Source organism: Pseudomonas sp. TH15 (assembly GCF_016651105.1).
Classification (GTDB): domain Bacteria; phylum Pseudomonadota; class Gammaproteobacteria; order Pseudomonadales; family Pseudomonadaceae; genus Aquipseudomonas.
This window is the reverse complement of the sequence record NZ_JAEKEL010000001.1, coordinates 2,993,835-3,050,286: the sequence shown is the minus strand read 5'-3', so window position 1 is coordinate 3,050,286 and position 56,452 is coordinate 2,993,835. Positions and strand designations below refer to the sequence as shown.

Genomic DNA, 56,452 nt, shown 5'->3' with positions numbered 1-56,452 from the left:
GGTAACAATGAAGTCGAACAGCGCAAACCAGTCGCGGTGCAGCGTGGTTTTCTGGCCAAACGACTGGCGAGAAGAGCTGGTGCCCACCGCAATCGGAATGTTATTGGCCTTCAAGTGCCGAACCAATTCCTCGGCGCCCGGCATCGCCAGTGCCGAGGGGAAACGCTCGCGCATCAGGGGTTCACGGATCACCAGAAACTCTTCGGCGGTGATCGGCAGGTCCAGCGCCTCGACCACGTAGCGCGCAAGGTCACCCGCGCCACGGCCGATGATGTTCTGTTTGATGCTCCAGTCGAAAGTCCGCCCGTAACGCTCGGCAATCAACGAGGTGACCTCGGTGTAAATCCCTTCGGTGTCCAGCAGCAAACCGTCCATATCGAAAATCACGGCCTTGATCGGGCCGAACGCCTTCAGCAGTGCATTCATCATCGGATCCGTTATCAAAGACATCCCAGGCGGCGGGTGGCCGCTGCTCGGATCTGATTAAAGGGTTCAGCAGCATAACGAGCACAACGGACATTGAGCAACGGCCAATGTCCGTTGAGGCGATGAACTACTCGCAAGCAATTAGCGAAACGCCCTACAAACATTACCTACTTTCCCGGCTTCTTTCCCTTTTGATTCCTCGCAAAGTCCGCGCACCCTTTTTCACATGCGCGAGTGACTGCGAATGCTTCCACCCGATCGGCTTTTGCCCCTTAACAACAGCATCGGCCTGCTGGTGGTTGCCGCACTGAACCCTGAGCACCCGGACTTTGAAAACCTGATCCGGGAATTTCGCCTGAGCCTGAACCAATACGAGGACTGGGCCGAACAGTACTGGACGGGGACGGCGCTCCAGGTCGAGCAGGTATTCAAGGTCGGCAACGACGTTCACCTCAGCGCTCCGGTCAAATCGCGCAAGCCGATCAGTTCATCCGTGGTCATGTGCCCTGCCAGTGGCCCGTTGACCCTGGTGCATATGTTCGAGGCCGCGCGTTTCGTGCCGATCGGCAACACGCCGGTAATGCTCGAACCAGTGATCGCGGACCGCAAAGGTGCGCTGACATTCGGTGAACCCATCCACAAGACCATCGGCCCGAGCGGCATTCTCGAAGTATCCGACTGCTCGCGGGGCCAGCGTTATCGCATCACCTTCTTTCCCGATGTTTCCACCAGGCATGTGCAGGCGCTGTTTGCCTCTTATGAGGAGATCCTCAACGGCCTCGAAGGCTGGTTGCGCGATGAGTGGGCCGGATTTCAACCGCTCTGGAAGGAGTTTTCCAGCGTCGGATTTCTGCAACGCTACGGCCAATTGCAACAGGCAGATTGGCGCGGGTTCGAGAAATCCCTGCACAGCGTCTGGGATGACATCAAGCAAGTGTTCGCCCTCCTCGCCGATTTACAGGCGAACAGCGAAAAGCTGCTGGAGTATCTGAGCACCGCCGAACTTGAGGCGCTGCTGCAAGCCTCCGGCGAAGCCATTGCCAATGGTTTGCTGATTCTCAGCGACGAACCGCTGTTATTCATTCATCTGGCGGCGTTCACCAGCTGGCTGAAAATGCTGCCGCCGCAATACCTGGCGGAAGTGGTCGCGGAGGTTCGTGCTGAGCTGCTGATCAGTTTTCTGTTGATGCGGCTGTCTGGCGGCGTCGGTGTGCAGTTGCGCCTGAGCAGCAAGGTACTGGCGAAAATCAAATCGCCGCGGGCACGGGAGTGGCTGGCCGCTTCGGCGTTGCGTCTGGCCGAGCTGAGCTCTGCACCGGAGCTGACCCGACATGCTGGGGCGCTGAAACCGTTGCTGGTCAATGCGCGGGATGTGCAACTGAATCCAGCGCCAGCGATTCCACTGAATATCCGTCAGGCCGACTCAGTGGTGCTGACGGTGCCAAACCCAGCGCCCATTGCGCGAGACAAGTCGCGCGACATGACGCAGTTGCAGCGACATGAACCTCACGACGACGCGCCGGATCAGTCGAAAAATCCTAACGGCGACAGCGCTGACTGTGGCCCGGAGACCTGCACCAACGGCTGCCCGGTGTCGATGGTCACCGGCGAGGAACTGCTGACCCTCACCGATGGCACCCTCGATGGGCGGTTGCCGTTCGAGTTCACGCGGTTGTACCGCAGCAGTGCTTGTGAAGTCGATATTGGGTTGGGGTCTGGCTGGAGTCATTCGCTGGCGCATCGGCTGGAGTTTGCTGACGACGGCGTTGTCTGGGTTGACCATGAAAACCGCCGTACACAGTTTCCGTTACCGAGTGTTTCGCGTCCGGCGATTCACAACAGTCTGTCGCGGGCGGCGATCTTTCTCGGGGATGAGCCGCAGGAGTTGATCCTCGCGCTGGCCGGGGAAAAATCGCAGTTCTATCACTTTCGAGCCGGACGGCTGACGTCGATCAGCGACGTGCATGGCAATCGTCTGACCGTACAACGGGATCGGTCTGACAGAGTCCAGCGACTTGATAACGGTGCAGGCCGCTCACTGCTGTTGCGTTACGACGGCCAACATCTGTCGGCGGTGGATTATCAATCCTTTCACAACGCTGAATGGACGACGGAACAGACACTGGTCTGCTATCGCTACGACGCTCTGCACCGTTTGATCGAAGCCACCAACGCCGTCGGTGAAAGCGAGCGCTACGACTACGACGACCAGCATGTGATCCTGCAGCGCCAACTGACCGGGGGCGCGAGCTTCTTCTGGGAATGGGAACGCGTCGGCAAGGCTGCACGTTGCGTGCGGCATTGGGCGTCGTTTTCGCAGATGGACACCCAGTACGTCTGGAACGATGACGGCAGCGTCGCGGTGCATTATGTCGACGGCACCGAAGAGGTTTACCACCACGACGACCGTGCACGACTGGTGCGCAAGGTCGAAGCCAATGGCGGCGAACACCTCAAGGCCTACGACGCTTGCGGGCGTCTGGTCGCCGAGCAGGATCCGCTCGGGGCCGTCACTCAATACCGCTATGACGACGTCGGACGGCTGATCGCACTGCTTCCGCCGGGCGATGAGGCAACGTCCTACGAGTATCGCAACGGTTTTCTGCACAAGCGTTCTCGGGGCGATGCGACCTGGACCTACCGGCGCAATGCTCAGGGCGATGTCACCGAAGCGGTCGACCCTGAAGGCCATGTCACTCATTACCACTACGACACGCACGGGCAACTGTTGTCGATCCGTTACCCGGACACCAGTCGGCAGGTGCTGGTGTGGAACGACCTCGGTCAACTGATCGAAGAAACCCGGCCTGACGGCGGTGTACGACGCTTTTCCTATGATGCGCTGGGGCGGCGGACGACCACGGTTGACGAACACGGTGCCGTTACCCGTCAGCACTGGGACGCCGTTGGCCGACTGGTTCAGACGACTTTTCCTACCGGCGCCACCCGCGCCTACAGCTACGGCGCTTACGGCCAGGTCACGGCTGAACGCGATGAACTGGGCCGCTTCACCCGCTATGAATACGACGATGACCTGCACCTGGTCTCGCGCAAGATCAACCCCGACGGCACGCGGGTGCAGTATCGCTACGATCATGCGCAGCTGCTGCTCACCGAGATCGAAAACGAGTCTGGCGAAAAATACCTGCTGGACTACACGCCGACCGGATTGATCCGACAGGAAACCGGCTTCGACGGACGGCGTACGGCGTATGCCTATGACCTCAACGGCCAGCTGCTGGAGAAAACCGAGTTCGGCGATGACGGCTCGCAGTTAGTCACCGCTTATGCGCGCGATGCCGCCGGGCGCCTGTTGGTCAAGACCCTGCCGGACGGGGTCAAGATCACCTACCAATACGACCACCTCGGTCTTCTGATGGCGGTCAATGATGGCCAGAAATATCCGCTGGCGTTTGAGTACGACCTGCAGGATCGGTTGGTCGCCGAGCATCAGGGCTGGGGCACCCTGCGTTACACCTACGACGCCTGCGGCCAGCTCAAACGCATGCGCCTACCGGACAACAGCAAGCTCGATTACCACTACGCCAAGGGCGGCGTGCTGACGGCCATCGACCTCAACGGTTCACAACTGACAGGCCACGTCTATCAATCGGGTCGTGAGAAAAATCGCCAACAAGGTCTGCTGCTCAGCGAATATTCCTACGACGATCAGGGTCGATTGCTGGCTCACGCCGTAGGCCACCGGCGCGACTCCCTCTATCGCCGCGACTACGCCTACAGCGCCAACGGCAATCTGAACTACATCGCCGACACCCGTCACGGCCAACGCACCTACGGCTACGACGCCCTCGACCGTTTGATCCGCGTTCGCCACTCGCGCGATGAACTGCCGGAAACCTTCGGCCACGACCCGGCTGGCAACCTGCTGATGCAGGATAGCCCCGGCCCGACTCGCATCAAAGGTAACCGCCTGCTGATGCAGGGCGACCGCCACTATGACTACGACGCTCACGGCAACCTGAGCCGCGAACGTCGCGGCACCGGACAAAAACTCGTTACCGAGTACCGTTACGACTGCCAGCATCGCCTCATTGGCGCCAGCCTGCCCGGCGGCAGCATCGCTAGTTACAAGTACGACGCCTTCGGCCGCCGTATCGCCAAGACCGTAGACGGCCAAACCACAGAATTTATGTGGCAAGGCGAACGCCTGATCGCGGAAAGCAGCGACGAGCATTACCGCAGCTACATCTATGAGCCAGGCACCTTCCGCCCACTGGCCATGCTCGACGGCAAAGGCCCGCGTAAGGCCTGCCCGTTCTACTACCAACTCGACCACCTCGGCACGCCGCAGGAACTGACGGATTTCGGTGGTGAGATTGTTTGGGCGGCGAAGTACAACGCTTACGGCAAGGTCACTCGCCTGACCCATGGCGCGGGTGAACAACTCGAACAGCCGTTGCGATTTCAGGGGCAGTACTTTGATGCTGAGTCGGGACTGCATTACAACCGGCATCGGTACTATGATCCGGAGATGGGCCGGTATCTGACGCCGGATCCGATCAAGTTGGCGGGTGGGCTGAACCAGTATCAGTACACGCCGAACCCGACGGGGTGGGTTGATCCGTTGGGGTTGAGCGGGAATTGCCCGACACCCAATAAGTCGGGTTGTAAGGTGCCGGGGGATACGACTGGCGCTAGGGTTGATGAGGGTGAGCCGCAATTACCTGGCCTGATTAATGACGTTGACCCAAAAACCTTGAAGCGAACACATTCAATTTCGGGAAAAAAATCAACCAAACGAGTCGAAGAAATAGGGACTGAAATGAGAGTTGGAGGGTACGATATTAGCTTTCCCATAGATGTAGTAGAACATCAAGGTACCCGTTACATTTTGGATGGACACCACCGAGCAGCGGCCGCAAAACAAACAGCAACACCGATAACTATAAAACTGATAACTAATATCAGAGAACACAAAGGAACTTTGAATACCATCGAAGAGGTAATTGAGTCAGCTGAGAATGTCGGACATGACCGACTGGAGCATCATAGAAGAAGATGAAAACCGACGACAGAATTGAAGATCTAATAAATGACTTTCTTTCAAAAGTAGAAATCGGCACAGAGTTGTTGCAAAAAAATTTGGCACTCGTAATATTTTGCGACTTTGGCGAAGCAAGAAAATCGAACGCTGCGGGGAAATAATCAACGGAATTCAATATGAATTGCACGGAGTAGGTTGCGCCATTCACTTCCCAACAGAGTCAGTAGACTTCGATTATGGATCGAACAACAGGATCGACGGCTTCGATGCATGGCGCCTTTATATTTATGCTAGCGACAGACCACTTAAATATAAAAAATACTGCGATAAAAAAATCGTTGAAAAAGAGCTGAACGAATATATCGCATCTGGCCGAATAGAAAAAATGTCACCATCAGACAACCTTTACATCCTAAAAAAATAAACAAGGCCTTACAATAATAAAATATTTTTTCGACTATCTTTCGACCTCCTAATTGACCTACTTATCAACCGTAACCAGCAGTAGCAAACTGTTCCAACTCAAAGGGCCTATGAGCATAGGCCCTGAACGTTTAAAAAATGCGTATCGGGCTCAATTCCCAAAATCCCTCACTGCTCCCCCTCATCCTCCTCATACTCCATATCCGCTTCATCAGAATCATTCAACGGCACCGTCGCGTCATCCATCAGCGACCCCGGATCCTCGTTCCCCGGATCATTGATAAACGGCAGCCCACTCGGACCTTTCTCTTCCTTGCCTTCGGTTTCGGGAGTCATGGCGAACCTCATCAATTAGGTAAGTGTATGACGTTCGAAAAGCCCTGCTGCCAATCGTTCCAGCGTCTGACCAGCAAATACGAAAAACCCGGCGCGAAGCCGGGTTTGTTGCGTCTGCCATTAATGATGCCGGTTCTTATGTTTGTTCTTATGTTTGTGACCGCCACCCGAGTGAGACCCGCCATCGCCGCCCAGGTTGTTGCCGACCGCGCCACCCGCCGCGCCACCCAATCCTGCGCCGACGGCCGAACCGGTTGATCCGCCGAGGCTATTACCGACCACTGAGCCACCCGCGGCGCCGAGGCCTCCGCCAATAGCGGCTTCTGTACGGTTGCGTTTATTCGCCCCGACCGCACCGCCGGCCGCGCCACCCACGCCGGCGCCGACCGCCGCACCGGTGCTACCGCCGAGTTGCCCGCCGACCACGTTGCCCAGTACCCCACCGAGTCCGCCGCCCACAGCTGCCGAACCATCACCGGCCGCCATCGCGCCTTGCGCCACCAGCAATCCGAAAAACAGTGCAGATAATGACAATCGCATATGAACCTCACAATTCCCGAATCGGGACAGTCCGCCCAGGCAAGGGCCTATATGAGATTGGAGGCTCATGCGGGGAGATTCGTTCACAAACGAAAAAGCCCGGCATCAAGCCGGGCTTTTTGCGCTGACCAATCAGGATCAGTGACGCTTGTGACCTTTCGACAGGTTGGTACCTACCGCGCCGCCCGCTGCGCCGCCCAGGCCAGCTCCGATGGTTGCACCGGTCTTGCCGCCCAGACTGTTGCCGATAACCGAACCGCCAGCCGCGCCGACGCCACCGCCAATGGCTGCTTTGGTACGGCTGCCTTTCGGTGCCGCGATGGCACTGCCTGCTGCGCCCGCTACGCCAGCACCAATCGCTGCGCCGGTGCTGCCGCCCATTTTCTGACCGACCACATTACCCAGCGCGCCACCCAGACCACCACCGAGCGCGGCAGTACCTTGACCGGCAGCCATCGCACCTTGAGTAACCAGAAGCCCCAGAACCAGGGCGGGCAGTGTTAAACGCATGACGAAAACCTCAAAAAAAGGGGGAGAACGAAAGGGCCGAGATTGAATGCTTTAGAGATGGCAAAGTCCAGACACAAATGAGCTCGACATCGCTGTGGGCGTCGGTTGGACCACGTTTATGGAAAAGGTTTTATCGCAGGCAAAAAAAAGCCCGCTGGGGAGACGGGCTGGAGTATTGCTTTCTAACGGATGGCTTCACCCTACTTTGGCTGACGTGAAAAGTTTGTGAAAAGAACTGCGCCCGCGCAACCGACTGTAGGACATTTCCATGCAACCCTATTGAGCATAAAAAACCCCGTTCATTGACGGGGTTGTTCATTGAAAGCTTATTTTCTGGCTCGAGCGAGCTTGGGCAGAAATTTCGATTTCGGCCCTCGAGGGGCCGTCGATTTGATCTTGTCCGTCTCGACCTGATCCTCGCCAAAGCCAGCCACGTACTCGGTCTGGCCACACTGCACACAATTGTTGATTGGAAACTCAGCCCCGTCGTCTTCGATATACGGATCAGCCATTTCTTCGCCCCTTTCAAAACAGGGTCAATACCGGCAAGCCCTTTTTGCCTGAAAAATATCGACCACCAAGGCTTGTGAGACTAGCCGGTCATTACTGGACTTGTGATTCAGATCGTCTGACGCCCGACGAATGGCCTACGAAAACTAAACGTCACACAAGCCCCAAGGCTGATCGCGTGCATACAGAGCCCGTCCGTTATCGGGATGGGCTCACATGCCTGATAGCCGAAACTCAGCGCAACTTGACCGCCGTCCCGGTCACAAACACCACCACCATCCCGCCCTTGCCCGCCGGCATGCTGATCTCGAAATCGAGCCCCACCACCGCATCTGCCTGCAACGCCTGAGCGCGCTCCTTGATCTCGTCGGTCGCCTGAATACGCGCCTCTTTCAATGCTCGCTCCAGCGTCTGAGAGCGCCCCCCAAAAAAATCCCGCATCCCGGCGAACATGTCGCGGATAACGTTGACGCCCTGCACCGACTCGGCGCTGACAATGTCCAGGTAGGCGGTGATTTGGCGGCCTTCGATGGTGTGGGTTGTGGTGGTGATCATGGAGTCGTCCTTTTACGGGTCATTAAAAATGCGATTGTAAAGCCAACTGAAAAGCTGCGGAGATTGCTGACACCATAGGTGCTATGACTTCATAAAATCCTTTATCTTTCTTTCACTATCTTCTATTTGTTCGCGCTCGCGATTTTTCTGCTCGAACTGATCCAGATTGTCATCCACCTCTTTTGTCGTGACCGGATGTATCGTAATGCCGTTACGATCTGTAGTAAGTTTCGCATTCGCCCCACGCTTATAGTAAACAGTCCCACTACGAAACAACTCGATCCACCCTGCCTGCTGCAGCGCTTCTAAAAATGCGTTGCTATCCTTGCCGGCAGGCCGCAAAACAATGGAACCATATGTAAGTTTTTCAACGGGCACCTCACCCAACTTATCCCAGTCAGTGTGGCTGCCTCCAATGGAAAAATTTGCATCACCATTGAGCGTGACTGATGCACTACCCAGAGCAATGCCGTATACCGTACCGGGAACCTCACGCGAACAGACGTACCCTGAATAGGTTTTGAAAGCGCAATTTGTGAACCCCGTTCTTTTCGCATCCGCCGTTGTACCTGGCACGACGAGCCCTTCAAACTCATAAGCATCGTAAGTCTTCGATTTAACTTCGGGCTGAGCCTGTGCTTGCACGAAAAGACTCATGCACAAAAAAGCCAAATGAACAGTTCGCTTTAACAACATCACTTACTCCATTAAACGACGGCGTTGATCCTTAGAAGACGACCACCTCCTGATCCGCGGACCTGACATTGGTTCATAGCCTGGGTGCCATCAAGGACTCAAACAAACACAACCGGTATTCCAGCCCTGCTCGTGCCACACAGAATATTTTTCCAGACGCCAAAAACCACAAACCCCCGACTTTCTCTAGGAAAATCAGGGGTTTGTGTTTACTTAATGTGGCGGTGAAGGAGAGATTCGAACTCTCGATACAATTTCTTGTATACACACTTTCCAGGCGTGCTCCTTAAGCCACTCGGACACTTCACCGTATCTCTTCAAACAAGTTCTGTCTGTCGAGGCGCGCTAATGTAGTCGAAAGCTTTTCCGATGGCAAATATTTTTTTCAGAATTTTCATGCGCTTAGCGATTTAGTCGTTCCGGCGGGTTCCGGGCCATGGCAAACCTGCCAATCTCCGGCGTCGTGCCCTCTTCTATATAGAGGGGAATGCACGGCCAGTGCGGCCGGCTACGCTTGTCCGACGGGAAAAGGGTGACTGGCGGGTCAGTCACGGCGCTTTACCTGGCCTACGGCGGTGGGTAACGTCTGCCTCAACTTTCATACAAGGAATAGCGTCATGAGTGAGTTAGTTTCCTACAACCTCGAAGACGGTATCGCGACCCTGACGTTGAGCAATGGCAAGGTAAACGCCATTTCCCCGGACGTGATTGCGGCGTTTAATGCTGCGCTGGATCAGGCGGTGACTGATCGTGCGGTGGTGATCATTACCGGTACGCCGGGGATTCTGTCGGGCGGTTATGACTTGAAGGTGATGACGGCCGGGCCTAAAGAAGCCGTGGCGCTGGTGACGGCTGGTTCGACACTGGCCCGCCGCTTGTTGTCGCACCCGTTCCCGGTGATCGTGGCGTGCCCTGGGCATGCGGTGGCCAAGGGTGCATTCCTGTTGTTGTCGGCGGATTACCGCATTGGTGTCGACGGTCCGTTCAGCATTGGTCTGAATGAAGTGCAGATCGGTATGACCATGCACCACGCCGGGATCGAACTGGCGCGTGATCGCCTGAGCAACGCGGCGCTGCATCGTTCGGTAATCAATGGCGAGATGTTCAATCCGCAGAGCGCGATTGCGGCCGGTTTCCTCGATGTGGTGGTCTCGGCCGAGGAGCTGCAAGGTGCAGCACTGGCCGCGGCGCGTCAGTTGAAGAAGATCAACATGACCGCGCACAAGAACACCAAGCTGAAAGTGCGCCAAGCGCTGCTGGAGACGCTGGACAACGCGATCATCCAGGATCAGGAACACTTGGGCTAAGCTCCGGCCCGCTACAACGAAAAGCCCGGCCCTCGTGTCGGGCTTTTCGTACGTGCTCTGTTGAAAAGCCTGCAACCGCTCTAGGCCGTGTCTGACACTCAAGTCGGAAACATGCGCTTAAACATCGCCTATCTCCCGCCTCTATAGCGGCAATTGCCGAAAACAGTGCACATCCGTACACTGCGCCACCTTTTGTCCCGGTGGGGCCTGTAAATGCTGTTTGTGTTTCGTATGTTATTGATGGGCCTGCACTTTATTCTGGCCGGTGTGGCGGGGGTGATCCTCGGTCTGTGCCGACCGTTCAACCCGGACAACAGCCGTTTATGCGCGCGCCTGTATGCCTGGCCGGCGATGTGTATTTTGCGTCTGCGGGTGAAGACCGATGTCGGGCCGTTGATGGACAAACCCGAGAGCTGCGTGATCATCGCCAATCACCAGTCCAACTACGATCTGTTTGTGTTCGGCAACGTCGTGCCCCACCGCACCGTGTGCATCGGCAAGAAGAGCCTGAAGTGGGTGCCGCTGTTCGGTCAGTTGTTCTGGCTGGCGGGTAATGTGTTGATCGACCGCGGCAATGCGCACAAGGCGCGCCAGTCGATGCTGACCACCACGCACACCTTGCAGCATGAAGACACCTCGATCTGGGTGTTCCCGGAAGGCACGCGTAACCTCGGCGAAGAGTTGCTGCCGTTCAAGAAAGGCGCGTTCCAGATGGCGATTGCGGCCGGGGTGCCGATCGTACCGGTGTGTGTCAGCAGTTACGTCAAACACATGCGATTGAACCGCTGGAGCAGTGGGAAAATTCTGATTCGTTCGCTGCCGGCGATTCCGACCGCAGGGTTAAGCATGGACGACATGCCTCTGCTGATCGCCCAATGCCGAGAACAGATGCGCGAATGCATCGCCTCGATGGATCGACAACTGCAAGCCGCTTAAACGAAACCCGCCCTGTGCGGGTTTTCTTTTGCCTGCGACCTCGTGCCAGCGAACTCTTAAGATTTCACTGACTCTCAAGCAGCAGACAAGGCTAAGCTGATCGCTGCCTGCCACTGCCATCTGCTAATAAGAAGTGAACCACCATCATGGGTAGAGTTGTTGCTGCTGCGGTTTACAGCGCCGGTAAAAAAATCACCAATATCACTCTCGACGAAGGCGCCGCCTGGGCGGCCAAGACCGGCCACTTTGTCTGGATTGGCCTCGAAGAGCCCAACGCCGAGGAGCTGACCAACCTGCAACGCCAGTTCAACCTGCATGAACTGGCCATCGAAGATGCCCTGGAAAAACACAGCCGACCGAAGCTGGAAACCTTCGGTGATGCACTGTTTATTGTCACGTACTCGCCGATCCGAGAGAACGGCGTCTTGCAGTTCATCGAGACTCACATCTTTGCCGGCAAGGGTTACATCATCACCGCGCGCAACGGTCATTCGGCGTCCTACGCCCATGTCCGCCAACGCTGTGAGGCGCGTCCGTTGTTGTTGGAGCACGGGGAAGATTTCGTACTCTACGCGATCCTCGATTTTGTCATCGAAAACTACCAGCCGGTGGGCGAAGCGATTCACGCCGAGATCGATGAGCTGGAGCGCAACGTGCTGTGCAGCGCGTTGAATGAGCGTGACATCCAGAATCTCCACAGCCTGCGCCGCGACGTGCTGCGCTTGCGCCGATATGCGGCGCCAATGGTGGAGATCGGTGAAGAGCTGCAGAAGCTGAGCTTCCCGTTTATCGACAAGAACATGCGGCCGTACTTCCGTGATGTGCAGATCCACGTCACGCGGCAGATGGAAGACCTGACGACCCTGGCGGATATCGCCAGCCAGACGATTGAGGTCGGGGTGTTGCTGGAGGCTGCACGCCAAAGCGTGGTGCAGCGCAAGTTTGCGGCGTGGGCAGCAATTCTGGCGTTTCCGACGGCGGTGGCCGGGATTTATGGGATGAACTTTCAGAACATGCCGGAATTGAGTTGGCATTACGGGTATTTCGCGGTGCTGAGTTTCATCACCGTGGGTTGCGTGGCTTTGTGGGCGAGTTTCAAGAAGTCCGGGTGGTTGTAGTCAAGACCGAGTCGTCTGTGCGATTCGCGGGCAAGCCTCGCTCCTACTGGTCAGCGTGATCCGTAGGAGCGAGGCTTGCCCGCGAAGCTTTTAGCCTCAAACCGTCTCAGGCTTATGCGCCACAAACCGCATCATCCACTCCGCAACCGTAGCGCCATGATGCGCATGCTCAAGGCTCGCCACACCCTTGGAATAAACCTGCTCACCCAAATGCTGCTGGCGAATCTCCAGCAACGCCCGTGAGTAGTCGTGAATGAACTCCGGATGCCCCTGGAAGCACAGCACCTGATCGTTGATGTGATACGCGGCAAACGGGCAGAAATCGCTCGAGGCAATCACCGTGGCGTTTTCCGGCAGCACCGTGACTTGATCCTGGTGGCTGATCAGCAGTGTCAGTTCTTCCATCACCGGGCTCATCCACGGCGCCTTCGCGGCGAGTTTGTAGTTATGGATGCCAACGCCCCACCCCTGGCTCGCTCGCTCGCTCTTGCCGCCGAGCAGCAGCGCCAGCAGTTGATGGCCGAAGCACACGCCCAGCAGTTTGTCGCCGCGCTCATAGCGAGTCAGCAAGTAAGTCTTGAGGGTTTCAATCCACGGGTCGGTGCCGAAGGAATCAGCCTTGCTGCCGGTGACCAGGTAGGCGTCGAAGGTCAGCTCATCGCTGGGGTAGTCGCCCTGCATCACGTTGTAGACGGTGAACTCGGCAGCGATGGGTTGCTGCGAAAACAGGCGCTGGAACATCTGCCCGTAACCCTGATATTGATCGACCAGTTCTGGACGCAGGATGTCGGTTTCCAGAATGCAGATGCGTAACGACATAAAAAATACCTGACACGTGATGGGAATAATGCACACCCCAGAGCCTGCCTTGAAACACGGTGGCAAGGCAAGCCCCGGAATGCGTCACTGGTCCCTTAGAACGCCTCCCCTTTGGCCGCTTTGTCCAGCAGCAGCGCCGGTGGAGCGAAGCGCTCGCCATATTGCTCGGCCAGATACTGGGCGCGTGCGACAAAATCTTTCACGCCATATTGGTTGATGAATTGCAGCGCGCCGCCGGTCCAGGCCGCGAAGCCGATGCCGAAGATCGAGCCAACGTTGGCGTCCGCCGTCGAGGTCAGCACGCCCTCCTCCACGCAGCGCACGGTTTCGATGGCTTGCACGAACAGCAGGCGATCACGTACATCCTTCGGCGAAATCTGCCCGTCGGCCTTCTCGAAACGGTTTTTCAGCTGAGGCCAAAGATGTTTCTGCCCTCCGGCCGGGTAATCGTAGAAACCACCTCCAGCGGCCTTGCCCGGACGTTTGTATTCGTTGAGCAGCAAGTCAATCACGGCAAAGGCCGGGTGCTCAATCAGCGGTTTCCCTTCTGCTTGCAGGTCTTTGGCCGTTTGCTGGCGGATATGGCTCATGAGGCTGAGGGAAACTTCGTCGGAGATCGCCAGAGGTCCGACCGGCATCCCGGCCTTGCGCGCTTCGGTCTCGATCATCGGCGCGCTCACGCCTTCGCCGAGCATGGCGATGCCTTCATTGGTGAAGGTGCCAAACACCCGCGACGTGAAGAAGCCACGACTGTCGTTGACCACAATCGGGGTTTTCTTGATTTGCAGGACGAAATCGAAACCACGGGCCAGGGTTTCGTCGCTGGTGTTCGCGCCTTTGATGATTTCCACCAGGGGCATTTTTTCCACGGGGCTGAAGAAATGCAGACCGATGAACTTCGTCTGGTCCGGCACTGCAGTGGCCAGGCCGCTGATCGGCAGGGTCGAGGTGTTGGAGGCGATCACCGCGTCCGGGCCAACGACTTTTTGTGCTGCTGACGAGACCTTGGCTTTCAGTTCGCGATCTTCGAACACGGCCTCGATGATCAGGTCGCAACCGGCCAGATCGGCATCGCTTTCCGTGGGCTGAATCCGCGCCAGCACGGCGTCTCGCTGCTCAGCGCTCAGTTGGCCACGGGAAACTTTCTTGTCCAGCAACGCCGCCGAGTGCGCCTTGCCCTTCTCTGCTGCCGCAAGATTAATGTCCTTGAGCACCACGTCGATACCAGCCGAGGCGCTGACAAAGGCGATGCCTGCGCCCATCATCCCCGCGCCGAGCACACCCACGCGATGAGTCACGTAAGGCGCAACCCCCTGCGGCCGCGAACCACCGGCATTGATCTCATTGAGCTGAAACCAGAACGTACCAATCAGGTTCTTCGACACCTGGCCGGTGGTCAACTCCGTGAAGTAACGGGTTTCAATAAGGTGCGCCGTGTCGAAATCCACCTGGGCACCCTCCACCGCCGCGCAAAGGATTTTCTCCGGCGCCGGCATCGTGCCCTGGGTTTTAGTGCGCAGAATCGACGGCGCGATGGCCAGCATCTGCGCGACTTTCGGGTTCGACGGCGTGCCACCGGGGATCTGATAACCCTTCACGTCCCAACGCTGCACAACGCTCGGGTTGGCCAGAATCCACGCCCGCGCCTTGGCCAGCAGTTCATCGTGATCCGCCGCCAGCTCATCGATCAAACCCGCCAGCAACGCCTGTTGCGGCCGGACCTTCTTACCTTCAAGCAAGTACGGCAAGGCTTTTTCCAGGCCCAGCATGCGGACCATGCGCACCACCCCGCCGCCGCCCGGCAACAAACCGAGGGTGACTTCCGGCAAGCCGAGTTGCACCGACGGGTTGTCCAGCGCCACGCGGTGATGGCAAGCCAGGCAGATTTCCCAACCGCCGCCCAGCGCCGCACCGTTGATCGCGGCGACCACCGGTTTGCCAAGGGTTTCCAGGGTGCGCAGTTGCCCTTTCAGCGTGAGCACCATGTCGTAGAAGGCTTTGGCTTCGGGTTTGCCGACCTTGATCAGTTCATTGAGATCGCCACCGGCAAAGAAAGTCTTCTTGGCCGAGGTGATGATGACGCCGGCGATGCTGTCCTTTTCGGCAACCAATTGGGCGACGCGGGCGGCCATGGCTTCGCGGTACACCGCGTTCATGGTGTTGGCGCTCTGGCCCGGCATGTCGATGGTCAGGACGACGATCTGGTCCTGACCTTTTTCGTAACGAATGGCTTCGGTCATGTCACTTTTTCCTTGAAGTCAGGGCTCAGAGGCGTTCGATGATGGTGGCAATGCCCATGCCGCCGCCGACACACAGCGTCGCGAGGCCATAGCGCAGGCGCCGGGTTTCCAGTTCATCGAGCAGGGTGCCGAGGATCGCGCACCCGGTGGCGCCCAACGGGTGCCCCATGGCGATCGAGCCGCCGTTGACGTTGACCTTGTCCGGGTCAATCGCCATGTCCTTGATGAACTTCAGCACCACCGAGGCAAAGGCTTCGTTGACCTCAAACAGATCGATGTCTTCGACCCGCAACCCGGCCTTGGCCAAGGCTTTGCGAGTGGCCGGCGCCGGGCCGGTGAGCATGATGGTCGGGTCGGTACTGGTGACCGCCGTGGCGACGATCCGCGCCCGTGGCTGCAAGCCCAGCGCCCGCCCCTTGGCTTCGGAACCGATCAACATCAGCGCCGCACCGTCGACGATCCCGGAGCTGTTGCCCGGCGTGTGAACGTGGTTGATTCGCTCCACGTGGCTGTAGACCCGCAGCGCAGTGGCGTCGAAGCCCATTTGCCCCATCATCTCGAAGCTCGGCTTGAGCTTGCCCAAACCTTCCATTGTCGATTCGGCGCGGATGAATTCATCGTGATCGAGCAAGATGATGCCGTTCTGGTCCTGCACCGGCACCAGCGACTTGTTGAACGAACCGTCCGCCCTGGCCCGCGCGGCTTTTTGCTGGGAATGCAGCGCGTAGGCATCGACGTCCTGACGGCTGAAGCCTTCTATCGTGGCGATCAGGTCGGCGCCCACGCCTTGGGGGGTGAAGTGGCTGTGCAGGTTGGTTTCCGGGTCCAGCGCCCAGGCGCCGCCGTCGCTGCCCATCGGCACCCGAGACATCGACTCGACGCCGCCGACCACCACCAGGTCCTCGAAGCCGGAACGGACTTTCATCGCGCCGAGGTTCACCGCCTCCAATCCCGAAGCGCAGAAGCGGTTGATTTGCACACCGGCCACGCTGACGTCCCAATCGGCGACCTGGGTCGCCGTTTTGGCGATGTCGGAGCCTTGATCGCCGATGGGCGTAACGCAGCCGAGTACCACGTCATCGACCTGACTGGTATCGAGCGACGTGCGTTGCTGCAACGCTGTCAGCAACCCGGCCACCAGGTTCACCGGTTTGACGCTGTGCAACGCGCCATCGGCCTTGCCTTTGCCACGGGGCGTGCGTAACGCGTCGAAAATCAAAGCTTCGGTCATGTGGTCCTCGAACCTGATGGTGTGAGTAACATCAAAAGATCGCAGCCTTCGGCAGCTCCTACAGGGGATTGCGGCATTTTTGTAGGAGCTGCCGAAGGCTGCGATCTCTTGATCTTGAATGAACTATCACCTTAAGCCGAGCAGCCACGGATTCAATGACCGCAGTGCTCACCGACGTTGACGGTCACGCTCAGACGGACGGTAGCCAGCTATCGGATTAACCGATTCAGGTGACGAAGCTGTCTAGCAAACGGGCGCCCAAGAAGCTGGCAATAAGCCTCATGCCTTTTTAAGCGCTTTTAACGCTTACACCATACGAAATGGATCTAAACCAAGTGTGACGCGGGCTCTAAGGTGAAGATGTACGAAGTTGTCGTCGGGTTTTGCCGAGGCGCTCGTTCCACAGGAAGTGCATCGCTTTGCCGTCATGGAGATATGCAGGCAGGCATCAGGAAATAACAAAAAAGGCGGTCAGCCATGTTTAAACATTCGAAAGTACGTCAAGCCGGACTCATCCTATTCGCCACTACGCTGTTGTTGATTTTGCCGAACCTGACCAAGGTGATCGGCTAGTCGGTTGGTAAAAAACGGCGCCAAGGTTTGCTATCGCCTCATTAAAAATGTGACTGGCTCGCTACCCGGGCCAGCGTGGGTGTGCCAACCTTTACGGCACTTTCCACGACAGGGATGGCGATCACTTGAAAGCACTTATTTTGTTCGGGGCCTTGCTGTTCGGCACGCCCCTCTACGCCGCACAGCTGAACCTTGAGCTGGGCGCGAGCAGTCGCATCTGGCAGACCGAGGAGTTGCTCAAGCATCCTCAGGTTCAGACCATCACCATCAGCAATGACGTTTCCTATAAACGGGACATGAGCTATCGCGCGGTGCCGTTGGCGGCGTTGTTGACGGGTATCAAGCCTGACGACCATCTGCAAGCGGTGGCATTGGACGGTTTTGCGGCCGAACTGTCAGCGGCCCCGCTGCTGAATAAAGAAGGGGCGCAAGTCTGGTTGGCGATTGAAGACCCGGCCAAGCCGTGGCCGCCGCTGTCCGAGGGCAAGCACAGCGCCGGACCGTTTTATCTGGTGTGGACTCATCCGCAGGCGGGCAACATCAGCCCCGAGCAATGGCCGTTTGAAGTCGCCAGTATCAAGCGCATGGCGCCGGTGGCCGAGCGTTTCCCTGCCCTACTGCCGGATCCGGCGTTGAAGACGGATGATCCGGTGAATCAGGGGTTCGCGTTATTTCAGAAGAATTGCCTGGCGTGTCATCGGCTCAATGGCGCGGGGGATGCGCAGTTCGGACCGGACCTGAATATCCCGTACAACCCGACCGAGTACTTCGGCGCGGATTTCCTCAAGCGCTACATTCGTGATCCGCAGAGTTTGCGTCAGTGGCCGCAGGCGAAGATGCCGGGGTTTTCAGAGCAGGTATTGCCGGCGGGGGATTTGCAGATGTTGATTGGCTACTTGCAGCACATGGCTGGGCGCAAGGTTAAACCTTGATACATTTACCCTGTGGGAGATTCTATGTTGGCCAGCAACCCTAAAATCTCAGGCTAATCGGTATTCGCCCTGATTTTTCATCAGGGCGAATGCCACTCGACAGAGCTTGCGAGCAAGGGCCACTAACGCCTGTGTTTTCGAGAAGCCTCTGGCCAGGTAAGACTCGTAAAATGGTTTCCACTTCGTTGAGCGACTCGCCGCCATCGCGGCGTTGTACGTCAACCGACGGATCTCCGGGTCTCCTTTTTTGGTCAGGAATCTCGGGCCATTCTTTTTACCCGAATCGTCCACTGTCAGATCCATACCCAAAAACGCGATGAAGGCATCGCTATTGGCAAAGTCACCGCGCATATAGGTCGTTGCCAACCCAGTCGCCGTCAGTTCTCCCACGCCTTCGATCGCTTTGCAGCGGTCAATATTGTCTTCAATACCCGCCTCTTTGCTGACCTTGCGCAGCAGTTTCTGAATGACCTGATCGGATCGTTCGAATGCTTTTTGCTGAGCGGCACGCTCTTTTTTCAGCAAGGGTTCATCGGCCCAGCTCAACATAAGCCCCGTATGGTTCTGAATTAACGTCGCGCGTCTGTGCAGCAAGCTTTTCAGTACGGTATAGGCCTTGGGTGGCGGGTTCCAAAGCCGCAATTTACATTGCTCATTCGTCAAATAACGCGCGAGCACGCGGGCATCGCAGGGATCATTTTTGGCCCGTTGACCGACCCCGCGACGATAATGGCTAACTCGATAGGCATCTACGACATAGACCTGATGCCCCATCGCATGAGCCAGATCAACAGTCTCCAAGTGGTAGATGTTGGTGGCTTCAACAGCGATAGCGCTTTGCGCAGGCAAAGTTTTGAGCCAACGTTTGAGGGCGGCTCGATCATTTTTGACCGACTCAATTGTTTCCAGGTCAGCACGATAGACAACGACTTCGGCCTTGGCGATATCGATACCAACAACCGTCTGCGAAGTAAGGATTGTCATGACGAATCCTCGGAGCTAGGGTTTAAGAGCTTGTTGGGGTCTACCGTTGCGCTGGCTTGTCTCTATCGTCGGTTTACCGATGAATTCCTTATCGGCGCTTTGGGTAGAAAGGGCGGGACGAGAAGTCTCCCACGGTCTGTACTGGTCAGAGTCAGAATCGAGTCTGTAGTCCAGCCCACCCCTTCAAGTCTAAACATACAAGCGAGCCTGCTCGCGAACGCGGTGTGTCAGTCGTTACATTGCTGGCTGATCAACCGCTTTCGCGAGCAGACTCGCCCCCACATGGGCCAGTGTTTATTGTTGTTGGACCGAGATGATCGGAGTCGGCGAGACGAACACTTTTGCGTGCATCTGTTCACAGCCACCGCCCCGGCGCATGCCGCGTACCGGGCAGGCATCCAGGTAATCCAGACCCACCGCCAGTTTCAGGTGCCGCTCCGGCCGTGCCAGTTCATTGGTCACGTCAAAACTGTACCAAGCATCATCAAGCCAAGCCTCGGCCCACGCGTGACTGGCCAGGTGCTCACTGTTCTCGCTGTACAAATACCCCGACACATAACGCGCAGGAATGCCCAGGCTGCGAGCGCAGGCGAGAAACGCGTGGGTGTGGTCCTGGCAGACACCGGAACGCCCGGCGAAGGCCTGGGCGGCGCTGGTGTCGACTTCGGTGGAACCCGGCGTGTAGGTCATGTGCTGGTTCAGGCCATGCATCAAGTCGATCAGCGCCGTGCGATCCCGGCGCTTTTTGCATTCCTTTTCAGCAAACGCACGCAGGGCCTGGTCGGCTTCGGTCAGCCGGGTGAAACGCAGGAACGGCAGCGCCGACTGGCTCTCATGCTCGGCTTCGCGCAGTTCGTCGATATCGACCTGGCCACGGGCGCCAATGATGATCGCCTCATGGGGCTCGTCCATGGTCAGCACGTGCAGGATGTTGCCGAACGGATCGAGTTGCGCGCGTACTGGGCGCGGCAGGTCGAGCTGCCAGCTGAGCACGTGCTGGCGCTCGCTGTCGTGGGGTGTCAGTCGCAGGTACTGGATGCTCGCCCGCACCTGATCTTCGTAGTGATAGGTGGTCTCGTGGCTAATGGAAAGTCTCATGCAGCCTCCAGGTAAGAACTGTGAATGGCGTTGCCCAACTGGCGCACCAGCGGGATGAACTCGGTCAGCCAGGCGTGCAGGCCTTCGTCGAGAATTTCGGTGATGCCGGTGTAGCGCAGGCGCGCGTCCATTTCCGCCGCCAGGCGTTGCGCAGGACGGCCGTTGGCCCCCGGCAACTGGGCGAGGATCTGGTCGATTTCTTCGGTGCAGGCGCGCAAGGAACGTGGAACATCGGCGCGCAACAGCAGCAATTCAGCGACATGCCGGGCACCGGGTGCGTCGCGGTAGATCTCGGTGTAAGCCTCGAACGACGACAACGCCCGCAACAACGCACTCCATTGGTAATACGCGTGAGCCGTGCCGTCGCTGACCGCTTCGGCCTGATCGCCGGCCATTTCGTAACGGGCGTCAAGCAGGCGCAACGTGTTGTCGGCCCTTTCGATAAACGTGCCCAGACGAATGAAGCGAAACGCATCGTTACGCATGATCGTGCCGTAGGACGCTCCACGAAACAGGTGTGAACGCTCCTTGATCCACTCGCAGAAACGGCTCATGCCGTAGCGACTCAAGCCCTGTTCGGCGATCCCGCGAATTTCCAGCCAGGTAGCGTTGATGTTTTCCCACATGTCGGCGGTAATTCGCCCACGCACCGCATGAGCACTGGCCCGCGCCGAACCAAGGCAGCTGTAGATGCTCGCCGGGTTGGCCGCGTCCAGGGCGAAAAAATGCAGCAGCCGTTCGGCATGCAACTCGCCGTGGCGCTCCAGGTAATCGTCCAGTGTTCCGGTGATCAGCAACGGCATGGCGAGTTCGTGCAAACCGTCACCGCGGCCGTCCTGCGGCATCAGCGACAGCGAATAGCTGATGTCGAGCATCCGTGCGAGGTTTTCCGCCCGCTCCAGATAACGCGACATCCAATACAAATCCGAGGCAGTTCTACTTAACATGGCAGGCTTCCTTCAATCCTCGACCACCCAGGTGTCCTTGGTTCCGCCACCCTGGGAGGAATTCACCACCAGGGAGCCTTCGCGCAGGGCAACACGGGTCAAACCGCCGGGCACAACCCGGGTTTCGCGGCCAGACAATACAAACGGACGCAGGTCGATGTGGCGTGGAGCTATGCCGTTTTCGACAAAGGTCGGACAGGTCGACAGCGACAACGTCGGCTGAGCGATATACGCGTGGGGTTTGGCTTTGATCCGCGCGCGGAACAATTCGATTTCCGCCGCCGTTGCCGCCGGCCCTACCAGCATTCCGTAACCGCCGGAGCCTTGGGTTTCCTTGACCACCAGATCTGGAAGATTGGCCAGTACGTGGGAAAGTTCTGAAGGGTTGCGACACTGGAACGTCGGAACGTTCTTCAGGATCGGCTCTTCATCCAGGTAGAAACGGATCATGTCCGTGACAAATGGATACACCGACTTGTCATCCGCCACCCCGGTGCCGATGGCATTCGCCAGCACCACGTTGCCCGAGCGATAGGACGACAGCAGCCCCGGCACGCCAAGCATCGAGTCCGGGTTGAACGCCAGCGGATCGAGGAACGCATCGTCGAGGCGCCGGTAGATCACGTCGACGGCTTTCGGCCCGTCGGTGGTGCGCATGAAGACTTTGTCGTCGCGCACGAACAGATCCGCGCCTTCCACCAGTTCAACGCCCATTTCCCGAGCGAGAAACGCATGCTCGAAAAACGCGCTGTTGAACCGACCCGGCGTCAGCACCACCACGCTCGGGTTATCGATCGGGCTGGAGCTTTTCAGGGTGTCGAGCAACAGGTTCGGATAGTGGTCGATGGGGGCAATGCGTTGCGCCGCAAACAACTCGGGGAACAGTCGCATCATCATCTTGCGGTCTTCGAGCATGTAGCTCACGCCGCTCGGTGTACGAAGATTGTCTTCGAGCACGTAGTACGTGCCGTCGCCATCGCGCACCAAGTCGACGCCGGAGATGTGGGAATAGATATCCCGGTGCAGATCCAGCCCTTGCATCGCCAACTGGTATTGCTCGTTGGCCAGCACTTGCTCGGCCGGAATGATGCCGGCCTTGATGATGCGCTGCTCGTGGTAGAGGTCGGCGAGGAACATGTTCAACGCCTTCACCCGCTGGATGCAGCCACGTTCGACGATCCGCCATTCGCTGGCGGGGATGCTGCGGGGAATGGTGTCGAAGGGAATCAGGCGCTCTGTCCCCTGCTCATCACCGTAGAGCGTGAACGTAATCCCGGCACGATGAAACAACAGATCGGCCTCGCGTCGCCGTTGTGCCAAAAGCTCGTCAGGCGTTTCGGCCAGCCAACGGGCAAACTCCCGGTAATGTGGGCGGACCAGGCCGCCGGCATCGTACATCTCATCAAAATAGGTGCGGATCATGCCGTACTCCTTGTCACCCGGACATCTAGGCTTCGCAAGGCCCGTGCCATCGGCATAAACGCTTTGATATCAATCAGTTGGATAATCGCCCCAATCCCACCGCACCAATCCTGTGCGGCAAACGCCCCAACCTGATCGCCCCCGCTTCATTGCGAAGCAATGTTGTCGCCTATCAACAGCATAGTCAGAGTTGATTTCACTGCTCGGGCGTCGATGCGGATAATCCGCGCATTCGTTGCAAAACTTCCCTGCGCACAGCGCCGCGAAGTCGCCAGCTCAACTGACCTGGACTGCCCCCGCAGCCCGCCCCGCCGTAACCCTGACCGGTTTCCTCTCCTTATCGGTCTTCCCTTTAGCCACCCTCTCCGGTGGCTTTTTTTTGCCCGTTTGAAATATTTTGAAAGTAAAAGCAAAAGATCGCAGCCTCCGGCAACTCCTACATAATCTGTGTAGGAGCTGCCGAAGGCTGCGATCTTCTGATCTTTAAAAATGGCAACGGCCAACCCAGAGGTTAGCCGTTGGTAATCAAATAACCTGAAATCAGTTCAAACGGTGGCGATTACGCACCTCCTGTTTGACGCCCCATCCTTCGATAATCCCGCCCAAAGGCTCGACCACCGCCTCGAAGTCCTGCTCAAAGTCGCCAATACCGTCGTAGGTGGCGTACATCACTTTGCTCAGTTCCAGATGCCACGCGCCGTCGTCGCGCACGCTGATCTGGGCATTCAATGATTCACCACAGAAATAACCTGCCGCCCTGCGCGCCCGCTCCTCGTCCGGAAAAATGGCGTAGAACTCGATGGGATGGAATCGTGAAAAGTCGAAACCGCCTTCTTTCATGCGGCGCAGCACGCTGCTGCTGATGTCTTCTTGATAGGCTGTGCTCATGAAACGTCCTCCTGAACTGATGGATAGACTTTCCGTACTCCCGGCGCCCGCAACCGAATGATGAAGGCGATACGACAAGCAAGTTGCCATTGGGATACAAGCATGTAGCTGACAAGACCAGACCTTAGCGATCCGTTCGCTGATCTCGCTTGCAGAGTAGCCCTAAGTCAGAGCCGCTGCCAAGGTCTGGTTGTGAATGTGACAGGAGAGGGATCAGACGGGAGTAATGCCGAGGATTTGAATGCTGTTCTGGAGCTTGAGCTCTTTGACGCTCGCATCAGCAGTGCGCCCTTCCAGATCATTCAGATCCAGTTCAGCAGCGACAGGCAGGAGCCGGGCCTTGATGAGTTTGGCGGCATGCTCGTTATCCGGGCACTCGTCGCACTCAAAGACTTCATCGACAGTTACGCCGTGATCATCCACGAAAGTGATTTTCCACTTTTGCATCAGTGCCTCCTCGATCAAACCCGCAAATGGGCTTACATCTAAATCGACTGGTACGCCGAAAGTTGGTTCAAAAGGATTACAGCGCACGAACATGAAAAAAACGACATCTTGGGTACAGGCAGCAAAGTGGGGAGCGTGCTTTTGTGGCGAGGGGATTTATCCCCGTTCGGCTGCGCAGCAGTCGTGAAAATCAGCAACCGCGGTGTATCAGGAAGACCGTGGATGCTGATTTTGGGGACGCTGCGCATCCTAACGGGGATAAATCCCTCGCCACAATAGCTCCCTCAATGGGGAGCTCGCGGTGGGATCAGTCGTTGCTTGGCTTATTGATCGCTTGCAGCACGTACTGCGGCATGGCGAACGCGCCGATGTGGATTTCCGGGTTGTAGTAGCGGGTGATGATGCCGCTGCCGGCGAAGCGCTGTTGCAGGATTTCGCGGGACAATTTGCGATAGGCGGTATTGGTCGCGCCCCAAGCGAACGTCATCGCGCCGCCGATGTAGGTCGGAATGGCCGCTTGGTAGAAGTGCCAGTCCGGGAACAGGCTGCGCAGGCGCCCGGCGGTGGTCTGTACTTCACCGAGTTGCATGAACGGCGTGCCGTTCTGGGTGACCAGGATGCCGCCGTCGTTCAGGCAGCGGTGGCAAGCCTGGTAGAAGTTTTCCGAGAACAGCACTTCGCCCGGACCGATCGGGTCGGTGGAGTCGGAAATGATCACGTCGAACTTTTCGGTGGTGGTGGCGACGAAACGCATGCCGTCGTCGATGACCAGGTTCAGGCGTGGATCGTCGTACGCACCTTTGGAGTGGTTCGGCAGGAACTCTTTGCACATGTCGACCACGGTGCCGTCGATCTCGACCATGGTGATGTGCTCGACGCTGCGGTGTTTGGACACTTCACGCAGCATGCCGCCGTCGCCACCGCCGATGATCAACACGCGCTTGGCAATGCCATGGGCGAGGATCGGCACGTGGGTGAGCATTTCGTGGTAGATGAATTCGTCGGCTTCGGTGGTTTGGATCACACCGTCCAGCGCCATCACCCGGCCCATGCGCGGGTTTTCGAAGATCACCAGGTGTTGGTGTTCGGTGCGCACTTCGTGCAGCAGTTTTTCCATGCGAAAACGCTGGCCGTAGCCTTCGTAGAGGGTTTCCAGGTATTCGCTGGTTTTGGTGGTGGTCATGGGAAGTGCTCCGATGAATGCGGTGGCAACGGACGGTTACCCGCCCATGATGGCCAATCGAGAGGCTCGATTGCCCGGGAAAGGCGCGCATTCTACGTTGCGGAACATGACAGGTCGAACGTCACTTGATGACTTGCCGCAATCCCATGTGGGAGCGGGCTTGCTCGCGAAGGCGGAGTGTCAGTCAACATTGATGTTGGATGATAAGCCGCTTTCGCGAGCAAGCCCGCTCCCACAGGTTCGGTGTTCCTACAGGTAAATAGGATTCACCTGTCAGATCCGCACGTTGCCTCGTGGCCCGGCGATAGCCCAGATGATCAGGCCCAGCACCGGCAGCAGCAGGATCAGCAGCACCCAGATGATTTTCATCCCTGTTTCGGCGCCACTTTTCAGCACGTTGATGATTGCCCAGATGTCCAGGGCGAAAATAATCAGAGCTACCAAACTATTAAACGTGGAACCCATGGTGTCGCTCCCAAGATAGTGGCATGCAGTCTTAGGATAGCCGCCCCTTGCGAGGGTTCCGTTTTATTGCATCAAACGTGGATCGCCACTTTCAGCGCTTCCAGGGACGGCGCGGCGGCGATGCCGACTTGGGCGCACAGTTCGAGTACCCGCGGCACGTCGTTGCCATAGACCAGCACCACTTGCAGTTCATCGTCGAGCAACTGGCTGAAGTTCATCAGCGTATAGCCGCCGTTTTCCTTGTTCATGCTGCTCATCTGCACCTGAATGCGGTTGAGCGCGGTCAGCGCTTCAGTCTTGGCCAGTTGCTTGGGCTTGATGTTGAAGTCAACGCCGGGGCCGAACGAGTCGGCGATCTGGGCGAACAGGTCCATGTAGGTGTCGGCCTGGAACAGCACAGTTTCCGGCAGACTGCCGACCACCACCCATTCGCCCAGCGGCATCGGGAAGGTGTCGTCGAAGTTGATGTCCGGATTGGCTGTCAGAAAAGCTTCAGGATCGGCGTACGCCTGGGCCGCTTCATCAGCGATTTTCAGGATTTCGTCATCGCCCATGCACCCGGAGCTGATTTTGCTGATGAGTTCGACGAGTGCGGTTTTCATGGGATGGATCCTGTAGCGAGGGAAATTTGAGGGCGCGAAGGATAGCGCATTCTTCAGCACACCCGACACCTGTGGCGAGGGAGCTTGCTCCCGCTGGGCTGCGAAGCAGGCCCCGAAATCAGCGAGCGCTGCGCACTCGAACGGGAGCAAGCTCCCTCGCCACAGGGATCGCGCCAGTTTTCAGCCGAGCAGTTTTTCGAGTTGCGCCAGGGTATCCGCCGCGCCCATGGTCTTGGCCGCATCCAGCGCAGACACGCCGTTGGCGTCCTTGGCTTTGGGGTCGGCGCCTTTGCTGATCAGGTAGTCGACGATTTCAACGCGGTTGAACATCGCCGCCATCATCAGCGCCGTGCGGCCGTCGAACGACGAACCTTCCACCTGCGCCCCGCCTTCGACCAACGCCGTGACCACTGCCAGGTCGCCCTTGAAGGCGGCGCCGGCAATCGGGCTCTGGCCGTTGTCGTTGCGAATTTCCGGGTCGGCCTTGTGTTCCAGCAGCACTTTCACCGTTTCCACGTGACCGTGGTACGCGGCGAGCATCAGCAAGGTGTCGCCCTTGTGGTTGCGCAGGTTCGGCGGCAGGCCTTTGGTCAGCAGCGCCGCCATCATGGCCGCATCGCCCTCGCGCGCTTTGTTGAACACCTGTTCGGCAAATTCAGCAGCTTCTTCGGGTGTCATCTGGCGGCTTTGGTCAGACATTAGGGACTCCATCATCGGTTATTCGCAAAGCCGACAGTTTCCCGAGCGCTCCGGCGCCTGTCACTCCTTTTTTCTCATGAACGGCCATAGCCAGATTCAATAGCGGTACTTGCCCGCGTGAATATCCGCCAGCACCTGCTCGGTGACTTGCACGTACGTCTGGGTGCCCGGCAGCCAGGCGTAGATCGGGTCATCGCCGGTTTTACCGGGGTCGAAGGCTTCGTCCTTGAGTCGGGTCTTCTGGTATTTGAAGGTCCCGGTGGTCTCCATCTTCACCTTCACCCGCAGAAATAGAGGCACCGCATACGCGGGCATCTGCTGACGCGCGAAGGCCAGCAACTCAGCGAAGTCCAGGGTTGCCAGGGACTCGGCCGGGGTAATCGCCGCCATCCCGGCTCGGCCGTTGGTATTGCGGACCTCCACGCCATAGGCCACCGCCTCGGCAATGTTCGGGTGTTGCAGCAGCATGTTCTCCACTTCCGTGGTCGAGACGTTCTCGCCCTTCCAGCGGTAGGTGTCACCCAAGCGATCGACAAACTGGGCGTGACCGAAACCGATGTTGCGCAGCAAGTCACCGGTATTGAAGTAGCGATCCCCCTTTTCGAACACGTCGTGGAGCACCACTTTCTCGGTTTTCTGCGGATCGGTGTAGCCGTCCAGTGGCGCCTTGTCGTCGATTTTCGCCAGCAACAAGCCTTGCCCGCCCTTGGCGACTTTGCTCATCAAACCCTTGGCATTGCGAATCGGCGCGCCGCTGTCGTGGTCATACGCCACCAGCTCCCAGGACATCAGGGAAAAACCGATGGTGTTGTCGAAGTTGAGGATGTTGGTGAAGCCAATATTGCCGTCACTGGCGGCGTACAGTTCGCAGATATGCTCCACCGCGAATCGCGTCTTGAACTCACGCCATGCGCCGGGACGCAGGCCGTTGCCGATCATCTTGGTCACGCCGTGCTGGTTGTCGTCGGCGCACTGCGGTTGATCCACCAGGTAGCGGCACAACTCGCCAACGTAACCGAGGGTAGTCGCCCGGTACTTACGCACGTCGCCCCAGAACTGGCTGGCGCTGAACTTGCGGCGAATGGCGAACCCGGAGGCGCCGCTGATGGCCGAGCCCCAGCACACGCAAAGCCCGGTGGCGTGGTAAAGCGGCAAGGTGCAATAGACGACGTCGTCGGGGCGCATATTCAGGGCGATCAGCCCGAAACTGGCGGAACTGCGCATCCAGCGACCATGCTTGAAGACGCCCGCCTTGGGCAGCCCGGTGGTGCCGGAGGTGTAGATATAGAAGCAGGCATCGTCGAAAAACACCTGCTGGCTGCTGGCAGGGTTACCGTCCGGGGCGTCGACGCTGGCCGTCATCAGATTGATGAAGCCATCGGGCGAAATGCCCGATTGGCGGTAGGTATCGCAGTCGGCCACAAACCAGGTGCGTGTCTGCGCGATGGAAACCCGCTCGCGAACCGCTGAAAACGCCGGTACCAGCTCCTCGCCGGCAATAATCGCCACCGGCGCTACCAGGTTCAGGCTATGGACCAGGGTATCGCGGGTCTGCGAGGTGTTGAGCAATGCGCTGATCGCCCCGACCTTGGCCACGGCCAGGATCGTGACCAGCAACTCCGGGCGGTTCTCGATAAAGATCGCCACCACATCGCCCTTGCCGATCCCTTGAGCGATCAGGTGGTGGGCAATCCGATTGGCCCACTGATTGACCTGCGTATAAGTCAGCGCCACTTCGTCTTGCAGCAACGCGAGGCCGTCGGGATTGCGCAACGTTGCTTGCTCGAAGCTCCAGCCGAGGCCACACGGTTGGGTCGGGTCCTTGACGTTGGCGACCTTCATACCCTTCACCACGCGGGGAATGGCTTTGGCGATGGTCGGCAATTTGCGGAGCATCATGCCCCAGGTAATCGTGTCGCTCATGGTAGCTCCCGTTCGATCTTCTTATTGTCGGGCGGCGTTGATTGAGCCCGAAAATACGTCAGCGGTTCTGGAGCTGTACACGCGGTTTTTGCAATGTTTTGTATCCGCAGTCGATACCTGCGAAAACATGATCCCTGGCCGCGCCATTCGTTCAATCGAATCCCGTGCGACCACGCAAAATGCAGGATGCACGATGGCCATTCATGCAGATTGCACGAAATCAAAAAACAGCGTTATTTTCAAGCTGTTGATTTATAACGATTATTTAAAAAATAGATACTGGCACAATCACTGCAACTACCTCTCCATGCTTGCCAATCAAGCGCTAACGGAGCCGATAGACATGAGCCTGATCCAAGAAAAATTTACCTCGCTATTCTCCAACTTCGACGTGACCACCCAGGCACGACCTGACGGCGGCATCCTGCTGACACTGCGCAGCACCGAAGGCAAAGTCTTTAAACGCTCGATTTCTTACCAGCAACTGCATGCTGGCGATCAACTTTCGTGGGTGATCAGCGCCATTCGCCGTGACCTCGCCGAACAGGCCAGCGAACTGCCACAGATCTCCATGCTGCAGAGCCAGCAACGGTTTGCGCTGCCGACCTATCACTCGGCGTAAATAGCGCGCTGTAAACAAACAGGCCGTGAGAGCTTTCGCTTCACGGCCTGTTTTTTTATGCGCGAACTCCCTGTAGGAGCTGCGGCACGCTGCGATCTTTTGATTTAGATTTCAACGATCAAGATCAAAAGATCGCAGCCTCGTTCCACTCGACAGCTCCTACAGGATTTTGACCAGCCCTTAGAAGGCTTCGGGTTCGATGGCGGTGAACGTTTCGACGGTGACGTGGCTTCCCAGCTCCCCGCCTTCGCGCGCCAGGCCGCAGGTTTGCAGGCCGGCAGATTGCGCAGCGTCCAACTCTTCAACGATGTCCGAGAGGAATAGGATCTCCTGCGGTTCAACGCCAATGGCTTTCTGGATATTGGTGTAGGACTGCACTTCGCGCTTCGGCCCCGACGTCGTGTCGAAATATCCGCTGAACAACGGCGACAAATCCCCCGCCTCCGAGCAGCCGAAGATCAGTTTCTGCGCCTGGATCGAGCCCGAGGAATAAACAAACAGTTGATAACCGTTCTGATGCCAGCGCTTAAGCGCTTCAACGGCGTCCGGGTAAACATGGCCCTTCAACTGCCCGGCCTGATAACCCTGCTCCCAGACCATCCCTTGCAACGCCTTGAGCGGCGTGGCCTTGCGGTCTTCGGCGATCCAACCCAGCAGGATCTCTATGACGCGCTCGACATCCGCCTCAGGTTCATTGCTGTCCCGACGCACGGCGTTCAGTTGCTCAGCGACATCCGCCCGGGCGGCGTGCTGACGAACAAAATCCGGCAGGTGCTTGGCGGCGTAAGGAAACAACACGTCGAACACAAAACTCACCGCGCTGGTGGTGCCTTCGATGTCGGTGAGAATTGCTTTGATCGGCATCGGCTCAGTCCTCAAGACGCGGGAAGCGATTGGCGATGTCTTCGCCGGTGAAGTTGGCGACCCAGCCTTCCGGGTTGTTGAACAGGCGAATCGCAACAAAATGCGGATGCTCGCCCATGTCGAACCAGTGCGGCGTACCGGCCGGCACCGAAATCAGGTCGTTTTTCTCGCAGAGCACGGCGTAGACGTAATCGTCGATGTGCAAGGTAAACAGCCCACGGCCGGCGACGAAAAATCGCACTTCGTCTTCGCCATGGCGGTGTTCCTCAAGGAACTTGGCGCGCAATTCGGCTTTTTGCGGGTGATCGCTGTTGAGGCTGATCACGTCGACAGTGATGTAACCGCGTTCGGTCATCAGTTTGTCGATTTGCTCTTGGTAAGCAGCAATCACTTCTTCCTGGCTGGCGCCGGGCTGGATTTTCGCCGTGGCTTGCCAGCGGTCGAAGCGCACGCCCTGCTCGGCCAGGGTCGAGGCGATGTCTTCGAAGTGGGTCAGGACCTTGTTCGGTATTTCCGGGCTGGAGATGTGATAAACGGACAGGCTGCTCATGGGGCAATTCCTCGGTATCTGCCTCACCGTCCGGTTCTTTCAGACCGGTCGGGCGAGGCGTTTCATCAGGCAATGGGCTACTTCTGGTGAAGTCAGCCTTGGCGGTTCATGACGCTGCGGGTCTTCAACTCGCACTCGAACAAAAATTCAAAGGCCTCGATCTGCCGCAACGCGTCACTCATGCGCGCGCCCCAGGTGTAGAGGCCGTGGCCGCGAATCAGGTAGCCGACGCAATCGGGGTGGGCGTCCAGCCAAGGCTGAACCTTGGCGGCCAGGCGCGCAATGTCCTGATCGTTGTCGAAAATCGGCACTCGCACTCGGGACTCGTGGGTCGAGACGCCGCTAAAGGCTTTTTGCAGTTCGTAGTCTTCGAATTCGATGAAGTCCTGCGGCGTCAGGCGCGACAGCACTGTGGCGTTCACCGAATGGGTGTGCAGAACCGCGCCGATCTCGGGGCGCCAGCTGTAGAGTTGGGTGTGCAGCAGGGTTTCGGCGGACGGCTTTTTGCCCGGCTCCAGGCTGTTGCCGGACAAGTCGGTGGCCAGCACATCATCGAGACCCAATTGGCCTTTGTGCTTGCCGGAGACCGTCAGCAGCGCTTCGGTCGGCGACAGGCGCGTCGAATAATTGCTGCTGGTGGCCGGCGACCAGCCGCGACCATACAGAAAACGCCCGGCGTCGATGATTTCCTGGGCGAGGTGTTCACGGGTAAGGCTCATGGCCGGTCCTCTTGCATACGTGTAGCAATGATAACGGCAGCCGCGAAGGCTGCGAGGCTGGCGATACTAAAGGTCAATGTGGGGCCGAGGGCATTCCAGCTGTAGCCGGAATACAACGCGCCGAGTGCGCCGCCGGTGCCGGCCAGTGCGGCGTACAGCGCCTGGCCCTGGCCTTGCTGACGCGCACCGAAACTACGTTGCACGAACTGGATGGCAGACGCGTGAAAGCTGCCGAAGGTGGCCGCGTGCAACACTTGCGCGAACAGCAGCACCCACAGGAATTCAGCAAACGAACCTAGCAGCAACCAACGCAAGGCCGCCAGTAGAAAACTCGCCATCAGCACCCGACGCACCGAGAAGCGCGCGAGGATTTTGCTCATGGCCAGGAACATCAAGACTTCGGCGACCACGCCCACCGCCCAGAGCATGCCGATCACACCCCGGCTGTAACCGAGGCGTTCGAGGTGCAGGGTCAAAAAGGTGTAATACGGGCCGTGACTCATCTGCATCAGCGCAACGCAACCGTAAAACGCCAACACCCCGGGGCTGCGCAATTGCTTGAGGAAGCCCTCCCCCGTCGCCCGTTCGCTCTGGACCGGTTGCGCATTCGGCACCCACAAGCTGCTGACGATGATCCCGGCCATGATCAGCACCAGCGCGACCGGATAGACGTCCAGGCTCAGCCATTCAAACACCCGCCCGAGCGCGACCACGGTGATGATGAAACCGATGGAACCCCACAAGCGGATCTGACTGTAACGCGACGTCTGTCCCTTCAAGTGCGCCAGGGTAATGACTTCGAACTGCGGCAGCACCGCGTGCCAGAAGAACGCGTGCAACGCCATGACCATCGCCAGCCAGGCGTAGGTCTTGCTGACGAAGATCAGCGAGAACGACAGTAATGTGCAGACCGCTCCGAAGCGCACGATGGCCAGGCGTCGGCCGGTGTAGTCACCAAGCCAGCCCCAGATGTTCGGCGCCACGCAGCGCATCAGCATCGGGATCGCCACCAGCTCGCCGATGCGCGCGCTGGAAAAGCCCAGGTGATCGAAGTACAGCGCCAGAAACGGCGCTGTCGATCCGAGCAAGGCGAAATAGAACAGATAGAAACTGGAAAGCCGCCAGTACGGGAGCGCCGCCAACCTCGTCAGAACCCGGCAGTTGTAAGGTCAGCCATTAAAGCTGACCCAACACCGGAGTGCTCACGCGTACGTCGGCGTTCTGCCCACGATGACGCAGCAGGTGATCCATCAGCACGATGGCCATCATCGCTTCGGCAATCGGCGTGGCACGGATGCCGACGCATGGGTCGTGGCGGCCCTTGGTGACAACTTCCACCGGGTTGCCATGGATATCGATGGAACGGCCCGGCGTGGTGATGCTCGACGTCGGTTTCAGCGCCAAATGCGCAACGATTGGCTGACCCGACGAAATCCCGCCGAGAATGCCGCCGGCGTTGTTGCTGAGGAACCCTTGCGGGGTCATTTCATCGCGGTGTTCGGTGCCGCGCTGGGCGACGCTGGCGAAACCGGCGCCGATTTCCACGCCTTTGACTGCGTTGATGCTCATCAGCGCGTGGGCCAGTTCGGCGTCGAGGCGGTCGAAAATCGGCTCGCCGAGGCCAGGCATCACGCCTTCGGCCACAACGGTGATCTTCGCGCCGACCGAATCCTGGTCGCGGCGCAACTGGTCCATATAGGCTTCCAGTTCCGGCACCTTGTCCGGATCAGGGCTGAAGAATGCGTTTTCTTCCACCGAATCCCAGGTCTTGAACGGGATTTCAATCGGCCCGAGCTGGCTCATGTAGCCACGAATGACGATGCCCTGGCTAGCCAGGTACTTCTTGGCAATCGCCCCCGCCGCCACGCGCATGGCGGTTTCCCGCGCCGAACTGCGACCGCCGCCGCGGTAATCGCGTTCGCCGTATTTGTGGTGGTAGGTGTAGTCGGCATGGGCCGGACGGAACAGATCCTTGATCGCCGAGTAGTCCTTGGACTTCTGGTCGGTGTTGCGGATCAACAGGCCAATGGCGCAACCGGTGGTGCGGCCTTCAAACACGCCGCTGAGGATTTCGACTTCGTCGGCTTCCTGGCGCTGAGTGGTGTGGCGGCTGGTGCCGGGTTTGCGGCGGTCAAGGTCACGCTGCAGATCTTCCAGGGAGATCTCCAGACCCGGCGGGCAGCCGTCGACAATGGCGACCAACGCCGGACCATGGCTTTCGCCAGCGGTGGTGACAGTGAACAGCTTGCCGTAGGTATTGCCGGACATGCGGGACGCTCCGTGAAATCGAACCTGAATACGTAATGCGCGCCAGTATACGCAGGCTACCCAAGTAGTTCATCCTCGAACCTTATGGGTGCCTGCGAGTCCAACCGGCATCTTGTTCATGATGGCGTGATGATGCTGCGAGTTCTAGCCTTGAGCCTTACCCTGTTTACCGGCTTTGTCCAGGCCACTGTCCTGCAACGCCCAATCACTTTGGATACCGGCACCGGCGAGCTTTTCGGCTCCCTGTTGCTGCCAAAATCCGACACGCCGGTACCGGTTGTCCTGATCATTTCTGGCTCCGGCCCTACGGATCGTGACGGAAATAACCCGGACGGCGGGCGCAACGACAGCCTCAAGCGGCTGGCCTGGGTGCTGGCCAAACACAACATCGCCAGCGTGCGCTTCGACAAACGTGGCGTGGCGGCGAGCCTGGCCGCCACGCCGGACGAACGCAATTTGTCGGTGGAAGCCTACGTGGCTGACGCCGAAGCCTGGAGCCGCAAGCTCAAATCCGACCCGCGCTTTGGCCAGTTGATTTTGCTCGGCCACAGCGAAGGTGCGTTGATTGCTACGTTGGCAGCGCCGAGTGCTGATGCGGCGGGGGTGATTTCCCTGTCCGGCAGCGCCCGCCCGGTCGATGAGGTGTTGCGCCAGCAATTGAGCAATCGCCTGCCGCCACCGCTGATGCAGCGCAGCAATGAGCTGCTCGACAGCCTCAAGGCCGGGCACACCGACGATAATGTGCCTCCACAGTTGGAGGTGATTTTCCGTCCGAGTGTGCAGCCGTATCTGATTTCGCTGTTTCGCCAGGATCCGTCGGCCGCCTTCGCCCGCTTGAAAATGCCGGCGCTGATTGTCCAGGGCAGCCACGACATTCAAGTCGGTGTCGGCGATGCCAAGGCACTGAAAGCCGCCAAACCCGACGCCACACTGGCGGTGATCGAAGGCATGAACCACGTGATGCGCATTGTGCCGAACGACGTGAAACGGCAATTGGCGTCCTACAAGGACCCTAATTTGCCCCTGGCAGCGGAACTGGGCACGCGAATCATCGAGTTTATTGACGGACTTCGCACCAGTTGAGCGCTGTCAGGGGGCGTTCTCAACTAGTTTTCACGCCGCGAAAACCAGGAGAGAACGCTCCCTAACCCTCTAGTCTTCAAAAAAACGGCCGATAAGCCTTTGTCGCCAGCGCTATGACTGGCGGCAAGCGCTTGGACAGGATCTCGCCGTTATGACTGATACCCAGACTTCACCCGACACCACCGCTGAAAAAGACGCACCTCCAGTGGTCGAGCTGCCGTGGGCGGACGTCCACGTCGAGCACCACAAGATGCTCCGCCTGGCGCCGTTGCAGACCGACCGCAATACGGGTGGCCGGCCACTGCGCTTTGTCGAGTTCGGTTACGCCGAGCGCAACAGCAAGGAACACAGCCTCATGCGCATGACCATCTCGCTGCCAGGCCAGCGGGTGCGCAAGGAACAGAATCATCTGGACGTCTGGGTCGATCACGAGACCAAACGCGTGCATTTCGGACCGGCCAGCGGCTTGCAGATCGAACCGATGAACCGTGGCATCGGCCGTTACCTGGCGGCTCAAGGCATTTCCTGGGCGAAAAAATGCTGGCCCGGCTACACCGTCGACGGCAGCGACCTGAACAACAAGGATGCGTTGAACGAAGACACGCGCCTGCGCCGCGATCACTTTTTGCGGGTGCATGGTTTTGACGTGGTTTACGCCGACGCCCAGCATTTGAAGGGCAGCGTCAAAGAGGTGCAGGTCAGCGATTTGCTGACCGACTGGAATACCGAAAAGCTGCAGCAGGTGGAAATTCTCGAAGCTGCGCAGATGCTTCAGCAGGCCGAGCAGAACCTGGCCGAGCAGGAAGTGAAGCTCAAGAAACACGAAGAAAAAGTTACCAAGTACAAGCGCGAAGATGCCGGGCTGCGATTTACCATCAGTTGCCTGGTGGCGTTTGCGGTGTTTCAGGCGGGGTTGTTGATCTGGATTGCGACGCACCGGTAAAGATTCAAGACCGAGGCGCGGCTATTCGCGAGCAAGCCCGCTCCCACAGGAGAATGCATTCCAATGTGGGAGCGGGCTTGCTCGCGAAGGCTTTCTTATGTCAGACGCGAGAAGCAAACACCGCTTGATGATCGCGGCACTGCTCCGCCGTCAACATGAACACCCCATGCCCACCGCGCTCGAAATCAAGCCAGGCGAAGTCGACTTCCGGGTACAGCGCTTCGACGTGAACCTGGCTGTTGCCCACTTCGACAATCAGCAAGCCCTTCTCGGTCAGGTGATTCGCCGCTTCGGCGAGCATCCGGCGTACCAGGTTCAAACCGTCGTCACCGCAGGCCAGGCCCAATTCCGGTTCGTGCTGGTATTCGTCCGGCATGTCCGCGAAATCTTCCGCATCGACGTAGGGCGGGTTCGACACGATCAGGTCGAAACGTTGCCCCGGCAAGCCATCAAAGCCATCGCCCTGAACCGTGTACACCCGCTCATCGACGCCATGGCGCTCGATGTTCTGGTTGGCCACTTCCAGCGCTTCGAACGACAGGTCGGCCAGCACCACTTCGGCGTTCTGGAATTCGTAGGCACAGGCGATACCGATGCAACCGGAACCGGTGCACAGGTCAAGAATCCGCGCCGGGTCGGTGCCCAGCCACGGAGCGAAGCGCTTTTCGATCAGCTCGCCAATCGGTGAACGCGGGATCAGCACCCGCTCATCGACGATGAACGACATGCCGCAGAACCAGGCCTCGCCCAACAAGTACGCAGTAGGAATGCGTTCTTCGATACGACGCTTGAGCAAGCGTTGCAGATTGACCAGCTCATCGTCTTCCAGATTGCAGTCCAGATAGCTGTCGGCAATTTCCCACGGCAGGTGCAGCGCACCCAGCACCAGTTGACGGGCTTCGTCCCAGGCGTTGTCGGTCCCATGGCCGAAAAACAGATCCTCCCCATGGAAGCGGCTGACGGCCCAACGGATATGGTCACGCAGGGTACGAAGTCGGGAAGTGATCACGGGGGCAACTCCAAATAAAACGACTGGCAGAAAAACGACTGGCGATTCTAACAGCCAAAACGCTTCCCGACGACGCAGGAAAAACACCGGATCAGATGTAGGACTTATCCATTTTTTCGGTTGGCTATTGAACAAAACGAGCATCTTGACAAGGCTGCAAGCCAGCAAAGACGGTGCCTACGATGGTAGCGATTCACAGAACCGCTCAGCCAGAGGACAATGTCGCAAAAGCCCCACTCCAAGGAGCCCCAGAATGTCCGTTCCACAAACGATGTTTCAACTCAGCGGTCGCGGTTATCCGGCGGCCAAACTGAGCCAGGCGACCCTCATCATCATCGATGCTCAGAAAGAATACCTCAGCGGCCCGTTGGCCCTGAGCGGCATGGATGCTGCCGTCGCGAACATCAAGCAAATCGTGGCCGCTGCCCGTGCAGCCGGTCGGCCGATTGTGCACGTGCGTCACCTCGGCACCGTCGGCGGGCTGTTCGATCCACAGGGCGAGCGCGGTGAGTTCATCCCGGGCCTGGAGCCACACGCCGACGAAACCATCATCGGCAAGTTGCTGCCGAGCGCGTTCCACGGCACCACGCTGTACGATCGCCTGCAAGAACTCGGCTCCCTGGACTTGATCGTCTGCGGGTTCATGAGCCATTCCAGCGTCAGCACCACCGTGCGCGCCGCCAAGAACCTGGGCTTTCGCTGCACTCTGGTCGAAGACGCCTGTGCCACCCGCGACCTGCCTTACAAGGGCGGTGTACTCAGCGCCGAGCACGTTCAGCAGACCGAAATGGCGATCATGGCGGACAACTTCGCCACCCTCGCCCTGACCCACGATCTGATCTGATCGACTCCAGATGAGCGGCTAATGCCGCCGCTCATCCGCAAAAGCATCTCATTTTCTGCAATTGTCTTAGCCTCAGGAACATCCCGGACAACTCCCGGTCGAAGGGCCGATACCCATTGAGGAAGGTCGGAATGAAGTTATCCGATGGTTTTGACGCACGCCGCCTGCGGCCCAAAAGCCGAAGCAACTGGCGTTATAGATTCGGCGCAGCAATTGCCGCCCTGCTGGCGATGGGCGGTGTGCTGCTCGCCATGGCTGGTGCCGCCAGCCTGTTCGGCCACGCGCCCGCCATGGGCGAATTGAATACCAACCGCGTCGGTGCGGCTGTGATTCTGGCGATTGGCCTGTTCGTGCTGTACATCGGCGTGTGGCTCTGGCGTCGCTGCCGGCGCCGTTCGCGCCAGTCGCGGGAGCTGAATTTGTCCCCGCACCTGATGAAAAAACACGACTGAATCAACGGCCCGTCGATCTGACGGGCCCAATTGTTATGGATGGCGCCTCGACTTGGGTAAACTGGCGGCCTTCGCGGAGGCTGACATGCAAGACGACGATTTTTCCCTGTTTAAAAGTGCGACCCAAGGCATCAAGCCGATCAAGCACGATCGCGCCGAAACCGGCAAACCCAAAAGCGACCGCGCGCAAATCGCCAAGCTGCGTCAGGCCGCCACCGTGCGCACCGATGCCACCACCGTTGATGGGCTGTCGGATCAGTTCGTCATCGATGTCGGCCCGGAAGACGAGTTGATGTGGGCGCGCGACGGCGTTCAGGAAAGCCAGATACGCAAACTCAAGATTGGCCAGATCCCGTTCGAAGGCAGCCTCGACCTGCACGGCATGAACGTGGAAAAGGCTCGGGAAACCCTTTGGGCCTTTCTCGCCGAAGCCACCAAATTCGAAATCCGCTGCGTACGCGTCACTCACGGCAAAGCTGTGCGCCTGGACGGCAAGCGGCCGATGATCAAAAGCCACGTCAACACCTGGCTGCGCCAGCATTCCCAAGTACTCGGCTTCACCTCGTGCCAACCGAAACACGGTGGTGCCGGCGCGGTGTATGTGATGCTCAAACGCACCATGATGGAAGGCCGCGACGAGTAAAGCTGTCGCGCCACGCTTGCAGCGCCGTGTCCGCCACCGTACCCTTGACCTTTGCGAAAAATCCCACAGGTAGTTTCATGTCCCTGGAACAGAATTACACCGCGATTCTCGGCCAATTGGGCGAGGACGTGTCCCGCGAGGGCCTGCTCGACACGCCAAAGCGTGCCGCCAAAGCCATGCAGTACCTTTGCCGCGGTTATGAACAGACACTGGAAGAAGTCACCAATGGTGCCTTGTTCAGCTCCGACAACAGCGAAATGGTGCTGGTCAAGGACATCGAGCTCTACTCGTTGTGCGAACACCACCTGCTGCCGTTCATCGGCAAGGCCCACGTCGCCTATATCCCGAGCGGCAAGGTATTGGGGTTGTCGAAAGTCGCGCGGATCGTCGATATGTACGCCCGCCGCCTGCAGATCCAGGAAAACCTCAGCCGCCAGATCGCCGATGCGGTCCAGCAAGTCACCGGCGCCCTGGGCGTTGCGGTGGTGATTGAGGCCAAGCACATGTGCATGATGATGCGCGGTGTGGAGAAGCAGAATTCGTCGATGATCACTTCGGTGATGCTCGGTGAGTTCCGCGAAAACGCTGCCACTCGCAGCGAGTTTCTCAGCCTGATCAAGTAACTCGCAGCACGAAGAAAACCGGCACTCATCGCCGGTTTTTTTTCGCCTGTGAAAAATCAGGTAAGCTGCGCGCCTTCTGTTTGCCCTTGTGAGGCTTCTACCGTGTTCGTTAAAGCGCTTCGTGTCGGCCTTGGCCAACTGATCATCTTCATCGACTTCATCACCCGTCCAGGCAAAAAGCAGCGCCCCGCCGCCGCTCAGGCTCAGGTTGAAGCGGATGCCAAGGACCTGACGCTGTATCAGTTCCACGCCTGCCCGTTCTGCGTGAAAACCCGCCGCACCCTGCGCCGTTTGAACGTGCCAGTGGCGTTGCGCGATGCGAAGAATAACGAACTGGATCGCAAGGCCCTGCTCGAGCAAGGCGGCAAGATCAAAGTGCCGTGCCTGCGGATTGAAGAGAATGGGCAGACCACCTGGATGTATGAATCCAAGGTGATTATTGATTATCTGGATAAGCGGTTTGCAGCGGCCTGATGATTTTTGGGTGTTTGAACTGACGCCATCGCGAGCAAGCTCGCGATGAGGCCCTCCCCGGCACCGCAAATTTCGGACAAAAATAAACCGGCCCTTGAGCCGGTTTTTTGTTTCTGTCGTCAGGCGGCTTCTGCTGCCTGGGCCTGCCTAACAACCGTCGCCAACCGCTTGAGCCCTTCATCCAATCGCGCCGGGTCGATGTGGCTGAAATTCAACCGCAGGTGACCGGGGTTGTTGTCCGGGTCTGGGAAAAACGGCTCCCCCGGCATAAACGCTACGTCCGCCGCCAGTGCGTCCTTGAGCAAGGTCCGGGTGTCCAGCGGTTGCTTGAGCGTCAGCCAGAAAAACAACCCACCTTGCGGCACGTTCCAGTCCGCCAGATCAGAAAAGTGCGTTTCCAACGCCGACTGAAACGCATCCCGACGAACGCGGTAAAAATCCCGCAGCTCGCTCAAGTGCTGCTGGAATTTCTCGGTGCCAATCCATTGCAGCGCCTGCCACTGGCCCACGCGATTGGTGTGCAAGTCCGCCGATTGCTTAAGTTTCAGCAAGTGCGGGAACAGGTCGGGACTGGCAATCAAGTAACCGACCCGCAGGCCCGGCAGCAGGGTTTTGGACACGGTGCCGGTGTAGATCCAACTGGCGTTTTTCAAGCGACTGACGATCGGTGTTGCGCTGGCGCCGTCGAAGGTCAGTTCGCGGTAGGGTTCGTCTTCGATCAGCGTGACGCCGAACTCGTCCAACAACGCGGCCACGGCATCGCGCTTGGCTTCGCTGTAGCGCACTGCCGACGGGTTCTGGAAGGTCGGAATCAGGTAAATGAACGCAGGCTTGTGATTCTCCAGTCGCGAACGCAACTGTGCCAGGTTCGGACCGTCTGCTTCCTGCGGCACGGTGATGCAGTCGGCGCCGAACAGCTGGAAAATCTGCAACGCCGCCAGATAAGTCGGCGCTTCGAGCAAAATTTCGGTGCCTTTGTCGATGTAGAGCTTGGCCGCCAGATCGAGGGTTTGCTGGGAGCCGCTGACCACCAACACCTGGCTCGCCTCACACGGCACGCCCAGCGCCCTCGCCTCGCCCGCCAGTGCTTCACGCAGTGCCGGCTCGCCTTCGCTCATGCCGTATTGACCCATGGACAGCGGCATGTCAGCCCACTCGACTTTCGGCAGCATCGCTTCGGCCGGCAAGCCGCCAGCGAACGACATCACTTCCGGACGCTGGGCGGCGGCAAGGATTTCACGGATCAAAGAACTTTTAAGGCGCGAGACACGTTCGGAAAAAGCCATGGGGGTCACCGGTAGCGGGGCCTGAAGGAAATGAGTCAAACTGGTTGACCGAAATTACGACAGCTTGAGCGGATACGTCAACATGCTTGACCTTAAAAACCCCACGACCCAGCAACAAGCAATGGAAGCGTTTTTCTTCGGCTACCAGGCTTTCACGGCCAAGGCTGACGAGATGCTTGAGCGTCGCGGCTTGAGCCGGGTGCATCAGCGCATCGTGTTTTTCATCGCCCGTTACCCGAACCTGAGTGTGAAGGATTTGCTGGCATTGCTCGGCGTGACCAAACAGGCGTTGAACATTCCACTGCGTCAGTTGGTGGAGATGCATTTGGTGGACAGCGTGGCGTCCGAGACTGACAAGCGAAAACGGCTGCTCGAATTGACTGACGATGGCGCGCGGTTTGAGCAATCGCTGCGGCGTGAGCAGGTGACGTTGCTGGAGCGGGTATTTGCCGAGGCTGGGGAGACGGCGGTGAATGGGTGGTTGGCGGTGAATCTGGCGTTGGGGAACAGTCAGACAGTTCTCGACTGATTGATCTGGCCCCATCGCTGGCAAGCCAGCTCCCACAATGGTTGGCGGTGTACTCAGATGTACAGAACCACTCAAATCCTGTGGGAGCTGGCTTGCCAGCGATGAGGCCCTCGAAGGCGATATATCCCTATCGACGGAACTTTCGTAAACAAAACCGAAAACATTATTTGCTTTATTTGTATACAAAAGCATAATCCACTTCGTGCGAGTTCCTGACCAAGCGGTCAACAAATTCGCAAGTGCCTCAAAGGGCCGCTGCCACCCTCATGGGTCCGGCCCTGGAAATAAAAATAAAACTCTTGAGGAGTACTCGCTGTGGAAAGCCGCAAATCCGAAGCTTCGTCGCTGGATCTCTCGCCGCCGTTACGTAATGGCTGGCTGGAGCGCATCTTCAAACTCAGCTTGCATGGCACCACGGTGAAGACCGAGCTGATTGCCGGTCTGACAACCTTCATCACGATGGCCTACATCATCTTCGTCAACCCGAACATCATGGCTGACGCTGGCATCAACCACGGCGCGGCGTTCGTTGCCACCTGCATCGCTGCGGCACTGGGTTGCCTGTTGATGGGCCTGTACGCCAACTGGCCGGTCGGCCTGGCACCGGGCATGGGCCTGAACGCATTCTTCACCTACACCGTGGTCGGCACCATGGGCTACAACTGGGAAACCGCCCTCGGCGCGGTGTTTGTCTCCGGTGTGTTGTTCATGATTCTGACGTTTTCCAAGATTCGCGAATGGCTGCTCAACAGCATTCCGGTCAGCCTGCGCTACGCCATGGGCGCCGGGGTCGGACTGTTTCTAGGGATCATCGGCCTGAAAACCGCCGGCATCATCGTCGCCAGCCCGGCCACCCTGATCAAACTCGGCTCCCTGCGCGAGCCTGGCCCGCTGCTGGCGGCCATCTGCTTCCTGATGATTGCCGTGCTCAGCTACCACAAAGTCTTCGGCGCGATCCTCATCAGCATCATCACCGTGACCCTCGCCGGTTGGGGCCTGGGCCTGGTGCATTACGGCGGCATCATGTCCGCCCCGCCGAGCCTGGCACCGACCTGGATGGCCATGAACATCGCCGGCGTGTTCAACGTCAGCATGATCAGCGTGGTGTTGGCGTTCCTCTTCGTGCACATGTTCGACACCGCCGGTACCTTAATGGGCGTCGCCCAGCGCGCCGGCCTGGTCAACGCTGATGGCCGGATCGAAAACCTCTCTCGCGCCATGAAAGCTGACAGCGCCTCCAGCGTATTCGGGGCGATGGTCGGCGTCCCTCCAGTAACAAGCTATGTAGAAAGTGCCGCGGGTGTAGCCGCTGGTGGTCGGACTGGTCTTACCGCAGTGACCGTAGGTGTGCTATTTATTGCCGCGATGTTCTTCGCACCGCTGGCTGGCATGATTCCGGCTTATGCAACGGCGGGTGCGCTGATTTATGTGGCGATGCTGATGATGAGCGGTATGGCTCACATCAACTGGGATGAAGCGACCGACAGCATTCCGGCGATCGTCACCGCGATCATGATGCCGCTGACCTTTTCGGTCGCCGACGGCATCGCACTGGGCTTTATCACTTACGTGGTGCTGAAGGCTGGTACCGGTAAGTACAAGGAAATTTCCGCCAGCTTGTGGGTGCTCTGCGCGATCTTCATCGCCAAGTTCATTTTCTTGTAAGCCGTCATAGCTTCAAACAGCCTCACCCCGTCGGGTGGGGCTTTTGCACATTAGGAGGAAAGTGATGAGTCTGGAAACCTGGCTGCTGTTCAGCGGCGCCGCGCTGGTGGTAATCCTGATCCCGGGGCCATTGTCTTTGCTGATGATCAGCAACAGCCTGAACTACGGTTTGCGCCGTTCGTACCCGGCGTTTCTCGGCGGGGTGATTGCCTCGATTTGTCTGCTCAGTGCGTCGGCGCTGGGTCTGGGCGCCCTGCTGCTGGCGTCGGAACAGCTGTTCAGCGCGCTGAAGATCGTTGGCGCGCTGTACCTGTTTTACCTCGCTTGGAAGAGCTGGCAACAATCGCGTCAACCGTCCCACGGCGCCGAAGTGCCCCAGGCCGCACCTGTGCCACGCTTTCGCGCACTGTTCGGACGCGCGTTTGTGTTGGGCGCAAGTAATCCAAAAGACATCCTGTTTTTCGCCGCTTTCCTGCCGCAGTTCTTGAGCGCTGAACAGCCGTTCCTGCCGCAATTGCTGGTGATGATTGCAACCTGGGCGGTGTTGGATCTGCTGTGCAAGTTGGCGTATGGGCTGGGTGCCCATGGCGCGGCGCGGTATCTGCGCAGTGGCAAGGGCCAGAGTTGGTTTAACCGGATTAGTGCCGCGTTGTTCGGTGGCGCGGGCGCCGCGTCGTTGTTGAGCCGGTAAGTAAAGCAAGATCAAAAGATCGCAGCCTTCGGCAGCTCCTACAGGGGATCGCATTTAAATGTAGGAGCTGCCGAAGGCTGCGATCTTTTGACTTTCCTGAAGGCAAAAAAAAGCCCGCAGTGTGAGCGGGCGAAAGACCAAAGAAGCTTTTTGCGCAGATTCTTGGGGGAGTCTAGCTTCCTCTGTAGGTCGAATAGCTGTAGGGCGAAATCAGCAGTGGCACGTGGTAGTGATCCTGTTCAGCAGAGATGCCGAACCGCAGCACGACTACGTCCAGGAACGCGGGTTCCGGCAGCTGAACGCCACGGGCGCGGTAGTAATCGCCCGCATGAAACTGAACCTGATAGACCCCGGAACGGTAGTCATCGCCTTGCAGCAGCGGTGCATCGACACGGCCGTCGCTGTTGGTAATCGCGCTGGCGACCAATTCCAGCTGCGAGCCTTCAACGCGGTACAACTCGACCTTGATCGAGCTGCCCGGGCAACCGTGTGCAGCGTCCAAAACGTGTGTAGTCAAACGTCCCATTGATTCTGCGCGCCTGGCTGCGTAGAGCAGTCAGACCTCGCGCCTCCCGAAGTCAGTTGAAAAGGAGACCGCACCGTTTCGGAGCACGAAAAGCTGCGGCGAGCGACTGATTAAGACACTTTTCAAAAAAATTGTACACAATAAAAACGACATTTTTACGCCCTCCCCCGCCATCCGCGAATTTGCAGCGGATTTACCCGCGAACCATGCAGTCAGCGAACCTCCTATTCATTAGCTGACCAGTCAGGCAGGTTTCTTGCAGTAGCATCCATTCATGACAGTTAATGAAAAATGCAAAAAATCAGGCTTACAAAGTGAATATAAAGTTGTATACAATCAGCCCATCGCTGTGACGCCACGCCAGGCTGCCACACAAATTGCTACCACGAATAAGAAGGAAGACTGCAGTGAGCGCTGACTACCCACGCGACCTGGTCGGTTACGGCAGTAACCCTCCGCACCCACACTGGCCGGGCAATGCCCGCATCGCCTTGTCCTTCGTACTCAATTACGAGGAAGGTGGCGAGCGCAATATCCTGCACGGCGACAAAGAGTCCGAAGCCTTCCTCTCGGAAATGGTCTCGGCGCAGCCGCTGCAAGGCGCGCGCAACATGAGCATGGAATCCCTTTACGAGTATGGCAGCCGCGCGGGTGTCTGGCGGGTGCTGAAGCTGTTCAAGGAATTCGACATTCCGCTGACCATCTTCGCCGTAGCGATGGCCGCCCAGCGTCACCCGGACGTGATCCGCGCGATGGTCGATGCCGGCCACGAAATCTGCAGCCACGGCTATCGCTGGATCGACTATCAGTACATGGACGAAGCGCAGGAACGCGAGCACATGCTCGAAGCGATCCGCATCCTCACCGAACTCACAGGCGAACGCCCACTGGGCTGGTACACCGGCCGCACCGGCCCGAACACCCGTCGGCTGGTGATGGAAGAAGGCGGTTTCCTCTACGACTGCGACACCTACGACGACGACCTGCCCTACTGGGAACCGAACAACCCGACCGGCAAGCCGCACTTGGTGATCCCGTACACGCTGGACACCAACGACATGCGTTTCACCCAGGTCCAGGGTTTCAACAAGGGCGACGATTTCTTCGAATACCTCAAAGATGCATTCGATGTGCTTTACGCTGAAGGCGCCGAAGCACCGAAGATGCTGTCGATCGGCCTGCACTGCCGACTGATCGGCCGTCCGGCGCGTCTGGCCTCGCTCAAGCGTTTTATCGAATACGCTAAAAGTCATGAACAGGTATGGTTCAGCCGTCGCGTCGACATCGCTCGCCATTGGCATGAAACCCACCCGTACCAAGGGGCTGCCAAATGAGCACCTTCCAGACACTGAAACCGTCGACCCTGAGCCGCGATGCGTTTGTCGCCGCCTTCGCCGACATCTACGAACATTCGCCATGGGTGGCCGAAAAGGCTTTCGACCTGGGCCAGGACGCTGCGATCGACGAGATCGACGAGATCGAAACCCTGCACCAGCGCATGAGCGACATTTTGTTGAGCGCTGATCACCAAAGCCAGCTTGAGCTGGTCGTCGCTCACCCCGACCTGGCCGGCAAAGCTGCCGTCCAGGGCGAACTGACCGAAGCCAGCACTAATGAACAGGCTGGCGCCGGTATTCACCAATGCTCGAGCGATGAGTTTCAACGCTTCACCGAGCTGAATGACGCCTACAAGGCCAAGTTCAAGTTTCCCTTCATCATGGCGGTAAAAGGCAGCAACCGGCATCAGATCCTCGCGGCGTTCGAAACGCGCATTCACAACTCGGCAGACACCGAATTCAAATGCGCGCTGGCGGAGATCAACAAGATAGCGTTGTTCCGATTACTGACTCTCTAGCAAGCTTGGCCCGAGTGTTTAAAAACGCGAAATACACCCAGGACCCTGCAAGCATCCCAAGCCAACTTATTAAAGGCAGACAAGAAGAATGAAAGCTTACGCCGTACCTTTCGAGAAGTTCGTCAACCTGGCCGATGCCCGTCTGGGCACCAAAATCATCTCGGTCACCGATGACTGGTTCGCTGATGCCAACCGCCTGTTCCAGCCGACCCCGGCTGTGTGGAAAGAAGGCGTGTTCGATGACAACGGCAAGTGGATGGACGGCTGGGAATCGCGCCGCAAGCGCTTCGAAGGCTATGACAGTGCCGTGATCCGCCTGGGCGTACCAGGTTCGATCAAAGGCGTGGACATCGATACTTCATTCTTCACCGGCAACTTCCCGCCGTCGGCCTCCCTGGAAGCCTGCTTCCTGGCAGAAGGCGAACCGACTGAAAACACCCAGTGGGTTGAAGTGCTGTCGGCTGTCGAGCTGCAAGGCAACAGCCATCACTTCCACGAAATCAACAACGACCAGGCATTCAGCCACCTGCGCTTCAACATCTACCCGGATGGTGGCGTAGCGCGTCTGCGTGTGTACGGCGTTCCGCACCGCGACTGGTCGGCCGTTGGCGACAACGAGCAGATCGACCTGGCCGCAGCCCTCAACGGTGGCCGCGCCCTCGCCTGCTCCGATGAACACTTCGGCCGCATGAGCAACATCCTCAACCCGGGCCGTGGCATCAACATGGGCGACGGCTGGGAAACCGCACGTCGTCGCACGCCAGGCAATGACTGGGTGATCGTCGCGCTGGGTCATGCGGGCGAAGTCGAGAAAGTCATCGTCGACACCCTGCACTTCAAGGGCAACTACCCGGACACGTGCTCGATCCAGGGCGCTTTCGTGAAGGGCGGTACTGACAGCCAGATCGAAACCCAATCGTTGTTCTGGCGCGAACTGCTGCCAGCGCAGAAACTGGAAATGCACGCTGAACACACCTTCGCCGAGCAGATCAAGGCGCTGGGCCCGATCACCCACATCCGCCTGAACGTGTTCCCGGATGGTGGTGTGAGCCGCCTGCGCGTACTGGGCAAGGTCGCTAAATAAGCGCTGAACCTGTGGCGAGGGAGCTTGCTCCCGCTGGGCTGCGAAGCGGCCCCGCTTTTCTCCAGGAAGAAAGGGGACTGCTGCGCAGTCCAACGGGAGCAAGCTCCCTCGCCACAATAAACAACACAGAATTCAAGGTAAGAAGACCAGCATGCGCACATTGACGATTGAACCGCTGACCAAAGAAGCCTTCGCCCCTTTCGGTGACGTGATTGAAACCGACGGTAGCGATCACTTCATGATCAACAACGGTTCGACCATGCGCTTCCATAAACTGGCGACGGTGCAAACCGCCACGCCAGAGGATAACGCGATCATCAGCATCTTCCGCGCCGACGCGCAGGACATGCCGCTGACCGTCAGCATGCTGGAGCGTCACCCGCTGGGCAGCCAGGCTTTCATCCCGCTGCTCGGCAACCCCTTTCTGATCGTGGTCGCGCCACTTGGCGATGAACCTGTATCAGGCTTGGTCCGCGCCTTCGTCACCAACGGCAGGCAGGGCATTAATTACCATCGCGGCGTTTGGCACCATCCGGTGCTGACGATCGAAAAGCGGGATGACTTCCTGGTGGTTGATCGCAGTGGCACAGGCAATAACTGCGATGAGCATTTTTTCAAAGAGGATGAGCGTTTGATCCTTGCCCCCCACCAATAAGAGAAGGTCTGATCACTCGACAACAGAGTGACGGGCGAGAGGTAAAGACTGTGGAAGCACATCTGTTGGAATGGCTGAACCTTAGCGTGCGCTGGGTTCACATGATTACTGGCGTGGCCTGGATCGGTGCGTCGTTCTATTTCGTCTGGCTGGAAAACAACCTCAATCGGGTCAACCCGAAAAGCGGTCTGGCGGGCGATCTGTGGGCGATCCACGGCGGCGGTATCTATCACCTGGAAAAATACAAATTGGCTCCACCGACCATGCCGGACAACCTGCACTGGTTCAAATGGGAAGCCTACTTCACCTGGATGTCGGGGATCGCGCTGCTGTGCGTGGTGTTCTACTCCAACCCGACGCTGTACTTGCTGGCTCCGGGCAGCAGCCTGAGCGGTCCTGAAGGCGTGGCCATCGGTATCGGCTCGCTGTTCATCGGCTGGTTCATCTACTCCTTCCTCTGCGACTCGGCCCTGGGCAAACGCCCTGCCCTGCTCGGCGGAATTTTGTTCGTGCTGATCATCGGCGCGGCCTACGGCTTCAGCAAAGTGTTCAGCGGTCGTGGTGCGTACCTGCACGTTGGCGCGATCATCGGCACCATCATGGTCGGTAACGTGTTCCGCATCATCATGCCGGCGCAACGTGCGTTGGTCGCGGCGATTGCCGAGAACCGCACACCCGATCCGGCGCTGCCGGCCAAAGGTTTGCTGCGTTCGCGTCACAACAACTACTTCACCTTGCCCGTGCTGTTCATCATGATCAGCAACCACTTTCCGAGCACCTACGGCAGCCAATACAACTGGCTGATCCTGGCCGGGATCGCGGTGCTGGCGGTGTTGGTGCGTCACTACTTCAACACCCGTCACAACAGCCACAAGTTTGCCTGGACCCTGCCGGTTGCAGCCGTCGGCATGATCAGCCTGGCTTACGTGACTGGCCCGTCGCCGATGCCTACTGCGCCTGAAGTCGCGAAGGCTCCTGCCGCCATTGAGTACCAACCGTTGCCGGAAACTGCCCTCGGTGGTGGTGCCAAACCTGAAGCGGCCAAGCCTGCTGCGCCTGCCGCCGCACCGGCGCAAGCGTCGAGCCAGGGCCCGGCGTTCGACAAGGTGCACAGCGTGATTCAGGAACGCTGCGCCGTGTGCCATTCGGCCAAACCGACCAGCCCGCTGTTCAGTGCAGCACCGGCCGGCGTGATGTTCGATACCCCGCAACAAATCCAGCAATTGGCCCCGCGGATTCAGGCGCAAGCCGTCGCCAGCCAGATCATGCCACTGGGCAACATCACACAGATGACCCAGCAGGAACGTGACCTGATTGGTGCCTGGATCAATCAGGGAGCTCAAGTCAACTAAGCAACACAAAAGCCTGTGACAAGCGGGCTTTTGTGGCGAGGGAGCTTGCTCCCGCTGGACTGCGCAGCAGTCCCCTTTCTTATTGGAGAAAAGCGGGGCCGCTTCGCGCCCCAGCGGGAGCAAGCTCCCTCGCCACAGATTCGCCTGAAAAAAATCACAAGAATAAAAAAGATCCGAGGTGTTGCATGTCCGAGCTATCCGAAGCGCGCATCCCCGACGCACCCGCGATTCAGCGTTTGCCTCTTTTGCAACTGATCCTGGTCGGTCTGCAACACGTACTGCTGATGTACGGCGGCGCCATCGCGGTACCGCTGATCATCGGACAGGCCGCTGGCCTGAGTCGTGAAGAAATCGCCTTTTTGATCAACGCCGACCTGCTGGTCGCCGGCATTGCCACCGTCGTGCAATCGCTTGGGATCGGCCCGATGGGCATCCGCATGCCGGTGATGATGGGCGCCAGTTTCGCCGCCGTCGGCAGCATGGTCGCCATGGCCGGCATGCCCGGTATCGGCCTGCAAGGGATCTTCGGCGCGACTATCGCCGCCGGATTCTTCGGCATGATCATCGCGCCGTTCATGTCCAAAGTCGTACGCTTCTTCCCGCCGCTGGTGACCGGCACCGTCATCACCTCGATCGGTTTGTCGCTGTTCCCCGTGGCCGTGAACTGGGCCGGCGGCGGTGCTGGCGCGACTCAATTCGGTTCACCGATTTACCTGGCCATCGCCGCGCTGGTGCTGGCGACCATTCTATTGATCCACCGCTTTATGCGCGGTTTCTGGGTCAACATTTCCGTGCTGATCGGCATGTGCCTGGGCTACGCGCTCTGTGGCGTGATCGGCATGGTCGATCTCAGCGGCATGGCTCAAGCGCCATGGGTGCAGATCGTCACGCCGCTGCACTTCGGCATGCCGAAATTTGAACTCGCACCGATCCTGTCGATGTGCCTGGTGGTGGTGATTATCTTCGTCGAGTCCACCGGGATGTTCCTCGCCCTGGGCAAGATCACCGGTCAGGAAGTCTGCCCACGGATGCTGCGTCGCGGCTTGCTGTGTGATGCCGGCGCCTCGTTTTTCGCCGGTTTCTTCAACACGTTCACCCATTCCTCCTTCGCCCAGAACATCGGCCTGGTGCAGATGACCGGCGTGCGTTGCCGCTCGGTGACCATCGTCGCCGGCGGTTTGCTGGTGGTGTTGAGCCTGCTGCCGAAAGCGGCGTTCCTGGTGGCGTCGATTCCGCCGGCGGTACTGGGCGGCGCGGCCATTGCGATGTTCGGCATGGTTGCGGCCACGGGCATCAAGATCCTGCAAGAAGCCGACATCGGTGACCGCCGCAACCAGCTGCTGGTGGCAGTGAGCATCGGCATGGGCCTGATCCCGGTGGTCCGTCCGGAGTTCTTCGCGCACCTGCCACTGTGGATGAGCCCGATCACCCACAGCGGCATCGCCATGGCCACGCTGAGCGCCCTGTCGTTGAACCTGCTGTTCAACATTCTCGGTGGTAGAGAACGCGCGGCCATCAACGACTGCCACGCCCACACGCACTGATCAAAACCTGTGAAATGGCTGCCCTGTGGCAACCAGCAACTGCCTGCGCCTCAACAATAAAAACAAGAGGAAGCATCAGATGGTTTTTACCGACTCAAGCCTGTCGTTCAACGACGCCAGGCCCACCGCCAACAACCGTGCCCCAAACCTGTCGTCGGTGCGCTGTTGCGGGGCACTTGAGACCTGGCCAAGGAGTCAGTATTCTCCGCGGCCGCCCGAATCTGGTCTAAAAAAAAGCCCGGATTTAATTCCTGACCAGAAAGCCAACTTACCCCGGCTCTGGACGGTATCAAGGCATCCAAAAATCTCTCGTAATCGACTGTTTTCGAACAGCCGAACGGGAGTTTTTTTGCTTTTTGAAAGCCTTGGCTCAGCTCTTGCTAAGAGCACTAAAGCTGACCGATTGGATGAGTTTTTACAGCTGCAACAAAAGGCGCCACACCAGAGCGCCGACCTAAGAAAAAAAACGTGGAACCACCTACTTTTTGGGAGCAACCGAATGAAACGCACGTGCACCAGCCTGATGCTCGCGGGATCCTTGTTGGCCGGGGGCCAGGCAATGGCTGACAATGGCGACCTGCTGCTTTGGCAGAACAACAGCCTGACCTACCTCTACGGCAAGGGCTTCAAGGTCAACCCGTCCATTCAGCAAACCGTCACCTTTGAGCACGCCGACGCCTGGAAATACGGGGATAACTTCCTGTTCGTCGACAAGATCTTCTACAACGGCAAGGACGACGCCAACTCGGGTCCGAACTCCACTTATGGCGAGTTCAGCCCGCGTATTTCGCTGGGCAAGGTCCTGGACAAAAAGATCGAGTTCGGCCCGATCAAAGACGTGCTGCTGGCCATGACTTACGAGTTTGGTGAAGGCGACGTCGAGTCCTACCTGATCGGCCCGGGTTTCGACCTGGCGATCCCCGGCTTCGACTACTTCCAGCTGAACTTCTACCAGCGCCATCCTGATGGTGATCGTCCGGGCAACAATGTCTGGCAGATCACACCAGTCTGGTCCTATACCATCCCGGTTGGCGATTCGAGCGTCCTGATCGATGGCTACATGGACTGGGTGGTCGACAACGATAAAAACGCCCGTGGCGATTACCACGCTAACCTGCACTTCAACCCGCAGGTCAAATACGACTTGGGCAAAGCGCTGAATTTCGGCGCGAAGCAGTTGTACGTCGGTGTCGAGTACGACTACTGGAAGAACAAGTACGGGATTGATGACACCAATTCGTTCACCACCAATCAGAACGTGACGAGCTTGCTGGTGAAGTTCCACTTCTGATCTTAGAAGCTTCGCGAGCAGGCTCGCTCCCACATTCGACCGAGTTCCAATGTGGGAGCGAGCCTGCTCGCGAAAGCCTCAGCGCAAATCTCAGGCGGGAGCCACCGCTGCGGATATCCCAAGAAACCGACACAACTCATCCCGCTTGGCCAACGCATCCCGCCGCCCGAGGTCAATCAATTCGCTGCAATACCCCGCCTCGAACAGCAGATAGCTCAACACCCCTGCCCCACTGGTCTTGGTCGCCCCCGGCCCGCGCAAAAACAGGCGCAACGCGGCCGGCAATTCCTGGCGATGACGCGCGGCAATTTCATCGATTGGCTGACTCGGCGAAATCACCAGCACTTCCACCGGCGCCACGCCCAGGGTTCGAATCGGCGTGCCATCGGGCATCAGGTGGCTGAACTGGTTCAAACGCTCCAACAACTCGATGTCGCTTTCCAGGCTGTCAATGAACGTGCTGTTGAGCATGTGCCCGCCGATCTGCGCCAGCGTAGGCTGTTGACCCGTGTAGGTGCGCTGCAGCGGCTCCTGCGGATCGGACCCGCGCGGGTTGCCGCTGACACCCACCACCAGCACTCTGCTGGCGCCCAGGTGCAAGGCCGGGCTGATCGGCGCCGACTGACGCACTGCGCCATCACCGAAGAACTCCTCGCCGATTTTCACCGGGGCGAACAGCAGCGGAATCGCCGAGCTGGCCAGCAAGTGATCGACGGTCAATTGAGTCGGCACGCCAATCCGCCGATGGCGCAGCCAGGCATTGATGGTGCCGCCGCCCTGATAGAAGGTCACCGCCTGACCGGACTCGTAACCGAACGCGGTCACCGCCACGGCCTGCAATTGCTTTTGCTCGATGGCTTGCGCAATGCCGTCCATCGACAGTTTGTCGTTGAGCAAACCCCGCAGCGGTGAACTGTTGAGCAGCGCCACCGGCACCTGGCTGCCGATGCCGAGCAAGCTGTGGCTGACAAACCGGCTGGCCTGGTGAATCACGCCCGGCCAGTCGCTGCGCAACACCAGATGACTGCGGAAACCCTGCCAGAAGGCCGTCAGACGCTCGATAGCGCTGCGGAAGTCCATCGCGCCGCTGGCCAGGCTGACCGCGTTGATCGCCCCGGCAGACGTGCCGACGATCACCGGAAACGGATTGTCCGCGCCGGGCGGCAGCAACTCGGCAATCGCTGCCAGCACCCCTACCTGATAGGCCGCTCGAGCCCCGCCGCCGGAAAGAATCAATCCTGTAACCGGTTCAGCTGGGCGCATCGCAACACTCCATGGTGCCTAAAGGGATCGGTGATTCAACCGCGTTTTGCGTACAGTTTCGGCTCGCCTGGTGGGCGGCTCTTGAAGCGGCGATGAGCCCAGAGGTATTGCTGCGGGCAATCGCGCAAGGCGCCTTCGACCCACTGGTTGATACGAATGCAATCCGCCTCGTCAGTTTCGCCAGGGAAGTTATCGAGCGGCGCATGAATCACCAACCGATAACCGCTGCCGTCCGCCAGGCGTTCCTGGGTAAACGGCACCACCAACGCCTTGCCCAGCCGTGCAAACTTGCTGGTAGCAGTAACGGTCGCGGCCTGAATGCCGAACAACGGCACGAAGATACTTTGCTTGGCGCCGTAGTCCTGATCCGGTGCGTACCAGATCGCCCGGCCGGCCCGCAGCAGTTTGAGCATGCCGCGCACGTCGTCGCGCTCCACCGCCAGCGAATCGAGGTTGTGCCGCTCGCGGCCCCGGCGCTGGATGAAGTCGAACAATGGGTTTTTGTGTTCGCGGTACATGCCGTCGATCGTATGTTGCTGACCGAGCAGCGCCGCACCGATTTCCAGGGTGGTGAAATGCAGGGCCATCAGAATCACACCCTTGCCGTCGCGCTGGGCTTTTTTCAAATGCTCCAGGCCTTCGACATGGGCCAGTTTGGCCAGCCGCTGACGCGACCACCACCAACTCATGGCCATTTCGAAGAAGGCGATGCCGGTCGAGGCGAAGTTTTCCTTGAGCAGGCGCTTGCGCTCGACAGCGGTTTTTTCCGGGAAACACAGTTCAAGATTGCGCTTGGCGATGCGCCGTCGGTCGCCGGCCACTCGGTACATCAATGCACCCAAGGCGCGACCGACTGACAGCAACGCCGGATACGGCAACTGGACAATCAGCCACAACAGCCCCAGCCCGCACCACAATGGCCAGAAACGAGGAGAAAGAAATGCTGTACGAAAACGCGGGCGATCCATTAAAGGTTCCGGAAAGACAATGGCCGCGCATTCTACATCGTTCGACCCGGCTTGCGGCCTGCGGGCGTTCTCGTTATAAGTCTCGGCACTTTTAGTGACAAGCCGTTGTATGCCGACCATGAGCCAAACCGAACCGCTAGACCAAGATCCCGTGTTCCAGTTGAAGGGCAGCATGCTCGCCATTACGGTGCTGGAACTGGCCCGCAACGACCTCGAGATGCTCGATCGGCAACTGGCCGCCAAGGTCGCCCAGGCGCCGAATTTCTTCAGCAACGCGCCGCTGGTGCTGGCCCTGGACAAACTCCCGGCCAGTGAAGGCGCCGTCGATTTGCCGGGGCTGATGCGCGTCTGCCGTCAGCACGGCCTGCGCACCCTCGCGATCCGTGCCAGCCGTATCGAAGACATCGCCGCCGCCATTGCCGTCGACCTGCCAGTGCTGCCGCCGTCCGGCGCCCGTGAGCGTGCGCTGGACCCACACGAAGGCATCGTCGTAAAAAAACCGGAAAAACCACCTGAGCCGACCATCAAACCGACGAAGGTAATCACTTCGCCAGTACGTGGTGGCCAACAGATATATGCCCAGGGTGGCGATTTGGTCGTCGTTTCGTCGGTCAGCCCGGGGGCGGAACTTCTCGCCGATGGGAACATCCATGTATACGGCCCGATGCGCGGTCGAGCACTCGCCGGGGTCAAGGGCGACTCGAAAGCGCGAATTTTCTGTCAGCAAATGAGCGCTGAACTACTCTCCATCGCGGGCCATTACAAGGTCTCCGAGGACCTGCGTCGCGATCCGTTGTGGGGCTCGGGCGTACAAGTCAGCCTGTCGGGCGACGTGTTGAACATCATTCGGCTTTAACGGATACTGCCGCATTTTCCAAGCATCTCTAAAACGTAGCGAAAACGGCTCAAACGAAGTAGGAAAAAGGCCAAAAGCAGTGTTTACCGCAGGTACGCGCCGCTCAGGACCGGATTCCAGCCAAGGCTGTCCGACTGCAGTAGTTTTTCAAGAGATGTTTTTCAGGGGCTAAATGTCCTTTTTCCTTAGGGGTGAAACACCTTGGCCAAGATTCTCGTGGTTACATCCGGCAAGGGTGGTGTGGGTAAGACCACCACCAGCGCCGCTATCGGTACCGGCCTCGCTCTGCGCGGTCACAAAACAGTTATCGTCGACTTCGACGTCGGTTTGCGTAACCTCGACCTGATCATGGGTTGCGAGCGTCGCGTGGTGTATGACTTCGTCAACGTGGTCAACGGCGAAGCCAACCTGCAGCAAGCCCTGATCAAAGACAAACGCCTGGAAAACCTCTACGTACTGGCCGCCAGTCAGACCCGCGATAAAGACGCGCTGACTGTCGAAGGCGTGGAAAAAGTCCTGATGGCGTTGAAAGAAGACTTCGAATTCGTGGTCTGCGACTCCCCGGCCGGCATCGAGAAAGGTGCTCACCTGGCCATGTACTTCGCTGATGAAGCGATTGTCGTGACCAACCCGGAAGTGTCCTCGGTACGTGACTCGGACCGCATGCTGGGCCTGCTGGCCAGCAAATCGCGCCGCGCCGAGAACGGCGAAGAGCCGATCAAGGAACACCTGCTGCTGACCCGCTACAACCCGCAACGCGTCAGCGACGGCGAAATGCTTGGCGTCGAAGACGTTAAAGAGATTCTGGCCGTGACCCTGCTGGGCGTCATTCCGGAGTCCCAAGCAGTACTGAAGGCTTCCAACTCGGGCGTGCCCGTGATTCTCGACGACCAGAGCGACGCCGGTCAGGCGTACAGCGATGCGGTCGATCGTCTGCTGGGCAAAACCGTGGAGCATCGTTTCCTCGATGTTACGAAG

57 protein-coding genes and 1 tRNA gene (2 of these 58 only partly in view) are annotated in these 56,452 nt (G+C 58.5%); 26 read left to right on the top strand and 32 right to left on the bottom strand.

What is annotated here, in order from left to right; translation table 11 throughout:
* Positions 1-426 carry the 5' portion of an HAD-IA family hydrolase gene (locus JFT87_RS13890; protein WP_201202049.1) on the bottom strand. It extends 270 nt beyond the left edge of the window, so only the first 426 of its 696 coding nucleotides appear in the window; its start codon is at positions 424-426; its stop codon lies off the left edge, out of view.
* Between the two features lie 244 nt (positions 427-670).
* Here JFT87_RS13890 and JFT87_RS28835 point away from each other — a divergent pair, with 244 nt between their 5' ends.
* Both JFT87_RS28835 and JFT87_RS28830 read left to right on the top strand, forming a co-directional pair.
* Positions 671-5,449 carry an RHS repeat-associated core domain-containing protein gene (locus JFT87_RS28835; protein WP_201202048.1) on the top strand — a complete coding sequence of 1,593 codons (4,779 nt, stop codon included), beginning with the start codon at positions 671-673 and terminating at the stop codon, positions 5,447-5,449.
* Between the two features lie 97 nt (positions 5,450-5,546).
* Positions 5,547-5,855: a DUF6896 domain-containing protein gene (locus JFT87_RS28830; protein WP_446739719.1), complete on the top strand. Its 309-nt coding sequence runs from the start codon at positions 5,547-5,549 to the stop codon at positions 5,853-5,855.
* A 167-nt stretch (positions 5,856-6,022) separates the two neighbouring features.
* On the opposite strand, the gene JFT87_RS13880 is transcribed toward JFT87_RS28830, so the two are convergent.
* The 7 genes from JFT87_RS13880 to JFT87_RS13850 all read right to left on the bottom strand — a co-directional run bounded on the left by JFT87_RS13880 (position 6,023) and on the right by JFT87_RS13850 (position 9,310).
* A complete protein-coding gene (locus JFT87_RS13880) occupies positions 6,023-6,190 on the bottom strand; it encodes a hypothetical protein (RefSeq protein WP_201202045.1) in 168 nt (55 codons plus the stop codon).
* Positions 6,191-6,310: 120 nt separating this feature from the next.
* The gene (locus JFT87_RS13875; protein WP_201202043.1) at positions 6,311-6,730 is read right to left on the bottom strand and encodes a YMGG-like glycine zipper-containing protein; all 420 of its coding nucleotides are present in this window, start codon (positions 6,728-6,730) and stop codon (positions 6,311-6,313) included.
* Positions 6,731-6,868: 138 nt separating this feature from the next.
* A complete protein-coding gene (locus tag JFT87_RS13870; protein ID WP_201196239.1) occupies positions 6,869-7,240 on the bottom strand; it encodes a bacteriocin in 372 nt (123 codons plus the stop codon).
* A gap of 326 nt (positions 7,241-7,566) precedes the next feature.
* A complete protein-coding gene (locus tag JFT87_RS13865) occupies positions 7,567-7,752 on the bottom strand; it encodes a hypothetical protein (RefSeq protein ID WP_201202041.1) in 186 nt (61 codons plus the stop codon).
* 232 nt (positions 7,753-7,984) lie between these two features.
* The gene (locus tag JFT87_RS13860) at positions 7,985-8,305 is read right to left on the bottom strand and encodes a YbjQ family protein (protein WP_149656865.1); all 321 of its coding nucleotides are present in this window, start codon (positions 8,303-8,305) and stop codon (positions 7,985-7,987) included.
* A gap of 81 nt (positions 8,306-8,386) precedes the next feature.
* The gene (locus JFT87_RS13855; protein ID WP_201202040.1) at positions 8,387-9,001 is read right to left on the bottom strand and encodes a hypothetical protein; all 615 of its coding nucleotides are present in this window, start codon (positions 8,999-9,001) and stop codon (positions 8,387-8,389) included.
* A gap of 219 nt (positions 9,002-9,220) precedes the next feature.
* Positions 9,221-9,310: transfer RNA gene (locus tag JFT87_RS13850), tRNA-Ser, on the bottom strand.
* Positions 9,311-9,618: 308 nt separating this feature from the next.
* Between JFT87_RS13850 and JFT87_RS13845 the strand changes: the two genes are divergently transcribed.
* From JFT87_RS13845 to JFT87_RS13835, 3 genes are all read left to right on the top strand, one after another.
* Positions 9,619-10,308, top strand: a complete 690-nt coding sequence (locus JFT87_RS13845) for a crotonase/enoyl-CoA hydratase family protein (protein ID WP_201202038.1) — start codon at positions 9,619-9,621, stop codon at positions 10,306-10,308.
* Positions 10,309-10,521: 213 nt separating this feature from the next.
* Positions 10,522-11,244, top strand: a complete 723-nt coding sequence (locus JFT87_RS13840) for a 1-acylglycerol-3-phosphate O-acyltransferase (RefSeq protein ID WP_201202036.1) — start codon at positions 10,522-10,524, stop codon at positions 11,242-11,244.
* 146 nt (positions 11,245-11,390) lie between these two features.
* Positions 11,391-12,362 (top strand): magnesium and cobalt transport protein CorA, encoded by a 972-nt coding sequence (locus JFT87_RS13835; protein ID WP_201202034.1) that lies wholly within the window; start codon positions 11,391-11,393, stop codon positions 12,360-12,362.
* Positions 12,363-12,458: 96 nt separating this feature from the next.
* Here JFT87_RS13835 and JFT87_RS13830 read toward each other — a convergent pair whose 3' ends face one another.
* The 3 genes from JFT87_RS13830 to JFT87_RS13820 form a co-directional block, all read right to left on the bottom strand.
* Entirely contained in the window at positions 12,459-13,181 is a 723-nt protein-coding gene (locus JFT87_RS13830) for an amidotransferase (protein ID WP_201202033.1), read from the bottom strand.
* A gap of 95 nt (positions 13,182-13,276) precedes the next feature.
* Complete coding sequence (locus JFT87_RS13825; RefSeq protein WP_201202032.1) at positions 13,277-15,421, bottom strand: 3-hydroxyacyl-CoA dehydrogenase NAD-binding domain-containing protein; 2,145 nt, start codon at positions 15,419-15,421, stop codon at positions 13,277-13,279.
* A gap of 25 nt (positions 15,422-15,446) precedes the next feature.
* Entirely contained in the window at positions 15,447-16,652 is a 1,206-nt protein-coding gene (locus tag JFT87_RS13820; RefSeq protein ID WP_201202031.1) for an acetyl-CoA C-acetyltransferase, read from the bottom strand.
* A gap of 698 nt (positions 16,653-17,350) precedes the next feature.
* On the opposite strand from JFT87_RS13820, the gene JFT87_RS13815 reads away from it, so the two are divergent.
* Positions 17,351-18,157 (top strand): c-type cytochrome, encoded by an 807-nt coding sequence (locus tag JFT87_RS13815; RefSeq protein ID WP_201202029.1) that lies wholly within the window; start codon positions 17,351-17,353, stop codon positions 18,155-18,157.
* Positions 18,158-18,205: 48 nt separating this feature from the next.
* Here the strand turns inward: JFT87_RS13815 and JFT87_RS13810 are convergent, their stop codons facing one another.
* The 11 genes from JFT87_RS13810 to JFT87_RS13760 all read right to left on the bottom strand — a co-directional run bounded on the left by JFT87_RS13810 (position 18,206) and on the right by JFT87_RS13760 (position 28,815).
* Complete coding sequence (locus JFT87_RS13810) at positions 18,206-19,141, bottom strand: IS110 family transposase (protein ID WP_201202023.1); 936 nt, start codon at positions 19,139-19,141, stop codon at positions 18,206-18,208.
* A gap of 294 nt (positions 19,142-19,435) precedes the next feature.
* On the bottom strand, positions 19,436-20,239 hold the full coding sequence (locus JFT87_RS13805) for a transglutaminase family protein (protein WP_201202021.1): 804 nt from the start codon (positions 20,237-20,239) through the stop codon (positions 19,436-19,438).
* Positions 20,236-21,186, bottom strand: a complete 951-nt coding sequence (locus tag JFT87_RS13800) for an alpha-E domain-containing protein (RefSeq protein WP_150711766.1) — start codon at positions 21,184-21,186, stop codon at positions 20,236-20,238. The genes JFT87_RS13805 and JFT87_RS13800 overlap by 4 nt, the downstream gene beginning before the upstream one ends.
* A 12-nt stretch (positions 21,187-21,198) precedes the next feature.
* The gene (locus JFT87_RS13795) at positions 21,199-22,608 is read right to left on the bottom strand and encodes a circularly permuted type 2 ATP-grasp protein (RefSeq protein ID WP_201202019.1); all 1,410 of its coding nucleotides are present in this window, start codon (positions 22,606-22,608) and stop codon (positions 21,199-21,201) included.
* Between the two features lie 540 nt (positions 22,609-23,148).
* On the bottom strand, positions 23,149-23,496 hold the full coding sequence (locus JFT87_RS13790; RefSeq protein ID WP_201202018.1) for a ribonuclease E inhibitor RraB: 348 nt from the start codon (positions 23,494-23,496) through the stop codon (positions 23,149-23,151).
* A gap of 213 nt (positions 23,497-23,709) precedes the next feature.
* Positions 23,710-23,943 (bottom strand): hypothetical protein, encoded by a 234-nt coding sequence (locus JFT87_RS13785; RefSeq protein ID WP_201202016.1) that lies wholly within the window; start codon positions 23,941-23,943, stop codon positions 23,710-23,712.
* 307 nt (positions 23,944-24,250) lie between these two features.
* On the bottom strand, positions 24,251-25,126 hold the full coding sequence (gene speE / locus JFT87_RS13780; protein WP_201202014.1) for a polyamine aminopropyltransferase: 876 nt from the start codon (positions 25,124-25,126) through the stop codon (positions 24,251-24,253).
* A gap of 273 nt (positions 25,127-25,399) precedes the next feature.
* Entirely contained in the window at positions 25,400-25,591 is a 192-nt protein-coding gene (locus tag JFT87_RS13775) for a PLDc N-terminal domain-containing protein (protein WP_201196203.1), read from the bottom strand.
* A 71-nt stretch (positions 25,592-25,662) separates the two neighbouring features.
* Positions 25,663-26,193: a hypothetical protein gene (locus JFT87_RS13770; protein WP_201202012.1), complete on the bottom strand. Its 531-nt coding sequence runs from the start codon at positions 26,191-26,193 to the stop codon at positions 25,663-25,665.
* A gap of 180 nt (positions 26,194-26,373) precedes the next feature.
* The gene (locus JFT87_RS13765; protein WP_201202010.1) at positions 26,374-26,892 is read right to left on the bottom strand and encodes an ankyrin repeat domain-containing protein; all 519 of its coding nucleotides are present in this window, start codon (positions 26,890-26,892) and stop codon (positions 26,374-26,376) included.
* A 96-nt stretch (positions 26,893-26,988) separates the two neighbouring features.
* A complete protein-coding gene (locus tag JFT87_RS13760; protein WP_201202008.1) occupies positions 26,989-28,815 on the bottom strand; it encodes a long-chain-acyl-CoA synthetase in 1,827 nt (608 codons plus the stop codon).
* Positions 28,816-29,158: 343 nt separating this feature from the next.
* On the opposite strand from JFT87_RS13760, the gene JFT87_RS28680 reads away from it, so the two are divergent.
* A complete protein-coding gene (locus JFT87_RS28680) occupies positions 29,159-29,437 on the top strand; it encodes a DUF3509 domain-containing protein (RefSeq protein WP_054048577.1) in 279 nt (92 codons plus the stop codon).
* Between the two features lie 180 nt (positions 29,438-29,617).
* On the opposite strand, the gene mtnC is transcribed toward JFT87_RS28680, so the two are convergent.
* The 5 genes from mtnC to aroC all read right to left on the bottom strand — a co-directional run bounded on the left by mtnC (position 29,618) and on the right by aroC (position 33,838).
* The gene (gene mtnC / locus JFT87_RS13750) at positions 29,618-30,301 is read right to left on the bottom strand and encodes an acireductone synthase (protein WP_201202005.1); all 684 of its coding nucleotides are present in this window, start codon (positions 30,299-30,301) and stop codon (positions 29,618-29,620) included.
* Between the two features lie 4 nt (positions 30,302-30,305).
* The gene (locus tag JFT87_RS13745) at positions 30,306-30,851 is read right to left on the bottom strand and encodes a 1,2-dihydroxy-3-keto-5-methylthiopentene dioxygenase (protein WP_201202004.1); all 546 of its coding nucleotides are present in this window, start codon (positions 30,849-30,851) and stop codon (positions 30,306-30,308) included.
* A gap of 92 nt (positions 30,852-30,943) precedes the next feature.
* Entirely contained in the window at positions 30,944-31,570 is a 627-nt protein-coding gene (locus JFT87_RS13740; RefSeq protein WP_054048583.1) for a methylthioribulose 1-phosphate dehydratase, read from the bottom strand.
* Positions 31,567-32,712, bottom strand: a complete 1,146-nt coding sequence (locus tag JFT87_RS13735; RefSeq protein WP_201202002.1) for an MFS transporter — start codon at positions 32,710-32,712, stop codon at positions 31,567-31,569. Before JFT87_RS13735 ends, JFT87_RS13740 begins: the two co-directional genes overlap by 4 nt.
* A gap of 34 nt (positions 32,713-32,746) precedes the next feature.
* Entirely contained in the window at positions 32,747-33,838 is a 1,092-nt protein-coding gene (gene aroC / locus JFT87_RS13730) for a chorismate synthase (RefSeq protein ID WP_201202001.1), read from the bottom strand.
* Between the two features lie 84 nt (positions 33,839-33,922).
* On the opposite strand from aroC, the gene JFT87_RS13725 reads away from it, so the two are divergent.
* Positions 33,923-34,921, top strand: coding sequence for an alpha/beta hydrolase (locus JFT87_RS13725; RefSeq protein ID WP_201201999.1), 999 nt, complete (start codon positions 33,923-33,925; stop codon positions 34,919-34,921).
* 151 nt (positions 34,922-35,072) lie between these two features.
* Positions 35,073-35,864: a hypothetical protein gene (locus tag JFT87_RS13720; RefSeq protein WP_201201997.1), complete on the top strand. Its 792-nt coding sequence runs from the start codon at positions 35,073-35,075 to the stop codon at positions 35,862-35,864.
* Between the two features lie 100 nt (positions 35,865-35,964).
* Here JFT87_RS13720 and prmB read toward each other — a convergent pair whose 3' ends face one another.
* A complete protein-coding gene (gene prmB / locus JFT87_RS13715) occupies positions 35,965-36,873 on the bottom strand; it encodes a 50S ribosomal protein L3 N(5)-glutamine methyltransferase (protein ID WP_201201995.1) in 909 nt (302 codons plus the stop codon).
* 253 nt (positions 36,874-37,126) lie between these two features.
* On the opposite strand from prmB, the gene JFT87_RS13710 reads away from it, so the two are divergent.
* The 5 genes from JFT87_RS13710 to JFT87_RS13690 all read left to right on the top strand — a co-directional run bounded on the left by JFT87_RS13710 (position 37,127) and on the right by JFT87_RS13690 (position 39,909).
* Positions 37,127-37,717: a cysteine hydrolase family protein gene (locus JFT87_RS13710; protein WP_201194695.1), complete on the top strand. Its 591-nt coding sequence runs from the start codon at positions 37,127-37,129 to the stop codon at positions 37,715-37,717.
* 131 nt (positions 37,718-37,848) lie between these two features.
* Positions 37,849-38,169: a hypothetical protein gene (locus JFT87_RS13705; RefSeq protein WP_201201994.1), complete on the top strand. Its 321-nt coding sequence runs from the start codon at positions 37,849-37,851 to the stop codon at positions 38,167-38,169.
* Positions 38,170-38,254: 85 nt separating this feature from the next.
* The gene (locus JFT87_RS13700) at positions 38,255-38,812 is read left to right on the top strand and encodes a Smr/MutS family protein (RefSeq protein WP_201194699.1); all 558 of its coding nucleotides are present in this window, start codon (positions 38,255-38,257) and stop codon (positions 38,810-38,812) included.
* A 77-nt stretch (positions 38,813-38,889) separates the two neighbouring features.
* Positions 38,890-39,435, top strand: a complete 546-nt coding sequence (gene folE, locus JFT87_RS13695; protein ID WP_003204506.1) for a GTP cyclohydrolase I FolE — start codon at positions 38,890-38,892, stop codon at positions 39,433-39,435.
* Positions 39,436-39,537: 102 nt separating this feature from the next.
* Positions 39,538-39,909 carry a glutathione S-transferase N-terminal domain-containing protein gene (locus JFT87_RS13690; protein ID WP_201201992.1) on the top strand — a complete coding sequence of 124 codons (372 nt, stop codon included), beginning with the start codon at positions 39,538-39,540 and terminating at the stop codon, positions 39,907-39,909.
* A 119-nt stretch (positions 39,910-40,028) separates the two neighbouring features.
* Here the strand turns inward: JFT87_RS13690 and JFT87_RS13685 are convergent, their stop codons facing one another.
* Positions 40,029-41,195, bottom strand: a complete 1,167-nt coding sequence (locus tag JFT87_RS13685) for an aminotransferase-like domain-containing protein (RefSeq protein WP_201201990.1) — start codon at positions 41,193-41,195, stop codon at positions 40,029-40,031.
* Between the two features lie 82 nt (positions 41,196-41,277).
* On the opposite strand from JFT87_RS13685, the gene JFT87_RS13680 reads away from it, so the two are divergent.
* From JFT87_RS13680 to JFT87_RS13670, 3 genes are all read left to right on the top strand, one after another.
* Entirely contained in the window at positions 41,278-41,724 is a 447-nt protein-coding gene (locus JFT87_RS13680; RefSeq protein ID WP_201201988.1) for a MarR family winged helix-turn-helix transcriptional regulator, read from the top strand.
* A 315-nt stretch (positions 41,725-42,039) separates the two neighbouring features.
* Positions 42,040-43,389 carry an NCS2 family permease gene (locus JFT87_RS13675; RefSeq protein WP_201201981.1) on the top strand — a complete coding sequence of 450 codons (1,350 nt, stop codon included), beginning with the start codon at positions 42,040-42,042 and terminating at the stop codon, positions 43,387-43,389.
* Between the two features lie 64 nt (positions 43,390-43,453).
* The gene (locus JFT87_RS13670) at positions 43,454-44,080 is read left to right on the top strand and encodes a LysE family translocator (protein ID WP_201201979.1); all 627 of its coding nucleotides are present in this window, start codon (positions 43,454-43,456) and stop codon (positions 44,078-44,080) included.
* 172 nt (positions 44,081-44,252) lie between these two features.
* Here the strand turns inward: JFT87_RS13670 and uraH are convergent, their stop codons facing one another.
* Positions 44,253-44,606, bottom strand: a complete 354-nt coding sequence (gene uraH / locus JFT87_RS13665; protein ID WP_010456673.1) for a hydroxyisourate hydrolase — start codon at positions 44,604-44,606, stop codon at positions 44,253-44,255.
* Between the two features lie 407 nt (positions 44,607-45,013).
* Between uraH and puuE the strand changes: the two genes are divergently transcribed.
* The 7 genes from puuE to JFT87_RS13630 all read left to right on the top strand — a co-directional run bounded on the left by puuE (position 45,014) and on the right by JFT87_RS13630 (position 52,387).
* Positions 45,014-45,940 (top strand): allantoinase PuuE, encoded by a 927-nt coding sequence (gene puuE, locus JFT87_RS13660; protein ID WP_163909161.1) that lies wholly within the window; start codon positions 45,014-45,016, stop codon positions 45,938-45,940.
* Positions 45,937-46,461: a 2-oxo-4-hydroxy-4-carboxy-5-ureidoimidazoline decarboxylase gene (gene uraD, locus JFT87_RS13655; protein ID WP_201201977.1), complete on the top strand. Its 525-nt coding sequence runs from the start codon at positions 45,937-45,939 to the stop codon at positions 46,459-46,461. Before puuE ends, uraD begins: the two co-directional genes overlap by 4 nt.
* A gap of 88 nt (positions 46,462-46,549) precedes the next feature.
* Positions 46,550-47,545: an allantoicase gene (gene alc / locus JFT87_RS13650; protein ID WP_121733428.1), complete on the top strand. Its 996-nt coding sequence runs from the start codon at positions 46,550-46,552 to the stop codon at positions 47,543-47,545.
* A 151-nt stretch (positions 47,546-47,696) separates the two neighbouring features.
* Positions 47,697-48,200 carry an ureidoglycolate lyase gene (locus tag JFT87_RS13645; protein ID WP_010456681.1) on the top strand — a complete coding sequence of 168 codons (504 nt, stop codon included), beginning with the start codon at positions 47,697-47,699 and terminating at the stop codon, positions 48,198-48,200.
* Positions 48,201-48,250: 50 nt separating this feature from the next.
* On the top strand, positions 48,251-49,552 hold the full coding sequence (locus JFT87_RS13640) for a urate hydroxylase PuuD (protein WP_201201970.1): 1,302 nt from the start codon (positions 48,251-48,253) through the stop codon (positions 49,550-49,552).
* A 185-nt stretch (positions 49,553-49,737) separates the two neighbouring features.
* Entirely contained in the window at positions 49,738-51,096 is a 1,359-nt protein-coding gene (locus JFT87_RS13635; RefSeq protein ID WP_201201969.1) for a nucleobase:cation symporter-2 family protein, read from the top strand.
* A gap of 499 nt (positions 51,097-51,595) precedes the next feature.
* The gene (locus tag JFT87_RS13630) at positions 51,596-52,387 is read left to right on the top strand and encodes an outer membrane protein OmpK (RefSeq protein ID WP_201201967.1); all 792 of its coding nucleotides are present in this window, start codon (positions 51,596-51,598) and stop codon (positions 52,385-52,387) included.
* Between the two features lie 90 nt (positions 52,388-52,477).
* Here the strand turns inward: JFT87_RS13630 and JFT87_RS13625 are convergent, their stop codons facing one another.
* Together JFT87_RS13625 and JFT87_RS13620 are read right to left on the bottom strand one after the other, a co-directional pair.
* Entirely contained in the window at positions 52,478-53,650 is a 1,173-nt protein-coding gene (locus JFT87_RS13625; protein WP_201201965.1) for a patatin-like phospholipase family protein, read from the bottom strand.
* 35 nt (positions 53,651-53,685) lie between these two features.
* On the bottom strand, positions 53,686-54,618 hold the full coding sequence (locus JFT87_RS13620; protein WP_201201960.1) for a lipid A biosynthesis lauroyl acyltransferase: 933 nt from the start codon (positions 54,616-54,618) through the stop codon (positions 53,686-53,688).
* 118 nt (positions 54,619-54,736) lie between these two features.
* On the opposite strand from JFT87_RS13620, the gene minC reads away from it, so the two are divergent.
* Both minC and minD read left to right on the top strand, forming a co-directional pair.
* A complete protein-coding gene (minC, locus tag JFT87_RS13615) occupies positions 54,737-55,474 on the top strand; it encodes a septum site-determining protein MinC (protein ID WP_201201959.1) in 738 nt (245 codons plus the stop codon).
* A 201-nt stretch (positions 55,475-55,675) separates the two neighbouring features.
* Positions 55,676-56,452, top strand: the 5' portion of a protein-coding gene (minD, locus tag JFT87_RS13610) for a septum site-determining protein MinD (RefSeq protein WP_150631077.1). 36 nt of this gene lie beyond the right edge of the window; 777 of the gene's 813 nt are visible here — the first part of the coding sequence; its start codon is at positions 55,676-55,678; its stop codon lies beyond the right edge, outside the window.

Excerpts from the sequence above, each read along its gene's own strand:
- JFT87_RS13840 (WP_201202036.1), top strand. The coding sequence starts at position 10,522 with ATGCTGTTTGTGTTTCGTATGTTATTGATGGGCCTGCACTTTATTCTG.
- JFT87_RS13805 (WP_201202021.1), bottom strand. The coding sequence starts at position 20,239 with ATGAGACTTTCCATTAGCCACGAGACCACCTATCACTACGAAGATCAG.
- JFT87_RS13745 (WP_201202004.1), bottom strand. The coding sequence starts at position 30,851 with ATGAGCAGCCTGTCCGTTTATCACATCTCCAGCCCGGAAATACCGAAC.
- JFT87_RS13870 (WP_201196239.1), bottom strand. The coding sequence starts at position 7,240 with ATGCGTTTAACACTGCCCGCCCTGGTTCTGGGGCTTCTGGTTACTCAA.
- JFT87_RS13685 (WP_201201990.1), bottom strand. The coding sequence starts at position 41,195 with ATGGCTTTTTCCGAACGTGTCTCGCGCCTTAAAAGTTCTTTGATCCGT.
- JFT87_RS13645 (WP_010456681.1), top strand. The coding sequence starts at position 47,697 with ATGCGCACATTGACGATTGAACCGCTGACCAAAGAAGCCTTCGCCCCT.
- JFT87_RS13845 (WP_201202038.1), top strand. The coding sequence starts at position 9,619 with ATGAGTGAGTTAGTTTCCTACAACCTCGAAGACGGTATCGCGACCCTG.
- JFT87_RS13865 (WP_201202041.1), bottom strand. The coding sequence starts at position 7,752 with ATGGCTGATCCGTATATCGAAGACGACGGGGCTGAGTTTCCAATCAAC.
- minC (WP_201201959.1), top strand. The coding sequence starts at position 54,737 with ATGAGCCAAACCGAACCGCTAGACCAAGATCCCGTGTTCCAGTTGAAG.
- JFT87_RS13620 (WP_201201960.1), bottom strand. The coding sequence starts at position 54,618 with ATGGATCGCCCGCGTTTTCGTACAGCATTTCTTTCTCCTCGTTTCTGG.
- JFT87_RS13710 (WP_201194695.1), top strand. The coding sequence starts at position 37,127 with ATGTCCGTTCCACAAACGATGTTTCAACTCAGCGGTCGCGGTTATCCG.
- JFT87_RS13800 (WP_150711766.1), bottom strand. The coding sequence starts at position 21,186 with ATGTTAAGTAGAACTGCCTCGGATTTGTATTGGATGTCGCGTTATCTG.
- JFT87_RS13635 (WP_201201969.1), top strand. The coding sequence starts at position 49,738 with ATGTCCGAGCTATCCGAAGCGCGCATCCCCGACGCACCCGCGATTCAG.
- JFT87_RS13860 (WP_149656865.1), bottom strand. The coding sequence starts at position 8,305 with ATGATCACCACCACAACCCACACCATCGAAGGCCGCCAAATCACCGCC.
- folE (WP_003204506.1), top strand. The coding sequence starts at position 38,890 with ATGTCCCTGGAACAGAATTACACCGCGATTCTCGGCCAATTGGGCGAG.
- aroC (WP_201202001.1), bottom strand. The coding sequence starts at position 33,838 with ATGTCCGGCAATACCTACGGCAAGCTGTTCACTGTCACCACCGCTGGC.
- JFT87_RS13700 (WP_201194699.1), top strand. The coding sequence starts at position 38,255 with ATGCAAGACGACGATTTTTCCCTGTTTAAAAGTGCGACCCAAGGCATC.
- JFT87_RS13765 (WP_201202010.1), bottom strand. The coding sequence starts at position 26,892 with ATGTCTGACCAAAGCCGCCAGATGACACCCGAAGAAGCTGCTGAATTT.
- JFT87_RS13855 (WP_201202040.1), bottom strand. The coding sequence starts at position 9,001 with ATGTTGTTAAAGCGAACTGTTCATTTGGCTTTTTTGTGCATGAGTCTT.
- JFT87_RS13725 (WP_201201999.1), top strand. The coding sequence starts at position 33,923 with ATGGGTGCCTGCGAGTCCAACCGGCATCTTGTTCATGATGGCGTGATG.
- JFT87_RS13875 (WP_201202043.1), bottom strand. The coding sequence starts at position 6,730 with ATGCGATTGTCATTATCTGCACTGTTTTTCGGATTGCTGGTGGCGCAA.
- JFT87_RS13740 (WP_054048583.1), bottom strand. The coding sequence starts at position 31,570 with ATGAGCCTTACCCGTGAACACCTCGCCCAGGAAATCATCGACGCCGGG.
- JFT87_RS13825 (WP_201202032.1), bottom strand. The coding sequence starts at position 15,421 with ATGACCGAAGCCATTCGTTACGAAAAAGGTCAGGACCAGATCGTCGTC.
- speE (WP_201202014.1), bottom strand. The coding sequence starts at position 25,126 with ATGACCACCACCAAAACCAGCGAATACCTGGAAACCCTCTACGAAGGC.
- JFT87_RS13880 (WP_201202045.1), bottom strand. The coding sequence starts at position 6,190 with ATGACTCCCGAAACCGAAGGCAAGGAAGAGAAAGGTCCGAGTGGGCTG.
- JFT87_RS13785 (WP_201202016.1), bottom strand. The coding sequence starts at position 23,943 with ATGCAAAAGTGGAAAATCACTTTCGTGGATGATCACGGCGTAACTGTC.
- mtnC (WP_201202005.1), bottom strand. The coding sequence starts at position 30,301 with ATGCCGATCAAAGCAATTCTCACCGACATCGAAGGCACCACCAGCGCG.
- alc (WP_121733428.1), top strand. The coding sequence starts at position 46,550 with ATGAAAGCTTACGCCGTACCTTTCGAGAAGTTCGTCAACCTGGCCGAT.
- JFT87_RS13760 (WP_201202008.1), bottom strand. The coding sequence starts at position 28,815 with ATGAGCGACACGATTACCTGGGGCATGATGCTCCGCAAATTGCCGACC.
- JFT87_RS13775 (WP_201196203.1), bottom strand. The coding sequence starts at position 25,591 with ATGGGTTCCACGTTTAATAGTTTGGTAGCTCTGATTATTTTCGCCCTG.
- JFT87_RS13705 (WP_201201994.1), top strand. The coding sequence starts at position 37,849 with ATGAAGTTATCCGATGGTTTTGACGCACGCCGCCTGCGGCCCAAAAGC.
- JFT87_RS13795 (WP_201202019.1), bottom strand. The coding sequence starts at position 22,608 with ATGATCCGCACCTATTTTGATGAGATGTACGATGCCGGCGGCCTGGTC.
- JFT87_RS13810 (WP_201202023.1), bottom strand. The coding sequence starts at position 19,141 with ATGACAATCCTTACTTCGCAGACGGTTGTTGGTATCGATATCGCCAAG.
- JFT87_RS13770 (WP_201202012.1), bottom strand. The coding sequence starts at position 26,193 with ATGAAAACCGCACTCGTCGAACTCATCAGCAAAATCAGCTCCGGGTGC.
- JFT87_RS13680 (WP_201201988.1), top strand. The coding sequence starts at position 41,278 with ATGCTTGACCTTAAAAACCCCACGACCCAGCAACAAGCAATGGAAGCG.
- uraH (WP_010456673.1), bottom strand. The coding sequence starts at position 44,606 with ATGGGACGTTTGACTACACACGTTTTGGACGCTGCACACGGTTGCCCG.
- JFT87_RS13720 (WP_201201997.1), top strand. The coding sequence starts at position 35,073 with ATGACTGATACCCAGACTTCACCCGACACCACCGCTGAAAAAGACGCA.
- JFT87_RS13820 (WP_201202031.1), bottom strand. The coding sequence starts at position 16,652 with ATGACCGAAGCTTTGATTTTCGACGCGTTACGCACGCCCCGTGGCAAA.
- JFT87_RS28680 (WP_054048577.1), top strand. The coding sequence starts at position 29,159 with ATGAGCCTGATCCAAGAAAAATTTACCTCGCTATTCTCCAACTTCGAC.
- JFT87_RS13670 (WP_201201979.1), top strand. The coding sequence starts at position 43,454 with ATGAGTCTGGAAACCTGGCTGCTGTTCAGCGGCGCCGCGCTGGTGGTA.
- uraD (WP_201201977.1), top strand. The coding sequence starts at position 45,937 with ATGAGCACCTTCCAGACACTGAAACCGTCGACCCTGAGCCGCGATGCG.
- JFT87_RS13630 (WP_201201967.1), top strand. The coding sequence starts at position 51,596 with ATGAAACGCACGTGCACCAGCCTGATGCTCGCGGGATCCTTGTTGGCC.
- JFT87_RS13790 (WP_201202018.1), bottom strand. The coding sequence starts at position 23,496 with ATGAGCACAGCCTATCAAGAAGACATCAGCAGCAGCGTGCTGCGCCGC.
- JFT87_RS13830 (WP_201202033.1), bottom strand. The coding sequence starts at position 13,181 with ATGTCGTTACGCATCTGCATTCTGGAAACCGACATCCTGCGTCCAGAA.
- JFT87_RS28835 (WP_201202048.1), top strand. The coding sequence starts at position 671 with ATGCTTCCACCCGATCGGCTTTTGCCCCTTAACAACAGCATCGGCCTG.
- JFT87_RS13625 (WP_201201965.1), bottom strand. The coding sequence starts at position 53,650 with ATGCGCCCAGCTGAACCGGTTACAGGATTGATTCTTTCCGGCGGCGGG.
- JFT87_RS13835 (WP_201202034.1), top strand. The coding sequence starts at position 11,391 with ATGGGTAGAGTTGTTGCTGCTGCGGTTTACAGCGCCGGTAAAAAAATC.